At 62.5% G+C, this 55285-nt stretch carries 54 protein-coding genes and 2 tRNA genes (2 of these 56 running past the window's edge); 33 read left to right on the plus strand and 23 right to left on the minus strand.

Features of this window, described 5'->3' with window-relative positions:
* From ACQ4WN_RS11535 to ACQ4WN_RS11575, 9 genes are all read left to right on the plus strand, one after another.
* On the plus strand, positions 1–1183 hold the 3' portion of the coding sequence (locus ACQ4WN_RS11535) for a GGDEF/EAL domain-containing response regulator (protein ID WP_436551665.1). Its footprint begins 1028 nt before the window's first position; 1183 of the gene's 2211 nt are visible here — the last part of the coding sequence; its start codon lies beyond the left edge, outside the window; its stop codon occupies positions 1181–1183.
* A gap of 130 nt (positions 1184–1313) precedes the next feature.
* Positions 1314–2192: an urease accessory protein UreD gene (locus tag ACQ4WN_RS11540; protein WP_436551666.1), complete on the plus strand. Its 879-nt coding sequence runs from the start codon at positions 1314–1316 to the stop codon at positions 2190–2192.
* A gap of 25 nt (positions 2193–2217) precedes the next feature.
* On the plus strand, positions 2218–2520 hold the full coding sequence (locus ACQ4WN_RS11545; RefSeq protein ID WP_436551667.1) for an urease subunit gamma: 303 nt from the start codon (positions 2218–2220) through the stop codon (positions 2518–2520).
* 31 nt (positions 2521–2551) lie between these two features.
* Positions 2552–2881 (plus strand): urease subunit beta, encoded by a 330-nt coding sequence (locus ACQ4WN_RS11550; RefSeq protein WP_076571695.1) that lies wholly within the window; start codon positions 2552–2554, stop codon positions 2879–2881.
* Position 2882: 1 nt separating this feature from the next.
* Positions 2883–4583, plus strand: a complete 1701-nt coding sequence (gene ureC, locus ACQ4WN_RS11555) for an urease subunit alpha (protein WP_436551668.1) — start codon at positions 2883–2885, stop codon at positions 4581–4583.
* 12 nt (positions 4584–4595) lie between these two features.
* Positions 4596–5120 (plus strand): urease accessory protein UreE, encoded by a 525-nt coding sequence (ureE, locus tag ACQ4WN_RS11560; protein ID WP_436551669.1) that lies wholly within the window; start codon positions 4596–4598, stop codon positions 5118–5120.
* Positions 5120–5800: an urease accessory protein UreF gene (locus ACQ4WN_RS11565; protein ID WP_436551670.1), complete on the plus strand. Its 681-nt coding sequence runs from the start codon at positions 5120–5122 to the stop codon at positions 5798–5800. Before ureE ends, ACQ4WN_RS11565 begins: the two co-directional genes overlap by 1 nt.
* A 23-nt stretch (positions 5801–5823) precedes the next feature.
* On the plus strand, positions 5824–6462 hold the full coding sequence (gene ureG / locus ACQ4WN_RS11570) for an urease accessory protein UreG (protein WP_436551671.1): 639 nt from the start codon (positions 5824–5826) through the stop codon (positions 6460–6462).
* On the plus strand, positions 6459–7019 hold the full coding sequence (locus tag ACQ4WN_RS11575) for a HupE/UreJ family protein (protein ID WP_436551672.1): 561 nt from the start codon (positions 6459–6461) through the stop codon (positions 7017–7019). The genes ureG and ACQ4WN_RS11575 overlap by 4 nt, the downstream gene beginning before the upstream one ends.
* Here the strand turns inward: ACQ4WN_RS11575 and ACQ4WN_RS11580 are convergent.
* From ACQ4WN_RS11580 to ACQ4WN_RS11605, 6 genes are all read right to left on the minus strand, one after another.
* Positions 7016–7627: a 1-acyl-sn-glycerol-3-phosphate acyltransferase gene (locus ACQ4WN_RS11580; RefSeq protein WP_436551673.1), complete on the minus strand. Its 612-nt coding sequence runs from the start codon at positions 7625–7627 to the stop codon at positions 7016–7018. The two genes, ACQ4WN_RS11575 and ACQ4WN_RS11580, sit on opposite strands and share 4 nt — an antisense overlap.
* 607 nt (positions 7628–8234) lie before the next feature.
* A complete protein-coding gene (locus ACQ4WN_RS11585) occupies positions 8235–9299 on the minus strand; it encodes an alkene reductase (protein ID WP_436551674.1) in 1065 nt (354 codons plus the stop codon).
* 61 nt (positions 9300–9360) lie between these two features.
* Entirely contained in the window at positions 9361–9657 is a 297-nt protein-coding gene (locus ACQ4WN_RS11590; protein ID WP_353656531.1) for an ArsR/SmtB family transcription factor, read from the minus strand.
* A gap of 122 nt (positions 9658–9779) precedes the next feature.
* Positions 9780–10952 (minus strand): helix-turn-helix transcriptional regulator, encoded by a 1173-nt coding sequence (locus ACQ4WN_RS11595; RefSeq protein WP_436551675.1) that lies wholly within the window; start codon positions 10950–10952, stop codon positions 9780–9782.
* Positions 10953–11026: 74 nt separating this feature from the next.
* Positions 11027–11602: a hypothetical protein gene (locus ACQ4WN_RS11600; RefSeq protein WP_436551676.1), complete on the minus strand. Its 576-nt coding sequence runs from the start codon at positions 11600–11602 to the stop codon at positions 11027–11029.
* 158 nt (positions 11603–11760) lie between these two features.
* Positions 11761–12123 carry a DUF1304 domain-containing protein gene (locus tag ACQ4WN_RS11605; RefSeq protein ID WP_436551677.1) on the minus strand — a complete coding sequence of 121 codons (363 nt, stop codon included), beginning with the start codon at positions 12121–12123 and terminating at the stop codon, positions 11761–11763.
* Positions 12124–12331: 208 nt separating this feature from the next.
* Between ACQ4WN_RS11605 and sugE the strand changes: the two genes are divergently transcribed.
* Both sugE and ACQ4WN_RS11615 read left to right on the plus strand, forming a co-directional pair.
* On the plus strand, positions 12332–12652 hold the full coding sequence (gene sugE / locus ACQ4WN_RS11610; protein WP_436551678.1) for a quaternary ammonium compound efflux SMR transporter SugE: 321 nt from the start codon (positions 12332–12334) through the stop codon (positions 12650–12652).
* Positions 12653–12675: 23 nt separating this feature from the next.
* Positions 12676–13005, plus strand: a complete 330-nt coding sequence (locus ACQ4WN_RS11615; protein WP_426070861.1) for an SMR family transporter — start codon at positions 12676–12678, stop codon at positions 13003–13005.
* Here ACQ4WN_RS11615 and ACQ4WN_RS11620 read toward each other — a convergent pair whose 3' ends face one another.
* On the minus strand, positions 13006–13968 hold the full coding sequence (locus ACQ4WN_RS11620; RefSeq protein ID WP_436551679.1) for a M14 family metallopeptidase: 963 nt from the start codon (positions 13966–13968) through the stop codon (positions 13006–13008). It lies immediately after the preceding gene.
* 139 nt (positions 13969–14107) lie between these two features.
* Between ACQ4WN_RS11620 and ACQ4WN_RS11625 the strand changes: the two genes are divergently transcribed.
* On the plus strand, positions 14108–15217 hold the full coding sequence (locus ACQ4WN_RS11625; protein ID WP_436551680.1) for an acyltransferase family protein: 1110 nt from the start codon (positions 14108–14110) through the stop codon (positions 15215–15217).
* 15 nt (positions 15218–15232) lie between these two features.
* Here ACQ4WN_RS11625 and ACQ4WN_RS11630 read toward each other — a convergent pair whose 3' ends face one another.
* A complete protein-coding gene (locus ACQ4WN_RS11630; RefSeq protein WP_436551681.1) occupies positions 15233–15697 on the minus strand; it encodes a hypothetical protein in 465 nt (154 codons plus the stop codon).
* A 148-nt stretch (positions 15698–15845) separates the two neighbouring features.
* Between ACQ4WN_RS11630 and ACQ4WN_RS11635 the strand changes: the two genes are divergently transcribed.
* From ACQ4WN_RS11635 to ACQ4WN_RS11690, 12 genes are all read left to right on the plus strand, one after another.
* Positions 15846–15922, plus strand: a tRNA-Val gene (locus ACQ4WN_RS11635).
* An 80-nt stretch (positions 15923–16002) separates the two neighbouring features.
* Positions 16003–16079: transfer RNA gene (locus tag ACQ4WN_RS11640), tRNA-Val, on the plus strand.
* 211 nt (positions 16080–16290) lie between these two features.
* Entirely contained in the window at positions 16291–18198 is a 1908-nt protein-coding gene (gene thrS, locus ACQ4WN_RS11645) for a threonine--tRNA ligase (RefSeq protein WP_219889189.1), read from the plus strand.
* A 12-nt stretch (positions 18199–18210) separates the two neighbouring features.
* Positions 18211–18771 carry a translation initiation factor IF-3 gene (gene infC, locus ACQ4WN_RS11650; RefSeq protein ID WP_416054767.1) on the plus strand — a complete coding sequence of 187 codons (561 nt, stop codon included), beginning with the start codon at positions 18211–18213 and terminating at the stop codon, positions 18769–18771.
* Positions 18772–18998: 227 nt separating this feature from the next.
* Positions 18999–19196 (plus strand): 50S ribosomal protein L35, encoded by a 198-nt coding sequence (gene rpmI, locus ACQ4WN_RS11655; protein ID WP_010399216.1) that lies wholly within the window; start codon positions 18999–19001, stop codon positions 19194–19196.
* Positions 19197–19222: 26 nt separating this feature from the next.
* Positions 19223–19582, plus strand: coding sequence for a 50S ribosomal protein L20 (rplT, locus tag ACQ4WN_RS11660; RefSeq protein ID WP_010399214.1), 360 nt, complete (start codon positions 19223–19225; stop codon positions 19580–19582).
* 270 nt (positions 19583–19852) lie between these two features.
* Positions 19853–20869: a phenylalanine--tRNA ligase subunit alpha gene (gene pheS, locus ACQ4WN_RS11665; protein WP_034751917.1), complete on the plus strand. Its 1017-nt coding sequence runs from the start codon at positions 19853–19855 to the stop codon at positions 20867–20869.
* Between the two features lie 79 nt (positions 20870–20948).
* Positions 20949–23375 (plus strand): phenylalanine--tRNA ligase subunit beta, encoded by a 2427-nt coding sequence (pheT, locus tag ACQ4WN_RS11670; RefSeq protein ID WP_436551682.1) that lies wholly within the window; start codon positions 20949–20951, stop codon positions 23373–23375.
* 170 nt (positions 23376–23545) lie between these two features.
* Positions 23546–23893: an integration host factor subunit alpha gene (locus ACQ4WN_RS11675; RefSeq protein WP_010399205.1), complete on the plus strand. Its 348-nt coding sequence runs from the start codon at positions 23546–23548 to the stop codon at positions 23891–23893.
* Between the two features lie 10 nt (positions 23894–23903).
* Positions 23904–24308, plus strand: a complete 405-nt coding sequence (locus tag ACQ4WN_RS11680; protein ID WP_133990499.1) for a MerR family transcriptional regulator — start codon at positions 23904–23906, stop codon at positions 24306–24308.
* A 201-nt stretch (positions 24309–24509) separates the two neighbouring features.
* On the plus strand, positions 24510–25142 hold the full coding sequence (locus ACQ4WN_RS11685) for a response regulator (RefSeq protein ID WP_034783185.1): 633 nt from the start codon (positions 24510–24512) through the stop codon (positions 25140–25142).
* A gap of 144 nt (positions 25143–25286) precedes the next feature.
* On the plus strand, positions 25287–26702 hold the full coding sequence (locus ACQ4WN_RS11690) for a sensor histidine kinase (RefSeq protein ID WP_436551683.1): 1416 nt from the start codon (positions 25287–25289) through the stop codon (positions 26700–26702).
* Between the two features lie 74 nt (positions 26703–26776).
* Here the strand turns inward: ACQ4WN_RS11690 and ACQ4WN_RS11695 are convergent, their stop codons facing one another.
* Complete coding sequence (locus ACQ4WN_RS11695; protein ID WP_436551684.1) at positions 26777–27586, minus strand: Crp/Fnr family transcriptional regulator; 810 nt, start codon at positions 27584–27586, stop codon at positions 26777–26779.
* A 226-nt stretch (positions 27587–27812) separates the two neighbouring features.
* The gene (locus ACQ4WN_RS11700) at positions 27813–29870 is read right to left on the minus strand and encodes a methyl-accepting chemotaxis protein (protein ID WP_436551685.1); all 2058 of its coding nucleotides are present in this window, start codon (positions 29868–29870) and stop codon (positions 27813–27815) included.
* A 162-nt stretch (positions 29871–30032) separates the two neighbouring features.
* Here ACQ4WN_RS11700 and ACQ4WN_RS11705 point away from each other — a divergent pair, with 162 nt between their 5' ends.
* A complete protein-coding gene (locus ACQ4WN_RS11705; RefSeq protein WP_436551686.1) occupies positions 30033–31721 on the plus strand; it encodes a peptide chain release factor 3 in 1689 nt (562 codons plus the stop codon).
* A 77-nt stretch (positions 31722–31798) separates the two neighbouring features.
* On the opposite strand, the gene ACQ4WN_RS11710 is transcribed toward ACQ4WN_RS11705, so the two are convergent.
* A complete protein-coding gene (locus ACQ4WN_RS11710) occupies positions 31799–33691 on the minus strand; it encodes a putative bifunctional diguanylate cyclase/phosphodiesterase (RefSeq protein ID WP_436551687.1) in 1893 nt (630 codons plus the stop codon).
* 579 nt (positions 33692–34270) lie between these two features.
* Between ACQ4WN_RS11710 and rnk the strand changes: the two genes are divergently transcribed.
* Positions 34271–34678 carry a nucleoside diphosphate kinase regulator gene (gene rnk / locus ACQ4WN_RS11715; RefSeq protein ID WP_436551688.1) on the plus strand — a complete coding sequence of 136 codons (408 nt, stop codon included), beginning with the start codon at positions 34271–34273 and terminating at the stop codon, positions 34676–34678.
* Positions 34679–34732: 54 nt separating this feature from the next.
* On the opposite strand, the gene ACQ4WN_RS11720 is transcribed toward rnk, so the two are convergent.
* From ACQ4WN_RS11720 to ACQ4WN_RS11730, 3 genes are all read right to left on the minus strand, one after another.
* Entirely contained in the window at positions 34733–35761 is a 1029-nt protein-coding gene (locus ACQ4WN_RS11720) for a transporter (RefSeq protein ID WP_436551689.1), read from the minus strand.
* Positions 35762–35877: 116 nt separating this feature from the next.
* On the minus strand, positions 35878–36576 hold the full coding sequence (locus ACQ4WN_RS11725) for a YXWGXW repeat-containing protein (protein ID WP_436551690.1): 699 nt from the start codon (positions 36574–36576) through the stop codon (positions 35878–35880).
* Between the two features lie 188 nt (positions 36577–36764).
* A complete protein-coding gene (locus tag ACQ4WN_RS11730) occupies positions 36765–37013 on the minus strand; it encodes a hypothetical protein (protein ID WP_436551691.1) in 249 nt (82 codons plus the stop codon).
* A 366-nt stretch (positions 37014–37379) separates the two neighbouring features.
* Here ACQ4WN_RS11730 and ACQ4WN_RS11735 point away from each other — a divergent pair, with 366 nt between their 5' ends.
* From ACQ4WN_RS11735 to ACQ4WN_RS11755, 5 genes are all read left to right on the plus strand, one after another.
* Positions 37380–39713: a hypothetical protein gene (locus ACQ4WN_RS11735; protein WP_436551692.1), complete on the plus strand. Its 2334-nt coding sequence runs from the start codon at positions 37380–37382 to the stop codon at positions 39711–39713.
* Between the two features lie 19 nt (positions 39714–39732).
* Positions 39733–42042, plus strand: a complete 2310-nt coding sequence (locus ACQ4WN_RS11740) for an SUMF1/EgtB/PvdO family nonheme iron enzyme (RefSeq protein ID WP_436551693.1) — start codon at positions 39733–39735, stop codon at positions 42040–42042.
* 40 nt (positions 42043–42082) lie between these two features.
* A complete protein-coding gene (locus tag ACQ4WN_RS11745) occupies positions 42083–42421 on the plus strand; it encodes an SIMPL domain-containing protein (protein WP_436551694.1) in 339 nt (112 codons plus the stop codon).
* A 78-nt stretch (positions 42422–42499) separates the two neighbouring features.
* The gene (locus ACQ4WN_RS11750) at positions 42500–42898 is read left to right on the plus strand and encodes an OsmC family protein (protein ID WP_436551695.1); all 399 of its coding nucleotides are present in this window, start codon (positions 42500–42502) and stop codon (positions 42896–42898) included.
* Positions 42895–43782 (plus strand): pirin family protein, encoded by an 888-nt coding sequence (locus ACQ4WN_RS11755; protein ID WP_436551696.1) that lies wholly within the window; start codon positions 42895–42897, stop codon positions 43780–43782. The genes ACQ4WN_RS11750 and ACQ4WN_RS11755 overlap by 4 nt, the downstream gene beginning before the upstream one ends.
* Before the next feature lie 6 nt (positions 43783–43788).
* Here the strand turns inward: ACQ4WN_RS11755 and ACQ4WN_RS11760 are convergent, their stop codons facing one another.
* The 5 genes from ACQ4WN_RS11760 to ACQ4WN_RS11780 all read right to left on the minus strand — a co-directional run bounded on the left by ACQ4WN_RS11760 (position 43789) and on the right by ACQ4WN_RS11780 (position 50545).
* Positions 43789–46266, minus strand: a complete 2478-nt coding sequence (locus ACQ4WN_RS11760) for a TonB-dependent siderophore receptor (protein WP_436551697.1) — start codon at positions 46264–46266, stop codon at positions 43789–43791.
* Between the two features lie 113 nt (positions 46267–46379).
* A complete protein-coding gene (locus ACQ4WN_RS11765; protein WP_436551698.1) occupies positions 46380–47348 on the minus strand; it encodes a FecR domain-containing protein in 969 nt (322 codons plus the stop codon).
* Positions 47348–47866, minus strand: coding sequence for a sigma-70 family RNA polymerase sigma factor (locus tag ACQ4WN_RS11770; protein WP_436551699.1), 519 nt, complete (start codon positions 47864–47866; stop codon positions 47348–47350). The genes ACQ4WN_RS11765 and ACQ4WN_RS11770 overlap by 1 nt, the downstream gene beginning before the upstream one ends.
* A gap of 115 nt (positions 47867–47981) precedes the next feature.
* Complete coding sequence (locus ACQ4WN_RS11775; protein WP_436551700.1) at positions 47982–48575, minus strand: metal-dependent hydrolase; 594 nt, start codon at positions 48573–48575, stop codon at positions 47982–47984.
* Between the two features lie 398 nt (positions 48576–48973).
* On the minus strand, positions 48974–50545 hold the full coding sequence (locus tag ACQ4WN_RS11780; protein ID WP_436551701.1) for an FHA domain-containing protein: 1572 nt from the start codon (positions 50543–50545) through the stop codon (positions 48974–48976).
* Between the two features lie 346 nt (positions 50546–50891).
* Between ACQ4WN_RS11780 and ACQ4WN_RS11785 the strand changes: the two genes are divergently transcribed.
* Positions 50892–51311, plus strand: coding sequence for a DUF2177 family protein (locus tag ACQ4WN_RS11785; RefSeq protein ID WP_436551702.1), 420 nt, complete (start codon positions 50892–50894; stop codon positions 51309–51311).
* Here the strand turns inward: ACQ4WN_RS11785 and ACQ4WN_RS11790 are convergent.
* From ACQ4WN_RS11790 to ACQ4WN_RS11800, 3 genes are all read right to left on the minus strand, one after another.
* Positions 51292–52242 (minus strand): PP2C family protein-serine/threonine phosphatase, encoded by a 951-nt coding sequence (locus ACQ4WN_RS11790; RefSeq protein WP_436551703.1) that lies wholly within the window; start codon positions 52240–52242, stop codon positions 51292–51294. The genes ACQ4WN_RS11785 and ACQ4WN_RS11790 overlap by 20 nt on opposite strands.
* A gap of 143 nt (positions 52243–52385) precedes the next feature.
* Positions 52386–52835: a glycine zipper 2TM domain-containing protein gene (locus tag ACQ4WN_RS11795; protein WP_436551704.1), complete on the minus strand. Its 450-nt coding sequence runs from the start codon at positions 52833–52835 to the stop codon at positions 52386–52388.
* Between the two features lie 120 nt (positions 52836–52955).
* On the minus strand, positions 52956–53486 hold the full coding sequence (locus ACQ4WN_RS11800; protein WP_436551705.1) for a GNAT family N-acetyltransferase: 531 nt from the start codon (positions 53484–53486) through the stop codon (positions 52956–52958).
* Positions 53487–53661: 175 nt separating this feature from the next.
* On the opposite strand from ACQ4WN_RS11800, the gene ACQ4WN_RS11805 reads away from it, so the two are divergent.
* The gene (locus ACQ4WN_RS11805) at positions 53662–55122 is read left to right on the plus strand and encodes a M20/M25/M40 family metallo-hydrolase (RefSeq protein ID WP_436551706.1); all 1461 of its coding nucleotides are present in this window, start codon (positions 53662–53664) and stop codon (positions 55120–55122) included.
* 16 nt (positions 55123–55138) lie between these two features.
* On the opposite strand, the gene ACQ4WN_RS11810 is transcribed toward ACQ4WN_RS11805, so the two are convergent.
* On the minus strand, positions 55139–55285 hold the 3' portion of the coding sequence (locus ACQ4WN_RS11810; protein ID WP_436551707.1) for a hypothetical protein. 357 nt of this gene lie beyond the right edge of the window; the window shows 147 of its 504 coding nt (coding positions 358–504); its start codon lies off the right edge, out of view; its stop codon occupies positions 55139–55141.

The following is a 55285-nucleotide window of genomic DNA, read 5'->3' on the forward strand; positions in this document are numbered from 1 at the left end:
CCGCTTCAAGAACATCAACGATTCGCACGGCCAGGCCGTGGGCGACAAGGCGTTGCAAGTGGTGGCGCGTTTCCTGTCCGGCTGCGTGCGCGAGGGCGACACCGTGGTACGCCAGGGCGGCGACGAATTCCAGATCCTGCTGCAGGACGATGCCCTGTTGGGCCGCACGCTGGGGCTGGCGCAAACCATCCTGGCCGGCTTGCGCGAAGAGCTCAACGTCGGTGGCGAGCGCCTGGCGCTGACCACCAGCATCGGCATTGCCATGTGCCCGGCCGACGGCGACAGCCTCGACGACGTGCTGCGCCACGCCGACACCGCCCTGGTGCGCGCCAAGGAAATGGGGCGCGACCATTACGCCTTCTTCACGGAACGCATGGGCAGCGATATCCGCGCCCGTCTGGCCATGCAGCAGCAGTTGCGCGGCGCCATCGGCCGTGATGAATTCGCCGTGCATTACCAGCCGCAGATGTGTTTGCGCACGGGTGCCTTGCTGGGAGCGGAAGCCCTGCTGCGCTGGGATAATCCGGTGCTGGGCAAGGTGCCGCCCGGCCTGTTTATCGCGCTGGCCGAGGAATACGGCTCGATCACGGCCATCGGCGAATGGGTGCTGGAAAGCGTGTGCGCGCAGATACGCGCGTGGCACGACGCGGGCCTGGGCAGCATCAAGGTGGCCGTCAACCTGTCCGGCAAACAGTTCGCGCAGGACCGCACGGTGCCTTTCGTCGAGGCGACCTTGCGCAAATACGGCATCGCGCCGGCCTGCCTGGGTATCGAGATCACGGAAAGCACGGTGATGGGCGACCCGGACAAGGCAGTGGCGGCTCTCACGCGCCTGAAGGATATCGGCGTCGGCATTTCGCTCGACGACTTCGGCACAGGCTATTCCAGCCTGGGCTACCTGAAGCGCTTTCCCATCGACGTGCTGAAGATCGACAAATCCTTCGTCGACGACGTCACCACCAGCAGCAGCGACGCGGCCATCGCGCGTTCCGTCATCTCGCTGGCGCACAACCTGGACATGCGCGTCATCGCCGAAGGCGTGGAAACGCGCGAGCAGGTGGACTTCCTGACGGAGCACGGCTGCGACGAAATGCAGGGCTATTATTTCAGCCGTCCCCTGGCTGCGGAAGCCTTTACGGCCTTGCTGCGCGAACGGCGCACCCTGGCCGTGGCGGTGGCCTAAGCGCCACGGTGCGGCCGGTGCACCATGCCGGTGCATCCGCTGCAGCGTGGTGCGCAATGCTCACTGTTCCATCCCTTGACGCTGGCACATATCCTGCTTAGGTAATCGCTTATTTACGCGATTGCCCCGCATGCCAGACAGCACCCGTCCAGCTACATCGAATGAGGCCAGCGCGCACAGCGCCTGGCAGGCGCACCTGCGCCTGGGTTTTGCGCTGCACGATGGCGTCAGCCGCCTGGTCGAGCGCACGCATAGCGGCCCCTTGCGCGTGCAAAAGTCCCTGTATCCGGAGGGCGATGCCGTCTGCCACGCCATCATCATCCATCCGCCCGGCGGCGTGGTGGGCGGCGACCAGCTGGCCGTCGACGCCACGGTGGGCGATGGCGCGCACGCGTTTCTTACGTCGCCGGGCGCCGCCAAGTGGTACCGCGCGAATGGCCACGTCTCGGGCCAGCACATCGTGCTGCGCGCCGGTAGCGGCGCTGCCATCGAGTGGCTGCCGCAGGAAAGCATTTTCTTCGACCAGGCTTGCGTGCGCCTGCACCACGAAGTGGAACTGGCGGCGGACGCCAGCTACATCGGCTGCGACATCGTCTGCCTGGGCCGCAGCGCCTCTGGTGAAATTTTTAACACGGGCAGCATCGCCCAGCAGGTGCAGATCCGCCGCGGCGACAAGCTGCTGTGGTGGGAGCAGGGTGTGCTGGCCGCCGGCGGCGCGCTGATGGCCAGCCCACTGGGTCTGGGGGGCCACACGGTGTGCGCCACCCTGATCGCCGTTGGCACACCCGTTTCCCCCGCCGTGCTGGCCGCCGTGCTGGCCGCCGTGCGCGAGATCGCCGTGCCGGCTGGCGCCGTGTTTGGCGCCACGCAGATGAAATCTCTCGTGGTGGTGCGCCTGCTGTGCGGCGACAGCGAGGCGGCGCGCACGATCATGCTGGCCGCCTGGCAGTTGCTGCGCCCCGCCATGCTGGGACGCGACGCCGTCGTGCCCCGCATCTGGAACACTTGATCAGGAAAGAAGCGCAAGGAAAACCATGGATCTGACGCCCCGCGAAAAAGACAAGCTGCTCATTTTTACTGCCGCGCTGCTGGCCGAACGGCGCCTGGCGCGCGGCTTGAAATTGAATTATCCGGAAGCGGTGGCCCTGATCAGCGCCGCCATCATGGAAGGCGCGCGCGATGGCAAGTCGGTGGCGCAGCTGATGTCGGACGGTACCAAAATACTCTCGCGCGCCGACGTGATGGATGGCATCGCCGAGATGATTCCCGACATCCAGGTGGAAGCGACCTTCCCCGATGGCAGCAAGCTGGTGACCGTGCATCATCCGATAGTGTAAGCATCCATGCGATATTGACAGGAGTCCCATCATGACCCCAGGCGAGTACAAATTGGAAGAAGGCGAAATCAGCCTCAATGCCGGGCGCGCCACGGCCACCGTGGTGGTGGCCAACCGGGGCGACCGGCCGATACAGGTCGGCTCGCACTTCCACTTTTTTGAAGTCAATCCGGCGCTGGCTTTCGAGCGCTGGCGCGCCTACGGCATGCGTTTGAACATCACGGCCGGCACCGCCGTGCGTTTCGAACCGGGCCAGCAGCGCACGGTGGAACTGGTGGCGCTGGCGGGGGAGCGCAAGGTCTACGGCTTCAATGGTGAAGTCATGGGCGAACTGCAAGACACTCCACCGGGAAAGGATTGAGATGGCCAGCATTGCCCGCAGCGCATACGCCGAAATGTTCGGCCCCACCAAGGGCGACCGTATCCGCCTGGCCGACACGGAATTGTTCATCGAGATCGAGCATGACTACGCGATCTACGGCGAAGAAGTGAAATTCGGCGGCGGCAAGGTGATCCGCGACGGCATGGGGCAGTCGCAGCGCTGCGCGGCCGAGGTGATGGATACCGTCATCACGAATGCCGTCATCCTCGACCACTGGGGCATCGTGAAAGCCGATATCGGCCTGAAAAACGGTTTAATTTTCGGCATCGGCAAGGCGGGCAACCCGGACATCCAGCCCGGCGTGACCCTGCCCATCGGCGGCGCGACCGAGATCATCGCCGGCGAAGGCCTGATCGTCACGGCAGGCGGCGTCGACACGCATATCCACTTCATCTGCCCGCAGCAGATCGAGGAAGCGCTGATGAGCGGCGTGACGACCATGCTGGGCGGTGGCACGGGGCCGGCCGTAGGCACGGCCGCCACTACCTGCACCCCGGGGCCATGGCATTTGCACGCCATGCTGGGGGCCGCCGACGCCTTCCCGATGAACCTGGGCTTCATGGGCAAGGGCAATGTGAGTTTGCCGCTGCCGCTGGAAGAGCAGGTACGCGCGGGCGCCATCGGCCTCAAATTGCATGAAGACTGGGGCAGCACGCCGGCCGCCATCGACAACTGCCTGTCCGTCGCGGACCGCATGGACGTGCAGGTGGCGCTGCACAGCGACACTCTCAACGAGGGCGGTTTTTTGGAGCACACCCTGGCCGCCTTCAAGGACCGCACCATCCATACGTTTCACACGGAAGGGGCGGGCGGCGGCCATGCGCCCGACATCATCGCCGCCGTGGGGCAGGCCAACGTGCTGCCGTCATCGACCAATCCGACGCGCCCGTTTACCGTCAACACGCTCGACGAGCATCTGGACATGCTGATGGTGTGCCACCACCTGGACCCGGCGATTGCCGAAGATGTGGCGTTTGCCGAGTCGCGCATCCGCCGCGAAACCATCGCCGCCGAAGACATTTTGCACGATATCGGCGCCATTTCCATGATGTCGTCCGATTCGCAAGCCATGGGCCGCGTGGGCGAAGTAATCATGCGCACCTGGCAGACGGCGCACAAGATGAAGGTGCAGCGGGGACCGCTGGCGACCGACACGGCGCGCAGCGACAATTTCCGCGCCAGGCGCTATATCGCCAAGTACACGATCAACCCGGCCATCACGCATGGGATCGCGCACGTGGTCGGTTCCATCGAGGCGGGCAAGATCGCCGACATCGTGTTGTGGAAGCCGGCCTTCTTCGGCGTCAAGCCATCGATGATATTAAAGGGCGGCATGATCGCCGCCGCGCAGATGGGCGACCCGAACGCCTCGATTCCCACGCCCCAGCCCGTGCATTGCCGCATGATGTTCGGCGCCTTCGGCGGCGGCCTGAAAAAGTCGTTCACCTTTGTCTCGCAGGCGGCCTACGACCTCGATATCGGCCACCAGTTGAAACTGAATAAATCCGTCATCGCCGTGAAGAACATGCGCGGCTTGCGCAAGCACGACATGATCCATAACAGCGCCACGCCGCACATGGAAGTGGACCCGGAAACCTATGCTGTGCGCGCCGACGGCCAACTGCTGGTGTGCGAGGCGGCCGCCGTGCTGCCGATGGCGCAGCGCTATTTTCTATTCTAGGCAGGAGACATCATGCTCACATTGCATACCAAACTGGCGGCTGACGACAATCGCGCCGTTGTTGCTCAACTTGTGCTGCCCTACGACCAGCGCGAAAAATGCCGGCTGCGCGCCGTGCTGTCGAATGGCGACGAGGTGGCCGTGTTCACCGTGCGCGGCACGGTGCTGCGCGACGGCGAGCGCATGACAGGGCCGCAAGGGCAGGTGGTGCAGATCGTCGCCGCGCGCGAACCGACTTACCTGGTGTGCTGCGCGGATGCCCACACCCTGCTGCGCTGTGCTTTCCACCTGGGGAACCGCCATACGCAGGCGCAGGTGGGTGACGGCTTTTTGCGCATCCGCAAGGACGTGGTATTGAAGGAGATGCTGGAAGGCTTGCAGGCGACTGTGACGGAAGAAAGCGCGCCATTCGAGCCGGAAGCGGGCGCGTATGGCGGCGGCCATGGCCACCACGACGGCCACGGCCAGCACTTGCTGGCGCCCGTGCCGCTGCGGCAGAAGATCCACCGCCCCGGCGATGCGCCGGGTACCGTCTGATGCAGGCCTCGGCCCTGCTGCATTTGCTGCAGTTCGCCAGCCCGGCTTTGCCGATTGGTGCCTACAGCTATTCGCAGGGGCTGGAAGCGGCACTGGAGTGCGGCCTGGTGGCGGATGCGGCCACGGCGCGCGACTGGATCGCGCTGCATCTGACGCACGTGGTGGCGCGCTGGGAAGCGCCGCTGTGCTGGCGTTTGATGCTGGCGTTCGAGGCGCAGGATGTGTGCGCCGTGCAGCGCTGGAGCGAACGCTTCATCGCTTCGCGCGACACGGCGGAGTTTCGCGCCGAAACCATCCAGATGGGCTATTCATTGACCAAGCTGCTGGCCGAACTGGGCGTGGCCGACGGCGTGCTGATCGACATGCTGCAGGGCCAGCCGGAAGTGGCATTGCCGACGGCCTATGCCTGCGCCGTGGCGGCACTGGCCATTCCGCGTGAAGAGGCGCTGCTGGCCATGCTGTTCGCCTGGGCGGAAAACCAGGTGCTCGTCTGCGTGAAATCCGTGCCGTTGGGGCAGGTGGCGGGCCAGCGTTTGCTGCTGTCGCTGCGGCCGGAGCTGGAAGCGGCGGCGCTGATGGCGCAAACCTTGCAGGACGACGAGATGGGCAACTGGGCACCCGGCCTGTCGCTGCTGTCGATGCGGCACGAAGTGCAGTACAGCCGTTTGTACCGATCCTGAACACGACAACGAGAGACTACAACATGACATCGACTACCTCCAATCCCCTGCGCGTAGGCATCGGCGGGCCCGTCGGCTCGGGCAAGACGGCCCTGTGCGAAATGCTGTGCAAGGGCATGCGCGAGCGCTACGACATGGCCGTCATCACGAATGACATCTACACCAAGGAAGACATGGAAATCCTGTTGCGCGCGGATGCCTTGCCGGCCGAGCGCCTGATGGGCGTGGAGACGGGCGGCTGTCCGCACACGGCCATCCGCGAAGATGCCTCGATCAACCTGGAAGCCATCGCGCGCATGCAGGCAGATTTTCCGCATCTCGACTTGATCCTCGTCGAATCGGGCGGCGACAATTTGGCCGCTACCTTCAGTCCGGAATTGTCGGACCTGACGATTTACGTAATCGACGTGGCCGGCGGCGAAAAAATCCCGCGCAAGGGCGGGCCCGGCATCACGCGCTCCGATTTGCTGATCATCAACAAGACGGACCTGGCGCCGTACGTGGGCGCCAACCTGGACGTGATGGCGCAGGATGCGAAACGCATGCGCGGCGAGCGCCCCTTCGTGTTGACCAACCTGCGCAGCGGCGACGGCGTGCAGGTCGTCATCGATTTTATCCGCGAGCAAGGTTTGCTCGACCAACCAGGCAAGGAGCTGCAATGAGCGCAAGACTGATGACAAAAACGGCCGCTGCGGCGGCACTGTGCCTGCTGGCCTTGCCCGCCATGGCGCATCCCGGCCATGGCGAGAGCGCCGGCTTCCTGGCCGGTTTTGCCCATCCGTTCACGGGCATCGACCATTTGCTGGCCATGTTGGGCGTGGGCATCTGGGGCGGCCAGCAGCGCCGCGGCCTGGCCCAGCCCGCCACTTTCCTGGGCATGATGCTGCTCGGCGCGCTGGCCGGCATGGCGGGCTTGACGGTGCCTGGGCTGGAAACGGGCATCGCCGCCACGGTGGCGCTGGTGGGGCTGGCCATCGCGCTGGCGCTGGCGCTGCCGAACTGGCTCGGCATGGGGCTTGTGGGCATGTTTGCGCTGGCGCATGGCAATGCGCATGGCCAGGAATTACCGGCTGCCTCGGCCGCGTGCGGCTTCCTGCTGGCTACGGCCATGCTGCTGTGTGCCGGGCGTTTCCTTGGTCAGGTGCCGGCCGGGCGCGTGCTGCGCGTCGCCGGCGTGGCCTTGACGGCCGCCGGCGTGGTGCTGATGGGAGTGAACTAAGCGCCGGGGCGCTTGTCGGACAGTACGATGGGCGCTGCCTTTTCCGGGTGCAAGCCCTGATGGCCCGCATACACGGCGGCGATGGCGGCCATGTCGGCCTCCTTATCGCCCGTCAAGTATAAATGGTCAACGACGCCCAGCACCTTGTTCGGGTAGTCGATATACACCAGCAACAGCGGCACCCTGGCAGCCAGGGCCAGGTGATAAAAGCCGCTTTTCCAGTTCGGGCGGTAGCTGCGCGTCGCTTCCGGCGTGATGGCCAGCCAGTACCAGTCGGCGGCCAGCATGCGCTCGGCCTGGCGTTGAATCGTGCCGCTGGTGGTGCTGCGGTCGACGGGTTCGCCGCCCAGGTAGCGCAGTACCTTGCCCATCGGGCCGCGGAACAAGGAATCCTTGGCCAGCCAGCGGAACGGCAGCGACAGCGCCCATTTGCCGAACAGGCCCACCATGAAATCCCAGTTCGACGTGTGCGGGTAGACGACGACGATGCCGCGCGGCCCCGGCAGGGGACGGAAGCGCATGCGCCAGCCAAACAGATGCAGCACGCGCAACGCGCAGCGCTGGTGCCAGGTCGGCAAGTCGCCCGCTTGTACAAATAAATCGTCCATTGATACCCTTCAGTGACACTGTTCTTAATGGGATGGCGCTGGTGGCCATTTTCCTTGAAGCAAAATTCTGCGCAGGCATTCTATACGGGGCTGGCGGTGGCGACAAGCAGCCGAGGCCGCTATTCATGCGGCATCGGCGCTGTTGTCGCTGCTATTTTAACGATGCTTTGCCACGGTGGCGGGCACTAAATGCGCACAATGTGGTCAAAACTTGATGCAGCGTTGATCCACCCGACAGGGAGCCATGGCATGAAAGACAGTATCGATGATGTACCTGGGGAGCATGAGCGAACGGACAAAGTGATGGCCGAGCTCGTTGAGCGTGGCGTGGCGTTTCATCACACTCTGGGCCGGACGGTGGCGACAGCCTACTTGCGCGAGCACGCGGTGCCGGCCGAGGTGATACGCCGTGTGCTCAGCAGCGTGCACGCGCGTCGCGCGGCCCGGCCGGCACGGCGCCGATGGCGCTGAAGGTGGGGGAACTGCGGCGGAAGTAACACGGCGGACGCCACGATCATTGCGCAGTCAGCTGCGTTGATATCGTTGCGTCCGCCGCCGGGGGACGAGCAGCGCAATGCCGCTGAGGGGGCTGCGCTGAGGGTGCTGTTTACACCTGTGCCGCCAGTGCAGGGTAATCCGTGTAGCCGGCAGAGTCCGGTGCGTACAGGGTGTCCGGGTTCAGCGGATTCAATGGCGCGTCGCTGTGCAGGCGGACAGGCAGGTCGGGATTGGCGATGAACCACAGGCCGAAGGCCACGGCATCGGCTTCGCCCTTGGCCAGCAAGGCTTCGGCCGCCGCCTTGTCCATTTTTTCGTTGGCAATGTAGACGCCGCCAAATTCCTGTTTCAGGTACGGGCCCAGGCGGTCTTCACCGAGCGCTTCGCGCGCGCAGATGAAGGCGATGCCGCGCTTGCCCAGCTCGCGTGCCACATAGCCGAAGGTGGCGCGCGGGTCGGAATCGCCCATGTCGTGCGCATCGCGGCGCGGTGCCAAATGCATGCCCACCTTGTCGGCGCCCCATACCTCGATGCACGCATCCGTCACTTCCAGCATCAGGCGGGCGCGGTTTTCAATCGAGCCGCCGTAGTTGTCGGTGCGCAAGTTAGTGCTGTCTTGCAGGAACTGGTCGAGCAAATAACCATTTGCACCGTGGATTTCCACGCCGTCGAAACCGGCTTTTTTCGCATTCTCGGCACCCAGGCGGTAAGCCGCCACGATGCCGGGAATCTCTTCCGTATCGAGCGCGCGCGGCGTGACGAATTCCTGTTTCGGGCGCAGCAGGCTGACATGGCCGGCCGGCTTGACGGCGCTGGGCGCCACTGGCAGGTCGCCATCGAGAAAAACGGGTGCGGAAATGCGGCCCACATGCCACAGTTGCAGCACGATCAAGCCGCCCGCGTCATGCACGGCCTTGGTGATGTGTTTCCAGCCTTCCACCTGCTCCTCGGACCAGATACCCGGCGTGTCGGCATAGCCCACGCCCTGCGGCGTGACGGCCGTCGCTTCCGAGATGATCATGCCGGCCGAAGCGCGCTGCGTGTAGTACTCGGCCATCAGGGCGTTGGGCACGCGGCCCGGATTGCCGGCGCGCGAACGCGTCAGCGGCGCCATGATGATGCGGTTTTTCAGTTGCAGACTGCCAATGGTGATGGGGTCGAATAAAGTTGTCATGATTGTCCTTGTGGGTGCCGGTCAGGCGTCAATGTGAAGGGAGTGCGACGGTAGTGCTTGTTTATAAACCTTGCTGCATGTGGTCGAGAAAGGCCGCAATGGTGGCTTCGTTGCGGCTGAAGAAACTCCATTGCCCCACCTTGGTTGCCGAAATCAGGCCTGCTTTCTGCAAGCTGGCCAGGTGCGCCGAGACCGTCGATTGCGACAGGTTCAGGCGGCGGTCGATCAAGCCGGCGCACACGCCCAGGTGCAGCGGGTGCTCTTGCTCTTGGAAATACTGCTGCGGTTCCTTGAGCCATTGCAAAATCTGCCGGCGCACCGGATTGGCTAGCGCCTTGTGGATGGCGTCGATATCCATGTAGTTTCTCCTGAACATACAATTCGCCTTTCAGCGATGTATATATCGTGTTTTCCAAATTCTAATATCGTCATCTTACGATATAAATGAAAAGCGTGCCGGCGGCGTGCGTTTTTGAAGGCTCAGGCGGGGAGGGGATTGCGCTGTAGCACGGCAGGGCCCGTCAGCACGATGCGGACCAGATCCACCTGGCGCTGGGCGCCGGCCTTTGCGGTGGCGCTCTTGATCTGGGTGCGCGCCGTGTGGATGGAAATGCGCTGGCGTTCTGCATATTCCTGCAAGGAATAGCCGTTGACGAGCGCTTCCGTCAGGCGTGCCTCCGCCACCGTCATGCCATAGAAATTGCGCAGGGTGGCCGCCAGGGAAGTGATCAGGTCGCTGCTGTCGCTGAGGAAAACGGCGATGGCGCTGGCCGAGCCGAACGGACTGTGCCAGGAGGGCAGGGGCGTGACGCGCAGGCGCAGTTGTTCTCCCGTCAATCCGTTCAGGGTCAATACGCCGCCGGGACCGCCTGCCGCCGTCGTGCCCGTTTGAGCTGCTTCCTGCAGCATGCGCCGCAATGCGCCGTTGTCCGCTTCCCGCGGGCAATACAGGGGTGCGCCGTCGCGCAACTGCAGCAGCCGTGTCGAAGCCGTCATGGCCAGCGCCCGCTCGTTGGCGTATAACAATTGCGACGTGGCGTCGAGCAACAGCACCCCGAACGGCAGCAATTCCAGCACCTGGGTGGAACTCTGGGACAGCACTTCCAGCCTGCGCAGTTTACGCTGCAGGGCAAAGGCCGTTTGCAGGTGCGGCATCAGGCTGCGGATCAGCGCCAGCTCGCCCGCTTCGTAGGCGCCCGCCCGTTCGCGGCGCACCACGGTGACGTTGGTGGAGCGCTCGGCGCGCAATTCGACGATGGCCGCCGCCGTATAAAAGATGTCTTGCGGGCGCAGCCAGTCCGTCCAGTATTCGGTTTTCTTCAGGCAATGGTCGGGAAACAGCATGGAGCCGGTGACGACGGCGCCTTCGTGGTGCAGGGTGGCGTCTTCCAGCCAGACATTGCGCGCGCCGTAATAACTGGCAAAGCTGGCCATGGCATCCGCTTCGAAGCCATAGGTGGCGGACAGGCCGCTACCGGGCAGCTGGACGTCGACCGAGCGGTTGCTGAAATCATTGGCCCAGATCAGGCCCGCGTGCGACTTCAGCTGTTGTGCAAAGGCGGAGAGGAATTGCGACCAGGCGCCATGCCGCGTGGCCGCTTCGTAGATCAGGGTAATCAGCGCCTGGCTGGCGACGGCGAGCGATGGCGTCATTGGCGATCCTCATGGCGGCAAGCGGTGGACAAGACACATCTTGGGGCGGCCTTCGCTGCGGCCGCCCGACTTCCTTAGCGCGATTCCAGCCAGCTTTTCCCGCCGGAGGTGCACGCGCTGAGGCTAGCGTACTGACTCACATAGTTATAACCGCTGCCGCAGCCGCCTTCGCCGGATTTGACGGGGCCGTAGCAAGCGCCTTCATAGCTGAGCTTACCATTGACGCTGGTACTTTTGACACAGAAATTGTAGTTGCTTGCCGTGCTGTTGTTGGGCAAGGTGGGGCCATTGTTTTGCCCGCAACCGAGTTCCTTGCTCACGCTGCGCGCATAGTCGACCATTTTCTGGTACGTGCCGCTGTAGTAGGCATCCGCCTTGGCTTTGTCGCCCTGCTTGCAGGCGGCAACGAGGCTATCGTATCCCGAGTCTGCCTGAGCGTAGTTGCCCGATACCTGGATGCCGCAGGCGCTGGCCTGCTTGCGTTCCGCATCGCTGATCAGATTGCTGTACTGGCAGGTTGACGAGTTGCCGCCGCTGGCGCTGGTGGAGCCGCTGCCCGAGCCACTGTCGTCGCTGGCGCCACCACCGCAGGCGGACAGCATGAAGCAGCCGAGCAAAGTGACAGCAAAGGTGGTTGGATATGCTTGCATGATTTCCCCTGTGGACTGTGATTTGCCACCATGTGTCTGGTGGTATCTTTTTTATTGCTACAAGGAATTGTATCGGGCATGCTTTTTGGAAACATCACCCATTTGGGGTATGCGCAGGGAGTGCGGAGCGGGGCGGCGGCTGGCCACCCCGGCAGGAATCAAGCGAAGTGGAACAGCAGTAAGGCGATGACAGCAGGCACGGTTTGCAGGTAGAGAATGCGCGTCATGACGGTCGCCGCGCCCCACGCGCCGGCCATGGCGATGCAGGCCAGGCCGAAGACGGTGAATGCATGCGCGATGGCCGCGTCCGGGTGAAAAAAGCCCAGCGCCAGCGCCGCGACGAGAAAGCCGTTATAGCAACCCTGATTCGACATGGCGGGCCGCACGATTTCCGCTTTTTCCTTGGACAGGCCAAACACCTTGCGTCCGCGTGTATTGAACAGCACGGTTTCCAGCAGCACGATGTAGACGTGCAGCAGCAGGATGAGGGCGGTAAGGATTTGGGCCAGAAGCAGCATCATAGTTCCCGAGAGTGAATGGATAGGGTAATTATGCTGCCAAGTGCTTGTTTTTTGGCACCTTTCGTTTAGAGCCGTGGCACTAGCGAGAGTGTGCTTGGGGCAAGACTTTTCACCCAATGGTATACTTTTCCTTTTGCTCCTGTGGGGACGACCCCGCTCGATGTGGGGGCTGCATGGCGGGGACGACCCTGCCGCCTCGGGAGACGTGATGGCGTGGATCATCCTGGTATTGGCAGGTTTACTGGAAATTGGCTGGGCCATCGGCCTCAAATATAGCGCCGGCTTTACCCGCCTCGTGCCGTCCGTGCTGACGGCCATTTCCATGCTGGGCAGCGTGGTGATGCTGGGCCTGGCGCTGCGCAACTTGCCGCTGGGTACGGCGTATGCCATCTGGACCGGTATCGGTACCGTCGGCACGGCCATCTTCGGCATCATGGTGCTGGGCGAACCGGCCAGCGCCGCGCGCATCGCCTGCATCGCCTTGATCGTGTCCGGCATCCTGGGCTTGAAGCTGCTCAGCCCACATTAAAGGATACAAGAATGAGTCTCGCCATGACGTATTTCTACCTGGCCATCGCCATCATCGCCGAAGTCATCGCGACCAGCGCCTTGAAGGCGTCCGACGGCTTCAGCCGCTTGCTGCCCAGCGTCATCACCGTGGTCGGCTACAGCATCGCCTTCTGGTGCTTGTCCCTGACCTTGAAGGTCATCCCTACCGGTATCGTGTATGCGATCTGGTCGGGCGTGGGCATCGTGCTCATTTCCGCCGTCGGCTGGTTCTGGTTCAAGCAGAGCCTGGATACGCCGGCCTTGATCGGCCTGGGGCTGATCATTGCCGGCGTGCTGGTGATCAATTTGTTTTCAAAGTCCGTCGGACATTAATCAAAAACTGCTGGCCACCCGCGCCAGGTAATACCACTCCGCATTCGCCGCCGCATTGACGTCCGGGAACAGGATGTAGGCGTCGAATTCGGCCGTCACAGGCGTGCCGTCCGCGCGCACGCCGATCTGCTCGCCCTGTTTGACCTTGTCAAAGCTGGACCAGGTCTTGATGAAGCGGTCGTCCGCGTGCAGCTTGTCGTGCACGACGACCATGTTCAGGGCTTCCATGTCGGCGTCGGCGATGGCTTCCGGTTGCGGTGCGTCGATGAAGCCGAGGAAGGCGAGTGTGTTCATGATGGCGCGGTAGGCGACATCCGGCGCTCCCGGGTCCGCGTGCTGGCCGCATTCCAGGGTCAGGGCATAGCCGCCCGTCGAGCGCATGTATTCGGTCGTGCCCACGCCATAGCGCAGGACCAGGCCCACCTGGTCGCTATTGCCCAGGCGGCGCTGTACGCCCTGGCCGTAAGCGTGCAGCCAGCCATCGACGAAGCGGCGCACGCCCAGGCGGCGCGCCAGCGCGCGTTCCTTGTCTTCATGTTGAAACGGTTGCAGCGGGCCATCGTTATTGCGCGGCCCCACCATGACGAAGGGCTGGCTGTCGGCATTAAACGAGTGCAAGTCCAGCAGCACGTCGTGCTGGCCCAACAGCGGGCACAGCCAGTTGGCGATGCGGTCTTCGAAATCCTGCGGATTGTCGTTCGGAAACAGATTGCGGTTCAGGTTGCGGTCGCCGCTGCGCACGCCCTTGGCGTAAGCCAGCGGATTGGTGATGGGCACGAAGGTGACGCTGCCGGCCAGGATGGAGAGGGTGCCGCTGTCGAGTTCAGCCATCACGCGGTGGATGCCCTTGGTGCCGCAGGTTTCATTGCCGTGCACGGCACCGGTGACGATCAGGCGCGGGCCGCTGCCCTGGCCCGTGTAGTTGATGGACTTGAAGTGGAGTGCGCTGCTCATGCTGGACATATCCTATGCGGTTGCGGGAAGGGAAAGCGGGATCGGCATATTTTAGCGGGATTCGCCTTGGCCGCCTGGAAAAAGTTGGCCATGGCAGTGTGCGGCATGGCATGATCGGCGCCACCGTTGTTTTCCATTGCTGATATCCATGTCGTCTTCGTCTTCCTCCCGCCTGGCTGGTCTCGATACCTTGCGCGCGCTGGCCATTGTGCTGGTGTTCATGAACCATTACTTGCTGTTCGTCAGCGAGGGCGGGGCGTTTGGTTTCTGGGGAGAAATCGGCTGGACGGGCGTGGACCTGTTCTTTGCCCTCAGCGGTTATCTGATCGGCAACCAGATTTTTGCGGCCTTGCGCAGCGAGCACGGGTTTTCCTTGCCCCGCTTCTATGCGCGACGCTTCCTGCGCACCTTGCCCAGCTTCTATGCCGTGCTGGTCCTGTATTATTTGTCGCCCGCGTTTCGTGGCGATAACGCGTTGCTGCCCCTGTGGAAATTCCTGACCTTTACGCAGAACATCAACTTGACACCGGGCACGGCGTTTTCCCATGCATGGTCGCTATGCGTGGAAGAGCAGTTTTATGTGCTGCTGCCGGCCGCGGCGTTGTTGATTGCCGCCTGCCGCAAGTCGCTGCTGTGGGCGTGGGTGGCCGTGGCCGCCAGCTTTATCGTGGGCATGCTGCTGCGCGCGTATCTGTGGGATGAATATGTGCAAGTGCCGCGCGGCGGTCTCGGCTATTACAAGTATATTTATTACGCTTCTTGGTGCCGTTTCGACGAACTGGTGGCGGGCGTGGCGCTCGCGCTGCTGAAAAACTATCACCCGGGTACCTGGATGCGCCTGACCTCGTATGGCAACCGTACCTTGCTGGCAGGAATCGCCGGCACGGCGCTGATGTTGTATGTGTTTCTCACCGATCACTATGGCTATTGGGTGACGGTGGTTGGCTATCCGGCCCTGGCCGCCAGTTTCAGCTTGCTGCTGGTCGCCGCGTTGAGTCCCGCCAGCATCTTGTACAAGGTGCGCGTGCCGGGCGCGGCCAGCCTGGCCCTGTGGTCATATGCAATTTACCTGCTGCACAAGCAGTTGTGCATTTTGCTGCGCCCGCTTTTGCAGGATAGCGGTTATGGGCCGGACAGCTTGCCGGCCATGCTGGTGATGATACTGCTCAGCATCGTGTCGGGCTGGCTCTTGTATAGAGTGGTGGAAACTCCATTCATGCGCTTGCGGGCGCGCTATGTGCCCGCCAATCACGTTTGATTTATATCTCATTCACTACATATCAATCACGTCCAGCCCCCGTGGCGTGCCCACGAGTAGTTCCAGAATGGCATGCACGCGCAGATTCGTGTCTTCATGTTCCGTGTTGAATATCAGGGTACGCAGGCCGGGCACGGCTTCCGTAATGTGGTCGCTGGCGTAAGCATTGATCAATAACAAGACCAGGTCCGTGGCGCCCGCGCCGGGCTGGCGCCGTAGCCGGTCATGAATCACGTTCAGCAGCGCGCGCTGCATGCGCGGCGTGGGGTTGGTGATGTAGGCGAAGACGCTCGGCGTGTTGGCGATGGCCGCGCACAGGCGCCGCTCCATCTCGTCCGGCTTCACGTCGGAAGCGATATCGAAGTACGCGGCATTCCAGCGCGTGCGCGCATACGGGTGGCCGGGCGGGAAGGAATCGGCCGTTTCGAAACCGCAAACGCGGCTCAGGGTTTTCAGCCAGCTTATGATGGTGGAGTTCATGCCGCGATTCTAGCGGCATTCCGCGCGTTCCGGGCCGACTCACTATAAACGTGGCTGACGCCCGGGAAGCGGATCAAAAACAGATTAAAGTTTCCTGTAAAACAGCCCTTGTCATTCTGGGAAAGCCTCTCTATAATGCTGGTCTTCGGGGCGGTTAGTTCAGCTGGTTAGAATACTTGGTCGACATCCAAGGGGTCGGGGATTCGAATTCCTCACCGCCCACCAGAATTTGGCAGTAGATGGTTTTTAAGCTGGCGCAAGCCGCAAGCGGTCACTTTAAATAAAGTGATCAACAAAAGTTTTACGGGCGGTTAGTTCAGCTGGTTAGAATACTTGGTCGACATCCAAGGGGTCGGGGATTCGAATTCCTCACCGCCCACCAGAATGCAGTGAGAGAGAAAGGTAAAACCGGTTATGACACCGCGAACTACTACCAAGCTTTGGGAGTGACGCTAGTCGAACGGGTTTCCTTTGTCTCAAGAAAGTGAAAAACGCGGCTAGTCCGCGTTTTTTTGCGTCTGCGTTTTCCTTTCAGTTATTTTACCCATCACATCGCAGTTTTACCTGGCGCCAGCGCCGATATGGAGATCAATATGCTTACAATCCGACTTCCCGATGGTTCCGCCCGTCAATTTGACGGCCCGGTCACCGTGGCCCAGGTTGCGGCCAATATTGGTACTGGTCTGGCCAAGGCTGCCCTGGCCGGCAAGGTCGATGGCAAACTGGTCGACACCTCCTATCTGATCGAGCAAGACGCCGAACTGGCGATTGTCACCGACAAGGATGCCGATGGCCTGGAAGTGATCCGCCACTCGACGGCCCACTTGCTGGCGTATGCGGTCAAGGAGCTGTTCCCGGACGCGCAAGTGACCATCGGTCCCGTGATCGACAACGGCTTTTACTATGACTTCGCCTACAAGCGCCCGTTCACGCCGGAAGATTTGACGGCGATCGAAAAGAAAATGACGGAACTTGCCAAGAAGGATGAGCAAGTCACGCGCAAGGTGGTTGCGCGCGACGAAGCCATCGAGTACTTCAAGGGCATCGGCGAAGCCTACAAGGCTGAGCTGATCGGCTCGATTCCGGCCGATCAGGAAGTGTCGCTGTATTCCGAAGGCAAGTTCACGGACTTGTGCCGCGGCCCCCACGTGCCATCGACGGGCAAGCTGAAAGTATTCAAGCTGATGAAGCTGGCCGGTGCCTACTGGCGCGGTGACTCGAAAAACGAGATGCTGCAGCGTATCTATGGCACGGCCTGGGCCAAGAAGGAAGACCAGGAGCTGTACCTGCATAACCTGGAAGAGGCGGAAAAGCGCGATCACCGCAAACTGGGCAAGCAGCTTGATTTCTTCCATTTCCAGGAAGAAGCACCAGGCCTGATCTTCTGGCACCCGAAAGGCTGGTCGATCTGGCAGCAAGTCGAGCAATACATGCGCAATGTGTACCAGGTCAACGGCTACCAGGAAGTCAAGGCGCCGCAAATTCTCGACCGTGGCCTGTGGGAAAAAACCGGTCACTGGGATAATTACCGTGAAAACATGTTCATCACGGAATCGGAAAATCGCGCTTATGCGCTGAAGCCGATGAATTGCCCTGGCCATATCCAGATTTTCAACAATGGCATGCGCAGTTACCGCGACTTGCCATTGCGCTACGGCGAATTCGGCCAATGTCACCGCAACGAGCCATCGGGCGCCTTGCACGGCATGATGCGCGTGCGCGGCTTTACGCAGGATGATGGTCACATCTTCTGCCTGGAAGAGCAGATTGCCGGCGAAGTGACGGCTTTCCATCAGCAGGCCATGGATGTCTACACGGCTTTCGGCTTCACGAATATCGATGTAAAGCTGGCTTTGCGCCCGGATAACCGCATCGGCACGGAAGAGTCGTGGGATTTCGCCGAGGAATCCCTGCGTTCGGCCCTGCGCGCCTGTGGCGTGGAATGGACAGAATTGCCGGGCGAGGGTGCTTTCTACGGTCCGAAGATCGAATACCACCTGAAAGACAGCCTGGGCCGCGCATGGCAAGTGGGCACTGTGCAAATCGACCCGTCGATGCCGGGCCGCTTGGGTGCTGAATACGTGGCCGTGGACAATACGCGCCAGGTGCCGATCATGCTGCACCGCGCGATCGTGGGCTCGCTGGAACGTTTCATCGGCATCCTGATCGAACACTATGCGGGCGCCATGCCGTTGTGGTTGTCGCCAGTGCAAGTGTCGGTGTTGAATATTTCCGACGCTCAAGCCGACTATGTACAGGAAGTTACAACAAAACTGCGCAAAGCGGGGCTGCGCGTACAGGCTGATTTGCGTAACGAGAAGATTACCTATAAAATACGTGAACATTCCGTACAAAAATTGCCTTATATCTTAGTAATTGGCGACAAAGAGCGGGATGCGAATACAGTGGCCGTGCGGGCGCGGGGCAATATCGATCTGGGCGTCATGTCCGTCGATGCCCTGATTGAGCGACTCAAACATGAAGTCGACACCAAGGCCTGACGAGGAAACTCGCTGCACGACCGTCTTACAAGATTTTTAAAGGAAATTACAATAGCTACTGACAAGTCACATCGCATCAATGGCGAAATCACTGCCCCTGAAATGCGTTTAAGCGGGGTCGATAACGAGCCACTCGGTATCGTAAGTTTGGCTGAAGCCTTCCGCCTGGCGGAAGAGGCAAACGTCGACCTGGTGGAAATTGCGCCTACCGCGCAGCCACCGGTTTGTCGTTTGATGGACTACGGCAAATTTAAGTATTCGGAGCAAAAGAAAGCTCACGAAGCCAAATTGAAGCAAAAGATCATCCTCGTGAAGGAAGTCAAATTCCGTCCGGGGACTGATGATGGTGACTACAATATCAAGTTGCGTAATCTCATCAAGTTCCTCGATGATGGTGATAAAACCAAAATCACGCTGCGTTTCCGTGGTCGTGAGATGGCGCATCAGGATATTGGCTTCCGTATGCTGGAACGTCTGAAAGCCGACCTGGAGCCGTACGGCCAGGTCGAGCAGTTCCCGAAGATGGAAGGCCGCCAAATGATCATGGTTCTTTCGCCTAAGAAGAAGAAGTAAGCTACAATAGCGTTTTACTGTGGATCGACGTGGTTTGTGCCTGCATTGGTGCGACACACGATTCCAGGCAGAATTTGCGCGGCCCGCTCAGCAATGTGCGGGCCGCGCGAACTGTAGCGGACTCGCATCCGCTGCACAGCATGTGAAAGCAGGCATCTAAGCGCAGCGTCGTGTTGCCACCTGCAATCCTGTTATAAATGGAGCTGTCCGTAAGAGGACAGATTGCTATGCCTAAAATGAAGACCAAAAGCTCTGCGAAAAAACGTTTTCGCGTGCGCCCGGGTGGTACTGTTAAATGTGGTCATGCGTTCAAACGCCACATCTTGACCAAGAAAACCACCAAGCTGAAACGCGCTCTGCGCGGTACCACCAATGTCGCTGCGTCTGACGTGAAATCCGTCTACCGCATGATGCCGACTGCTTAATCTCACACTCAATATAAGGAGTTACTATGCCTAGAGTAAAACGTGGGGTTACAGCTCGTGCCCGTCATAAAAAGATTCTTGTTCAAGCTAAAGGCTACCGTGGTCGCCGCAGCCGTGTATACCGTGTTGCCAAGCAAGCAGTTATGCGCGCTGGCCAATACGCTTACCGCGATCGCCGCAACAAGAAACGCGTTTTCCGCCGCCTGTGGATCGCCCGTATCAACGCCGCTTCCCGTGAGCATGGCGTAACGTACAGCGTATTCATGAACGGCTTGAAAAAAGCAAATATCGAACTGGACCGTAAAGTCCTGGCCGATATGGCTGTGATGGACAAGCCAGCATTCGCTGCGATTGTCAACGCAGTTAAAGCAAAAATCGCTGCGTAAGCATCGGTGATTGCACAACGTCATCCGTAGGGTGACGTTAGAACGGCAACTGACAAAATCGTCGCGAGCGGAAGGGTGTTGCGGTCGAGAAGCGCAACCGTACGAAGGTACGGTGAGCATCGCAAACCGTACATCACGACGCGCAGCAGATTGGGTCAGTTGTCACAAAGAGCGGGGCAGGGGTGTGAACCTTATGCCCCGTTTCCGTTTTTGATTGTTGGACTTTTGATAACCGAGTCCAGAATTGATGTCCAAAACAGGAAATGCCGCATGAACTCCCTAGAAGAACTCGTCGTCTCGGCTCAGGCTGACTTTATCGCCGCCGCAGACGCTGCCGCACTTGAAAACGCCAAAGCCCGCTACCTGGGCAAGACTGGCCAGATTACCGAAATGATGAAGGGCCTGGGCAAGCTGGACCCGGACGCGCGCAAGGCGCAAGGCGCCCTGATCAATGCCGTCAAAGTGCAGATCGAAGACGCGCTGACGGCCCGCCGTGATGCGCTGGCCGATGCCCAAATGCAAGGCCGTCTGAATGCCGAAGCGATCGACGTGACCCTGCCAGGCCGTGGCCGCATGCCCGGCGGCATCCATCCCGTGATGCGCACGTGGGAGCGGGTCGAGGAAATCTTCCGCTCAATCGGTTTCGACGTGGCCGACGGCCCCGAAATCGAGAACGACTGGACCAACTTCACGGCGCTCAACAGCCCGGAAAACCATCCAGCCCGTTCCATGCAGGATACTTTCTACATCGATGGCAACGACACCGATGGCAAGCCCTTGCTGCTGCGCACGCACACGAGCCCGATGCAGGTGCGCTATGCGCGCACGCATACGCCGCCGATCAAGGTCATCGCGCCGGGTCGCACCTACCGCGTCGACAGCGACGCCACCCATTCGCCGATGTTCCACCAGGTCGAAGGCCTGTGGATCGCCGAAGACATCAGCTTTGCCGACTTGAAGGGCGTGTACCTGAACTTCGTCAAGGCCTTCTTCGAAACGGACGACCTGCAAGTGCGCTTCCGCCCGTCGTACTTTCCGTTCACGGAACCGTCGGCCGAGATCGACATCGCCTTCGGCTCGGGCCCGCTGAAAGGCCGCTGGCTGGAAGTGTCGGGCGCCGGCCAGGTGCATCCGACCGTGGTGAAGAACTTCGGCCTCGATCCCGAGAAATTCATCGGTTTTGCTTTCGGCTCCGGCCTGGAACGCTTGACGATGCTGCGCTATGGCATCAACGACCTGCGTCTGTTTTATGAAGGCGACTTGCGTTTCTTGAAGCAATTCAACTAAAGCGTTGTTCCGTTTGATTCATGGCGCTTGAGCGCCTGTGCGCTCGCGCTGTGAGCTTTGACCCTTTGAAGGCTTGATTATGCAATTTTCCGAAAACTGGCTCCGTACCATGGTCGATCCGAAGATGACTTCGGACGAACTGGCCCATCTGCTGACCATGTCCGGTCTCGAAGTCGAGGACGTCGATCCTGTCGCCCCTCCGTTCTCGAACGTGGTGGTAGGCCTGGTCCTGGAGATGGAAAAACATCCGAACGCGGACCGCCTGAATGTGTGCCAGGTCGACGTCGGCACGGGCACCATGCTCAACATCGTCTGCGGTGCACCCAACGTGCGTCCGGGCTTGAAAGTCGTCTGCGCGATGGCGGGCGCCGTGCTGCCGCCTGGCGCCGATGGCAAGCCGTTTGAAATCAAGGTGGGCCAGCTGCGCGGCGTCGAGTCGCAAGGCATGCTGTGCTCCGCGCGCGAATTGAAATTGTCGGAAGAAAACGCCGGCTTGATGGAATTGCCGGACGACGCGCCGATCGGCCAGAATTTCCGCGACTACTTTGCGCTGAACGACTTGAAATTCACCATCAAGTTGACGCCGAACAAGGCGGACTGTCTGTCCGTGCTGGGCGTGGCGCGCGAAGTGTCGGCTCTCACGGGCGTGCCCCTGAATGTGCCGCAGTTCCGCACCGTGCCTGTTTCCAGCGACGAAGTCTTGCCGGTGAAAGTCAGTGCGCCGGACCTGTGCGGCCGTTTCACGGGCCGCGTCATCCGCGGCTTGAACGCCCGTGCCGCCACGCCGGACTGGATGAAGCAGCGCCTCGAGCGCAGCGGCCAGCGTCCGCTGTCGGCCCTGGTCGACATTTCCAACTATGTCATGCTGGAACTGGGCCGTCCTAGCCACGTGTTTGACCTGGCGAAGATCCACGGCAGTCTCGACGTGCGTTGGGGCAAGGCTGGCGAATCCGTCAAGCTGTTGAATGGCAATACTATCGCCGTCGACGAGTGGATCGGCGTCATTGCCGATGACCAGGAAATCGAATCGCTGGCCGGCATCATGGGCGGCGACGCCAGTTCCGTGTCGGACGATACGGACAGCATCTACCTGGAAGCGGCATTCTGGTGGCCGAACGCGATTCAAGGCCGCGCGCGCCGCTTGAATTTCTCCACCGATGCGGCGCACCGCTTCGAGCGCGGCGTCGATTTCGCCACCACCGTCGAGCACATCGAGCGCATCACGGCCCTGATCGTGGAAATCTGCGGCACGCCAGCAACGACCGTCGGCCCAGTCGACGACCACGTGGTGAACTTGCCGCAACGCCAGCCAGTGTCCATGCGCACCGCACGCGCGCAAAAGGTCATCGGCGTGCCGCTCAATGATACGTTGATCGCCGATATCTTCACGCGTTTGGCCCTGCCATTCACCCTGGCGGACGGCGTGTTTTCCGTGAGCTCGCCCAGCTACCGTTTCGACATCGAGATCGAGGAAGACTTGATCGAGGAAGTGGCGCGCGTGTACGGCTTTGAAAACATCCCGACCCTGCCGCCCGTGGCCGCGAACGTGATGCAGATTGCACCAGAAAATACCCGCTCGCTGTTTGCGGTACGTCATGAACTGGCTGACCTGGGCTTCCAGGAAGTGGTTAACATGAGCTTTGTCGATACGGCGTGGGAGCGCGATTTCTCGGGCAACACGCATCCGATCAAATTGCAGAACCCGATTGCCAGCCAGATGAGCGTGATGCGTTCCTCGCTGATCGGCAGCCTGATCGCCAACGTGCGCTACAACCTGAACCGCAAGACGAACCGCGTGCGTATCTTCGAAGTGGGCGCGATTTACCAGCGCGACGCCGCCGTGGAAAACGGTCCCTTGTCGGTGGCCGGTTACGCCCAGCCAAAACGTGTGGCGGCCATGGCCTACGGCGCGGTGGCGGACGAGCAGTGGGGCCAGGCTGCACGCACGGTCGACTTCTTTGACGTGAAGGCAGACCTGGAAGCGCTGTTCGCGCCGCTGGTCTTGCGTTTCAGCAAGGCTGAACACCCGGCTCTGCATCCTGGCCGCTCGGCGAACGTGGAACTCGATGGCAAGGTCATCGGTTTCATCGGCGAATTGCACCCGCGCTGGATGCAAAAGTATGACTTGCCGCTGGCACCCGTGCTGTTCGAAGTCGACGCCGCCGCCCTGACGCAAAGAGTCGTGCCTGTTTACCAGGAAATCTCGAAATTCCCTGGCGCCAGCCGCGACTTGGCCGTGGTCGTCAAGCAATCGGTGGCGGTACAGGATCTGCTCGACAGCTTCCACGTTGCCGCCAAGGCAAGCCCTGCAGCGCGTATCGTGCAAGCCATTGTTTTATTTGATGAATATCGTGGAAAAGGGCTGGAAGCGGATGAAAAAAGCCTTGCTTTCCGGATTAGCTTGCAAGATACTCAAAACACCCTGCAAGACGATGTCGTCGATGGCTTGATGGCTGTTCTGATCGATGCCGCCAAGCAGGGCCACGACGCGAAATTGCGTTCGTAATTAGCGGATTGGCCGTCGCCTGGTGTGACGGCCTTTCCGTCGTCAACAGTAGACGAGCTTGCCATGTGGCGGGCTCGGGCGCACAGAAAAGGCAGGGCAGGAAAATTAATAACAGCGACGTTGATTCCGCCGTACTGCAATCCGCACTGGCCGCCGATCTGCATCGGGCCATGCTGGTTGCCAAAGTGCGCCAGGAAGCGGAAAAAGATTTACCCACCTTGACCAAGGCAGAACTTGCCGAATTGTTGTTCGAGCAAGTGGGTCTGAACAAGCGCGAAGCGAAGGATATGGTCGAGACATTTTTCGATGAGATCCGCAATGCGCTCGAGCGTGGCGAGGCCGTCAAGCTGTCTGGTTTCGGCAATTTCCAACTGCGCGACAAGCCGCAGCGGCCGGGCCGCAATCCGAAGACGGGCGAAGAGATTCCCATTACTGCTCGCCGTGTCGTGACCTTTCATGCGAGCCAGAAGCTGAAAAGCATGGTCGAAGAGACCAGTCCGCTGGCACGTGCTGCCTGAGTGAGTGGCGATGAACGAGCGCATCAGTAAAACCGAGTTGATCGCCTTGCCGCCCATTCCGGCGAAACGTTATTTCACGATCGGCGAAGTGAGCGAGTTGTGCGGCGTCAAGCCGCACGTACTACGCTACTGGGAGCAGGAGTTTTCCCAGCTCAAACCGGTCAAACGACGTGGCAACCGTCGTTATTATCAGCACCATGAGGTGCTGTTGATACGCCGCATCCGCGAATTGCTGTATGAACAAGGCTTCACCATCAGTGGCGCGCGCAACAAGCTCGATAGCCGTGGTGCATCGCATGCCATCCTTGATGAGTTGCCTGTGCTGCCGGCCATGCCCGTCGCGCCGCAGGAAGAACCGCTGGACCGCGCGTGGATACGCAATGAATTAATTGCGATTTTAAACTTGCTAAAATAAGATTTGTACCAATATAGGTGGGGTTGTCCAACACGGACTGACTATATTGCATGGGCTGGCTGCCCGGGCGCTGCCGGTAGCATGCGGTGCGACCTATTTTGAATATAATGTTAATGTTGCGTTTTTGTTAGTGACGCTAAGCCGGAGCAGCGTTCAGGTTCCGGTAGTCTTTCCCAGGCCAGGAAAATTTAAGGGGAAACAATGATACGCGTTGCCATTTGTGATGATCACCAAATAGTACGAGCTGGATTCAAACAGATTTTTTCGTCGTCAAGCGATTTCAGTGTGGTGGCGGAAGCCGGTACGGGGCGTGAAGCGCTCGATATTGCCCGCCGCGAAATTTGCGATGTACTGTTGCTCGATATCGCCATGCCCGATCAGAGCGGCATCGATACCTTGCGCACGATCCGCCAGGGCCAGCCGGAATTGCCAGTGCTGATACTCAGCGGCTATCCCGCGCAGCAATACGCATTGAACCTGTTCAAGATGGGCGCGAATGGCTATCTGAACAAGGAATGTGAAGCCGATGAGCTGATGACGGCCGTGCGAACCGTGTTCCAGGGGCGTCGCTACGTCAGTTCCACAGTGGGCGAATTGCTGGCGCAGTCGTTCGACCGCGATACGAATGCCGCCCTGCATACGGAATTGTCGGACCGCGAGTTCCAGGTCTTCCTGCGCCTGGCGCGTGGCGCTACCGTGTCCGATATCGGTGTGGCCTTGTCGCTGAGCATCAAGACGGTAAGTACTTACCGTACGCGCATCATGGAAAAAATGGGCTTGCAATCGAACAGCGACTTGACCTATTACGCAATGAAAAACAATTTGCTTGACTAGCGCTGCGGTGCGATCATGGCAGCATGATCGCTCAGCCAGCTAGCTAACACGACTTGTGCAGTGCAGCAGTCTGTAGCGAGGATTATAATTGGCCGGCGCCGGCGCTTTCCCCCGCGCCGAACCTTGCTAAGGATGCACATCAGGATGTATTTCACCGTTGAACCGGCCCCGAATCACCGCCTGCCCCTCTACAAGACGATCCTGTGCGTGGTTTGCGCCTTGTTGCTTGTACTCAATGGTTTCAGTCTCTTCCATAATCTGCAATCGCTGAAGGGCACGAACGCCCTGCTCAGCCAGAGCGCCCGCGTGGCGGACCGCCTGCAGTATTTGAACGTGCTCGTGCTCGATGCGGAAAGCAGCTTGCGCGGCTATTTCATTTCCGGCTCGGAAACGTATCTGGGGCCCTCGAAGACCGCTTCCACCGAAATCGAAAATGAATTCAAGGAGTTGCAAACCTTGCTCGCGGGCAGTCCTACGCAGCTGAAAAATCTGGGTCAATTAAAAAGTTTGATCCGTCGCAAGATGTCGATGTTGCAAGAGTCGATCGAGGTCTACAAGCAGGGCGGACTGGCCGAAATCGTCAATATCTCGCGCGTGACCGACGACCGCGCCACCATGGACGAAATCCGCCTGCAGGTGGTGATCATGACGCGTGAGCAGAATGAAGCGCTGTCGTCCGGCAGCGCCGCCTTTTATCATGAGTACCAGAAAGCCGTGCTGCTCGGCATTGGCATCAATGCCCTGGCCATCCTCGTGCTGATCATGTTTTACCAGCTGGTGCGGCGCAGCTTCCAGAAGCGCGCGACCGTCGAGTATGCACTGCAAAATGCCAACGACACCCTGGAATCGACGGTCAGCAAGCGCACGCAGCAGTTATCCGTGCTGTCGCGCCATTTGATCAGTGTCAATGAAGTGGAGAAGGCGCGTCTGGCGCGTGAGCTGCACGATGAGCTGGGCGCCAATTTGACCTCGATCAGCATGGACCTGGGCGCCGTCACGCAGCAACTGGCACACACGCAGCCGGAACTGGCGGCACAATTGCGCCATGCCAAGGCCACCCTGCTGGAAACGGTAGAACTGAAGCGCCGCATCGTAGAGGATTTGCGGCCCAGCCTGCTGGACAACCTGGGCCTGTGCGCCGCCATCGAAAGCTATTGCGAAGATTTTGCTCGCATGAGCTCGGTTCGCTGCGAAACGGACGTGGCCATCAATATTGACAACCGCGAAGCCACCCTGACGATTGCCCTGTTCCGCATCGTGCAGGAATCGCTGACGAATATCCTGAAATACGCGCGCGCCGGCATGGTCAGCGTGACCTTGAAACGCAACGAGCACGGCCTGGTGCTGCGCGTGATCGACGACGGCATCGGCATCACCGAAGATGCGCTGCAAAAACCCATGTCGCACGGTTTGCTGGGCATGCGCGAGCGGGCCCTGCTGCTGGGCGGAACCCTCACCGTGCGCCAGGGCCCGGAAGGCAAAGGCACCTGCGTGGAAGCCGTGATTCCGCTGCCGCTGACGCCGGAGCCGGAAGAGCTCGACGAGGACGCCAGCGTGTGAATGTTTCTGGATGCAAAAAAAAAGGCCGGGCATGCAGCCCGGCCATTTTTTTAACTATTCAGATCAGCAGCGTATCAGCAGCGTGACACGTCGCGCAGCAAACGGTCGTATTCCGTCTTGGCGACCTTGTAGCACTCGCCCGCATAGCATTCCAGGCCGGCGCGGTCGAGTACCGTGATATTGCCGCGGCGATAGTGGATCAATCCTTCATCCTGTAGCTTGCCGGCGGCGGCCGTGATGCTTTCGCGGCGTACGCCCAGCATGATGGAAATCAGTTCTTGCGTCACTTTCAATTCGTTCGATGGCGAACGGTCCAAGCGGTCCAGCAACCAGCGGCACAGCTTTTGCTCGATCGAGCTGTGGCGGCCGCCGACGGCGTTCTGCGCCATTTGCGCAAACAGGGCGTTGGTGTAGCGCATCAGCAGCTGGGGCAGGGCGCCGCCCTGGTTGAACGCATCGCGCAAGCATTGGGTTTTGAGGCGGTAGCCGTAGCCGGCACTTTGCACGACGGCCGTGCACATGGCGCGCTCGCCTGCCAGCAGCGAAGCACCGGCCACGCCTTCATGGCCGACGACAGCGATTTCCGTCGTGGCACCATCTTCCATCACATACAGCAGGGAAATGATGGCGGTGGTGGGGAAGTAGCTGTATTCCAGGTTATTGCCATAGGCATACAGTTCCTTGCCGAACGGCAGTTCCACCAATTCCAGGTCTTCAAACAGCGATTCGAGCGCGGCGCGCGGCAGGGCGGCCAGCAATTCATTCTGTTGGGCACTGCTGAGGCTAACCCGCGACGCAAGCTTGATTTCCCGTCCGGCCGCCGGCATGGCGCGCGGCAGCAACTGGTTCTTCTGGACCGGGGTGATAAGTTGAGTATGGTTCATAGTATTCCTCACAGGCTTTTTACATCGGAGTGCGACTGCCGCGTTGCTGGTCAAAAAATGTTGCCCTAGCCAGGTGGTAACAGCAATTTTGTCGACCGCGCGGTGCAGATCGCGATGTAGCTACTTTAAAAGCTTATGTAAGTGGCGAACATAAGATTAGCAGTCGCCACTTTGTAGTCTCTTTTGAGGCGGAATTGTAGTCCTTGTCCTACGTGCACACTTTTGACTAGCTAGCCTTGCGCCGTTCTGCGCGATTTTGTGATATGACGCGCGGTTTATTGGCGCTCCACAGACCCGCCGGACGCACGCTGGGCAAGCCATCGCGCACGCTCGCAGCGCTGGCCTGGCGCGCGCCAGGCATCTCGTGTTCGCCCAGGCGGAAGCGGCTGACGGCCTGCGTCAGCGCCTCGCCTTCCTGGTGCAGGCGCTGCGAACCGGCGCGCGCCTCGTCGACCAGGCCCGCATTCTGGCGCGTCATGTCGTCGATTTGTGCCAGCGCCTGGTTGATGCGGGCGATCTCGCCATTCTGCTCGGCGCCGGCGCTGCTGATGCGTCCGATCACCACGGCCACTTGCTGCACCGCATCGACGACTTGCCGCATGGTGCTACCGGCGGCATTGACGAGGTCGCCACCCACATCCACGGTAGCGACGGAGTCGCCGATCAGGCGCTTGATTTCCAGCGCCGCCTCGTTCGAGCGCTGCGCCAGGCTGCGCACTTCGGAGGCCACGACGGCAAAGCCCCGTCCTTGCTCGCCCGCGCGTGCCGCTTCCACGGCCGCGTTCAGGGCCAGGATATTCGTCTGGAAGGCGATGCCGTTGATGACGCCGATGATATCGACGATCTTGTGCGAGCTGGCCCTGATCGAGGCCATGGTCTCGACCACGGCGCCCACCGTCTGACCGCCGCGCAGGGCCACGTCGGCCGCCGTGGCCACCAGGGTTCGCCCCTGTCCTACATGGGCTTCGTTGCGGCCCACGGTGGCCGTCAGTTCGCGCATCGAATCCACGGTGGCGCCCAGCGCGTCCGCTTGCGTGGCCGTGTGGCCGGACAGGGCGGCATTGCCCTGGGCGATATCGGCGCCGGCGGCGGCGATGACGGCCGCGCCGCCGCGGATTTCCTGCACCAGGGTGGCCAGGCCGTGCGTCATGGCGCCGAAGTCGCGTACCAGGTCACCGATTTCGTCGTGCGCCTGCGAGGTGATGCGCTGCGACAGGTCACCCGCCGCCGCCGCGCCGACGGCCACGCGCAATTGCGTCACGTCGCGCGCGAACGCGGCATAGAAGCCCGCGCACAGGTAGGCGGCGGCCAGCAGCACCAGCAGCATGGCCGCCAGGATCAGGGCGCGGCGCGCTTCGTCGCGGGCGATGCGCTGCGCCAGCAGGCTGTCCAGGGCGGTGGCCGAGGCAGCGGACAGCGCGTGCAAGGCGTCGATGGCTTGCACGCCGGCCGCGTGGAATTGCGCGCCCGAGGTCTGGTCGTAGGAATTCGTTACTTCATTTTTCGTGCGTTCGAGGAAGGCCAGCGCGGCCGGCACGGCTTTCAGCGCCCCTTGCAGGCTGGTGCGCAATTCCGGCTTGGCAGCGATGATTTCGTCGAAGCGGGCCGGCAGGCGCTCCAGTTCGTGGCGCGCGATCAGGGCGTTGGCGTTGACGAGTTGATCTTCGTTCGCTTCGAACAGGCCCGTGTCGATGTAGGCGGCGCCGCGCCCGGCGATGTCGGACAGGCTCTCGGCCAGGTCGGGCAGGGTGGCCGTGAAGGCGGCGCTCAGGTGGTTGGCGCCCGCGTCCGGGTCCACGCTCAGGTGCGAACGGTCGGCCACCAGCTGGCCCAGTTTGGCCGTCTGGCGCAGCAGCGCCGTGTGCGCCGCGTAGCTGTCACGCGCCGCGAGGCCCGCCTGGCGGCCCAGCAGGGCTTGCCACTGCTTCGTCAGCTCGGCCGCCTGGGGCAGGCCTGCGCCTGCGGGCAAGCGCGCCAGGGCCGCCAGCGTGGTCGTGATGCGCGCATTCAGGGCCGTGTTGTCCATGCCCGCCTTGCCGCTCAGGCGCAAGTGCTCCAGGCCGCGCCGCTGCTGCAGCAGCCGCGTGCCTTCCTGCAACTGGCGCACATAGGTCACGCCCCGCTGCGCATCCTGCGCCTGGGCCAGTGACTTGCCCAGCTCCGAGATCAGCAGGGTGGTCGCCATTGCCAGCGGCAGCAGGAAGACCAGGCAGACAAGCATGAATTTGGGCAGCAGGCGCAAGCGCTGCATGAGTCGGATGGCGGGAGTGAGGAGGATTTTCATCGGGTTTCCAGGGTAGGGTGACAACATTTCTTCAGTGCAATGTTGCCTGCGGATTGTGACCCCTTGATGAAGTGGGCGATTTTGCTTGTCGCCAGAGTGAAGCAGTTCACACGGAAGTGCGATCCTTCTGTAAAATTGAGGGTTTTTTGCGAGGGCCATATTATGGTCACCAATATGGCCAACGAGAACGACATCACTACCCCCGATTCCAGCGACAATGCGGATAACGCCGCAGCGCCAGCGAGCAGCAAGGCGCCTGCCGTGATCGCGCGCGAAGTGCAGCGCCGCCGCACCTTTGGCATCATTTCCCACCCGGATGCGGGTAAAACCACCCTGACGGAAAAACTGCTGCTGTTCTCGGGCGCGATCCAGATGGCCGGTACCGTCAAGGCGCGTAAATCGGGCCGCCACGCGACGTCGGACTGGATGGAAATTGAGAAGCAGCGCGGCATTTCCGTCGCGTCCTCGGTGATGCAGTTCGAATTCCGCGACCACGTCGTCAACCTGCTCGACACCCCGGGCCACCAGGACTTCTCGGAAGATACCTATCGCGTGCTGACGGCCGTCGACTCGGCGCTGATGGTGATCGATGCGGCCAAGGGCGTGGAAGCGCAGACGATCAAGCTGCTGGCCGTGTGCCGCATGCGCAATACGCCCATCGTCACGTTCATGAACAAGATGGACCGCGAGACGCGCGATCCGCTGGACCTGCTCGACGAACTCGAATCGGTGCTGAAGATCCAGTGCGCGCCCGTCACCTGGCCTATCGGCATGGGCAAGAACTTCCGCGGCGTGTATCACCTGCTGAATGACGAGATCATGCTGTTCAAGGCCGGCGAAGAGAAAGCCGACGGCGCCTTTGAAATCATCAAGGGCATCGACAACCCGCGCCTGCAAGAGATGTTCCCGCTGGAGATGGACCAGTTGCGCATGGAAGTGGAACTGGTACACGGCGCATCGAACCCGTTTAACCTGGAGGAATTCCTCTCCGGCGTGCAGACGCCCGTGTTCTTCGGTTCGGCCATCAACAACTTCGGCGTGCGCGAGATTCTCTCTGCGCTGGTCGACTGGGCGCCGGCACCGCGCGAGCGCGACGCGACCGTGCGGTCCGTGGCGCCGTCCGAACAGCCGTTTACCGGTTTCGTCTTCAAGATCCAGGCGAATATGGATCCGGCGCACCGCGACCGCATCGCCTTTTTACGCGTGTGCTCGGGACGTTTCGAGCGCGGCATGAAGGTCAAGCACTTGCGCCTGGGGCGCGAGATCAAGGTATCGAACGTGGTGACCTTCATGGCGTCCTCGCGCGAACAGGTGGAAGAGGCATACGCGGGCGACATCATCGGCTTGCCGAACCACGGCAACATGCAGATCGGCGACAGTTTTTCCGAAGGCGAGATGCTGACCTTTACGGGCATTCCGTACTTTGCGCCAGACTTCTTCCGCTCCGTGCGCATCCGCAATCCCCTGAAAATCAAGCAGTTGCACAAGGGCCTGCAACAGCTCGGCGAAGAGGGCGCGGTACAGGTCTTCAAGCCGGTGCAGGGTGGCGAACTGGTACTGGGCGCCGTCGGCGTGCTGCAGTTCGAAGTGGTGGCCAGCCGCCTGCTCAACGAGTATGGCGTCGACGCTGTGTTCGAGGGCACCAGCATCAGCAGCGCGCGCTGGGTCAGCTGCGACGACAAGCGCGTGCTGCAGGATTTCGAGAACGCGCTGGGTCACAACGTGGCCTACGATGCGGCCGGTAACATGGCTTACCTGGCCACGTCGGGCGTCAACCTGCGCCTGACGGAAGAGCGCTGGCCGAAGCTGACGTTCCACGCGACGCGCGAACACTCGGCCAAGCTGGCTTAAGTACCGGGTCAGACCCATCGACAGCCGGGGTCGTACCCTGAGGGTACGACCCCAGTCCTTGCACTTGGGTTCCGGCCCTACGCCGGCACGATCGTGCGCGTGCTCCAGTCGCGCCGCTCCAGCAGCAATGCCGTCAACTGCGCCGCCGTCATCGGGCGCGCAAAGAAGAAGCCTTGCACGTTGTCGCAGCCGGCCTTTCTTAAAAACTCCACTTGCTGCAGCGTTTCCACGCCTTCGGCCACCACTTTCAGATGCAGGCTGTGTGCCATGGCGATGATGGCCGTGACGATGGCTTCGCCTTCGCCGGGCAGGTCGTGCACGAAGCTGCGGTCGATTTTCAGCTGATCGATGGGCAGGCGCTTCAGGTACGACATCGAGGAATAGCCGGTGCCGAAATCGTCGATCGACAGGTGGATGCCCGTCTCCTGCAGGCGTCGCATCAGTTCCACGTTGGCGTGGACATTGTCCATCAATACCCCTTCCGTGATTTCCAGCTCCAGCAAGCCATGCGGCAGTTGCGTTTCGTGCAGGATAGCGCGGATATCGTCCATCAGTCCCGGATCGCGCGCCTGGCAGGCCGACAGGTTGACGGCTACGTGTTCGAGCGAATCGAGCAGGCCGGCCTTGCACCAGACGGCGGCCTGGCGGCAGGCGCTTTGCAGTACCCAGCGCCCCAGGTCGACGATGATGCCGCTTTCCTCGGCCACGGGGATGAATTCGCTGGGGCTGAGCTGCCCCATCTCGCGGCAATGCCAGCGTATCAGCGCTTCCACGCCGACGATACGCCCGCTGCGCAAATCGATTTGCGGCTGGTAGTGCAGATACAGTTCCTCGTTTTGCAGGGCGCGGCGCAGGTTCGCTTCCATGCGCAGGCGGCGCTGGGCGCGCAATTCCATTTCTGACTGGAACACGGCGTAGCGGTTCTTGCCCTGGTGCTTGGCGTGGTACATGGCCGTGTCGGCATTGCGCGTCAGGGTCGCCACGTCTTGCGCATCGAACGGATACAGGCTCACGCCGATGCTGGCGCTGACATACAGCTGGTGGCCTTCCAGCGCGAACGGCGTGGCCAGCACGGCAAGGATCTTGCGCGCAACGCTGGCCAATTCCGAGGCGTCGTCGGCCGGTTCGACGATGACGACGAATTCGTCGCCGCCGATGCGGCAGATGATGTCGGTGCCGCGCAGGATCGCCACCAGGCGCTCGGCAACCAGTTTCAGCAACTGGTCGCCGCAGTGGTGGCCCAGCGTATCGTTGACCACCTTGAAGTTGTCCAGGTCCAGCAGCAGCAGTCCCACGCAGCTGTCCTGGCGGTCGGCGCGCGCCAGCGCGTAGGCCAGGGCCCCGTTGAATTCATGGCGGTTCGGCAGTTGCGTGACAGGGTCGACATGGGCCAGGTAGTGCAAATGCCTCTCCGCATGCTGGGCGGCGGTGCGCGTGCGGCGTACCATCAGGAGCGTCAGGCCGAACGCACACAGGCAGACCAGCAGGGTGAAGGCGGAAAATTGCGCCAGGCTGCTCAATAGCGGCGCCAGGCTGGCGCGCAGATACAGTGCGCCGCCACCGGGCAGTGTACGCAGGAGGGCAGCGCTGCCGTCCAGGTAATCGATTTGCTGACCGTTACGCGGCGCTGTGGGCGCGGCATCGCTGCCGCTGCGCGCGTAGCGGGCGAATGGCGAGCCATACGGACTATAGAGCAGCGCTTGCCGGATATGCGGGGCGGCGGCGAGGGGAGCGAGGGCCTGCTGCGCCGCAAGGCGGTCGTCCTGGCGCATGGCCTGGGTAGCGGCTGGCGCCAGCATGTCGGCCTGGATGCACAGGTTGCGCTGGAAAGATGCCTGAAGGGAAAACAACTGAAAAAGGATCAGCAGCAAGCCGGCCGTGGCCAGCATGGCCGCTGCAGCCAGCAGGTTCAGCCTGGCTATCCGGTCACCGCGCAACTGCACAGAGGGCAGCATCAATGGCACCATCATGATGCATTCCCCTGCCGGCCCCGCTTACCGCCGCCCCGTGTGATCCCGCCTCGCCCTGCCATACTTTACGTTCCAGTCTGATGAAAACCGAAGTGAGCCGGAACTCTCAACGTGTTGTGAAGGCCGACATATTGTCATTTTGCAGCGCGAAAGTACAGGGCGCGTGGCAACTTAGTGGCCATGCCGCAGGCCGGTGATCGCATGCAAGGCAACAAGTCAGGCGGAAAAGGCGGGGCGTGTGTTTCTAATAATAATACTATCTGAATTTTAATCCTTTTTTTGCCGGCGGGTTTTTCCCCTAAAAACATGCTGCCGGTAAACGAAATGCCATGAAGAATAACTTGATTGCTTCCCGTTGTCCCGGGACGGATTAACTTTTTGTCTGTGTGCGCCATCGCAAGTCATTGATTTTAATAAATTTTAATGAAGAATGCGAGAACGCTATGGCCTTGCTACGCGAGTTCGTCCATAATCCGCTGATGATGGACGTTCTGATGCTGTTTGTTTTGTCTGCCGCGGCCAAGTAAACTGCCGCCAGCAAAACCGGACGTCGCCCTAATGATCAATAGTGAGGATATCTTGGAAAAAAAACCAAAAAATATTTTGTCATCACAAGACCTGGAACGACTGGAAGCGTTGTTGTATGCCTTGGGAAATAATTTGTCGCCGGACAAGGCCGCCTTGCTCGATGAGCTGGGCCGTGCCGAAGTGCTCGAGCCGCAAGAAATACCGCCCACCGTCGTGACGATGAATTCCACCGTGCGCTTCACGGTGGAAAACAAGGAAGAATTCTGCCTGACGCTCGTGTATCCAAAGGATGTAGAAGGCCAGGCCGACCGCATTTCCGTGCTGGCGCCCGTCGGCAGCGCGCTGCTGGGCTTGTCTGTCGGCGACAGCATCGCCTGGCCCATGCCCGGCGGCGTGGTAAAGGTGAAGATCGAGGAAATCGTTTATCAGCCTGAACGGGCCGGCGAATACCACCGTTAAGCTCCGATGGCGGACGGCGCCTGCCGTTCGCCTGCCAGATCGTGTGTCCAGTAATCAACTATTGCGTTGCACGCGCACCACCAGCCATCCCGCCACGACGGTAAACGTGACGATGATGACAACGATGATCCAGAAGCCCTGCGGGTGCTGGGCCAGCGGAATCCCCCCCACATTCATTCCCAGCATGCCGGCGATGATATTGATCGGCAAGGCCAGCACGGTGACGATGGTCAGCACGAACAGGCTGCGGCTATTTTCTTCGTTGACCCTGGCGGCAATTTCTTCCTGCAGCAGCTTGATGCGTTCCTGCAGGGACGACATATCGCTGAGCACCACGGAAAATTCCTCCGTCGACTGGCGCAATTCCAGGCTGTCCAGTTCCGACACCCACGAAGGCGGGCGTTGCAGCAGGCGGAACAGGGCTGCCGGTTCCGGCGCCAGCAGGCGCTGCAGGCGCACCAGCACGCGCCGCATGGCGCCCAGGTCTTCGCGCTTGGGCACCAGGCGCCCCGCCAGCAAGTGATCCTCGATATCGTCGACCCGCGCCACGGCATCGCGCACGATGTTGACCAGCACGTCGGCCTGGTCGCGCAGCAGATGGATCAGCAATTCCACCGACGAGCGGATCGGCTCGTGGTTCTTGATGACGGCCTGGCGCAAGCGCTCGATCGACTGCAGCGGGGCGCGGCGCGCCGTGATGACGAGGTTTTGCGCCACGCTGGCCCACATGGTGGAAATGTCGGACGCTTCGAACGAGAAATTGTGCACCACATCGTTGACCACGGCGATCAGGGTGTTTTCCGCCTGTTCGATGCGCGTCGAACGGGAACCCTGGTGCAGGGTCTCATAGAATTCGTCGGCCAGCTGCGTATGCGTCATCAGCCATTTTTCGCTGGCCGCATGTGATAAATTGAAATGCAGCCAGACAAATTGCTGCGCCGGCCTGGCTGCGCCATCGGCCAGCCAGGCCAGTGCGGCCGTCGAGTCGAGCGCCAGCGGCTGCGCCTCGCGGCCAAACAGGAAGCCCCAGACCAGGCCCGAGGTGTCCGAACCGTAGGTGAAACCGGCAGTTTCCATCGCCATCGTGAATCTTTCTCGCGCAGTGTAATTGATCATCGCGCGATTCTAATACACGGATATGTCCGGAAAATGACAAGGCCACCGCGATGGGTGGCCTTGGCGGGGACTACAGCCGCGTGTTAGCTGCGGTTCGGGTTGTCCGGACGCCGGTCGTCGCGGTTCGGTACGCCATCGCCGTCGCGGTCATGGCGGTTGCCATTGTCGCGGTCATGGCGGTTGGGGATGCCGTCGCGGTCACGGTCGCCGTTCGGGCCACGCGGCGACCAGCGGCCTTGCTCCATCTGCCAGCGGCCATCGCGCTGGTTCCAGGCGGGCGGCGCATACACATAGCCGGGGCGTTCGGCGATCCACACGCCTGGCGTCCAGGCGTAGCGCTGGCCGCGCCATTCCCAGTGGCCGGGCGCCCAGATGTAGCCATGGCGCGCGCGCGGGATGGCTTCGCGGCGCGGCGGTGGTGGGGCGATGCGGACCTCGTCATAGCGCACGGGCTGCACTTGCGCGGCGACCCAGCCGCCACGGTCCAGGCGCCAGCGGTTATTCTCTTGTATCCAGGCGGCGCGGCGGTACTGGTTGCCACTGCGTTCGCGCAGCCATTCGCCGCTGTTCCAGACGTGGCGCTGGCCGTCCCAGTTCCAGTAGCCGGGCGCCCAGACATAGCCGGCGCGCGGCGCTGGCGCGCTTTCAAACCGTGGCGGAGGCGGGGCGTTGCCGACGACAATGCTGACGCCGAGCTGATTCTGTGCCATCGCCTGCACGGGCAGGAAGGCTGCGGCGCTGATGGCAAGCATGGCTGCTGCGTAGAGTGTGATGGGTTTCATGGTGTGCTCCATTTCGGTGATTGCGTGAAATGGACTATAGACGCTTGCTGGCGGTTTTTCGCCTTTGATTCAACTTATTACAATTGACACAATGCTGTGTGTCCGTGTATCCGCGGCGGATACAAATGGCGGCCTGGCGCGGCGACAATCTACGGTGCGCCAGGCGGCATAATCTCAGCATGGATGGCTCACAGGGCGCTGGCGGTGGTGTTGCCCAGCAAGGCTTGCCGTTCTTCGATCAGCGAGATTTTCTTTTCCTGTTCCGTCAGGCGCCTGGCGCTGACCACCACCACGGGGATGGCGCTCGCTTGCGCCACATCAGCCGCTTTGGAGGCCGATGGCTGCATGAAGCTGACATAGCTGGCACCGCAGGCGATGGCGACGGCGACGGTGAAGATGGCTTCCATGTTTTTCAGGGCGTTTTTTGGCGTGTTCATGATGGTTCCTTTCGGGTGGCGGGTGGGTATGCATGCACTGTAGCTAAGCGAGCGCCATTGCGCCATGCAGATGCGACCAGCGGTGGTTTTGGCGGGATGGCCTGCAAAAAAACGGCGCTGAAATGCCTGCGCACGGAGCCGGCAGGCGACCGCTTGAATTGAGGCCTAATTAGCCCTGTATCCGTGCATATGAATGCAATTGCTCTATGGCATTATTTGACACTGCACAGTGTTGTGCGCCTGTTGTGAGCCGTGTCGCGCACACGTGGCGCGTGCCAGGTGCTGCGCCAGCTGTCCTGCTAAAATCGGCATGGCAGCCGTGTTGCGCACACTTGCGCACACAATCATTCTCATCAGGAGTCACACATGTTCCAATTGTTTGGTTTTGGCGGCGCCCGCTGCCCGCGCTGCGAGCACAAGAACGGCGCTGCCGCCGGCTATTGCGCGCAATGCGGCTTGTCGCTGGGCGCCCCCGACAGTGACGCCGTGCTGCATGCCAATCAATGGCGTCTTGCTGACGGGCAACTAGCCCTGTTCTTTGGCGTGCGCGAACTGTCCTCGCTGTTCGGCAGCGCGGCACGCCGCCTGCAGGTGCCCGCCGAGTCGCGCGCCTGGATCGTGCAATCGGATGCTTTTACCCTGATACCGGCTGGCGACTATGACAGCGCCACCTTCTTTGCGCGCCTGCCGGCGCTGTTGCCGGCGCGCCCGGCCGAAGTGCTGATCGCGCGCGCCGATGCCGTCAGCCTGGAATTCGACTTGCCCGGCCTGGCCAGTACGGAGCTGCTGGGCATTGCCGCATCCCTGCGCGTGGATATCGCGCTGGGCCAGCCCGATGCGTTCGCGCGCCAGTTCATGCGCGCGCCGGGCGCCGTCACGCGCGCCCACCTGCACGCCTTGCTGCTGCCGTCCGTGCGCCAGATTGCGCTGGAATTCACCGGCAGCCGCGCGCTGCGCGAAATGGACGCGAATGCCGACTTGCGGCCCGAATTGAACGAACGGCTGCAATCGGCCCTGACCCAGCGCCTGGCGCCCAGCGGCCTGGTCGTGGCGCGCGTGGACACCCTCAGCCTGCGGCACGACAAGCGCGAGGGCAAGCCCGAGGGCAACGGCGACGCAGCCATCGGCACCCTGTGGCTGGGCGGCTTGCCGGCGCAGGCATTGGAACAGCACAGCCTGGAACGCATGAAGCAGCTCGACCAGCTGTATGACGAAGAAGAGTGGCAGCGCATCCGTCGCGAAGAACTGGCGGCGCGCCATGCGCACCGGCGCGCCGAGCTGCAGCAGGATGCAACGTTGGAAAAGGCGGAACTTGGCCACCAGGAAGCGGAGCGCCTGCAGGCGCTGCGCGGGCGCCAGATCGATCTGTATGGCCGCATCCTGGAAGCGAAATCGCGGCGCCAGGCGCTCGACCATGGCGCCGCGCTGGCCTTGGGTGAGCTGGAACAGGAACTGGCGCAAAAGGGCGCGCAGCACGCCGATGAAGCGGCCAACTGGGAACACGTGCGCGCGCTGGCCGCTATCAAGATGCGCAGCGAGCTGGAATTGTCGCAACTCCATGGGCGCGAGCAAATCCAGCTGGCGCAGCAGCGCTTTACGCATCAAGTTCACTTGCAGTCGATCGCGCAGCAAATCGAAAGCGCGCTGCTGATCGACGACGAGACCGGGCGCCGCACCCAGCTGGCGCGCCTGCGCCAGGCGGAAGCGGATGCAGCGCAGCGCGAGGCGCAGCTGGAGGCGGAGCAGCACCAGGCAGCCTGGCAGGGCCTGATGCTGGCGAATGCAGCGCGCAAGCGCGAGGCCGAGCGGGTGCAGGAGTGGGAAGACCAGATGCAGCTGGCGCGCCAGCGCGAACTGCTGCGCGCCGAGGCGCACAAGGATGAAGCGGCCCAGGTGCAGGCGGCGGAGATCGCGGAAAAAGTGGCGGCGCTGCGGCGCGGCGGCGCGCGCGAGGACGCCATCGCGCAGCAGGAAAAGCTGCTGCGCACCATCGAGGCCGATGGCGTGCACGCTCGCCAGCTGCAGCAGCAAACGCAGCTGGCGCAGCTCGACGCGCTGGCCATCGAGGAACAGCGCCAGCAGCTGCGCCAGCTGGAGCAGGAAGCGCAATGGCAGCGCGATCTGCTGGCCATGGCGCAGCAGCGCGAAAGCGATTACGCGCGCTGGAAGGGCGAGTACGAAGCCCTGCTGGCGCAACAGGCGCATGCGGCCGAACTGGCACGCATCGACATCGATCGCATCGAGAAAATCGGCACGCTGAGTGACACGGGCAAGGTAGCCATGGCCGCCGGTCAGAATGCGGCCGCGCTGGCGCAAGTGCTGAAGGTGCAGCTGCAGGCGGGCATGAGCGCCGAGCAGATCCACGCGCTGGCGGCGCTGGCGGCGGCCGAGAACAGCGTCGCGCCGCTGGACGCCATGCGCATGGCGCAGGACAGCGTGGCGCAGGAGCGCAGCTACCTGGAAGGCCAGGCGGAGCGTGAACGGCGCCAGCAGCTGGACCTGATCAACCTGCAGAATGCGGCGCACGCACATGGCCTGTCGGCGCAGGCGCAGCTGGGCGTAGCCGTGGCGCAGGCGCTGCAGCCTGGCGCGGTTTCTGCCGCTGCAGCGCCGGCACGCTGCAAGAACGGCCATGCGCAGCGCGCTGGCCATCCGGAAGATAAATTCTGCGCCGCCTGTGGCGTCGGCCTGCAGCCTTGATGGAAGCGTTTCACCCCAGATGATGCAAAAAGCACGAGACAAACTGCGGGAACTGCGCGCCCTCCACGACGACGGGCTGCTCAGCGAGCAGGACTTTGAACGCCGCAAGAACGCCATCCTCGACGCCGAATACGCGCCGCCGGGCGTCACCCCTGTGGCCGTGCCGCTACCCGTACGCCAGGGCACGGAACTGGGCTTCATGACAGGTCAGGAAATCGGTCCGCAAAACCGCCGTTACCGGCTCGAACGGCTGATCGGCACGGGCGGCATGGGGCAGGTGTGGCAAGCCACCGACCTGGCCACGCACGCGGAGCTGGGCAGCAGCGAAATGGTGGCGCTGAAGATTTTGCCGCCGCAGCTGACGCAGAGCGCCACGCATGCCAAGCTGCTGATCGAAGAAGCCACGCAGGCGCGCAAACTCGCGCATGAAAATATCGTGCGCGTCTACGAATGGGCGCAAGACCCGGCCACGGCCAGCTATTTCATCATCATGGAATGCCTCGATGGCGAAGACCTCGAGCACTATCTTGGGCGCCAGGGCGCGCTGCCGCTTTCCAGGGTGCAGCAATTGCTGCAGCCGGTGGCCGATGCCTTGTCGTATGCGTGGGAAAAGCACAAGCTCGTACACCGCGACATCAAGCCGGGCAATGTCTTCCTGACGGCGAAAGGCGACGTCAAATTGCTCGATTACGGCATCGCCACGCGCGTGCGCAATGCGGACAGCAGCCTGGCGCTGGACATGCCGAACGCCGGCACGCACGGTTATCGGGCGCCCGAGGCAGGCGCCAACCAGCGCCAGCCCAGCCCGCGCCTGGACGTGTATGCGGTGGCGGTGATGATTTACCAGATGCTCGAAGGGCGCATGCCCTTCGACGATGCGCGCAGCGCCAGCCATCTGCCCTCGCCACCGCAGGCGCTCAATGCAGCGCAGTGGCAGGTGCTGCAGAACGGCTTTTCCTTGACGGCGGAACTGCGGCCGCAATCGGTGCAAGCCTTGCTGGAAGGGCTGGAGCGCGCTGCCGGGCCGTCGCCCGAAGAACTGGCGGAACAGGCGCGCCAGCAGCAGGCGCGCGCGGCGCAGCAGCAAAAGCAGGCGGCACTGGCCGCCGAACAGGCCCGCGAGGAAGAGATCAAGCGGGCCCGGATACGCCAGGAAGAGCTGGACCAGCGGCGCAAGGCGGAAATCCAGGCGGCTGCGCTGGAAAAGCAGCGGCAGGACAAACTGCGCCGCGAACAGGAGGCGCAGCGCCATTTCGAAGCGGAAGAGGCGCGCAAACTGCGCAAGGAGGCGCTGCGCGGCCAGTTGCGCGCGCGCCGCGAAGCCGATGCCGCCACCGCCTTGCAGCAGCATCAGGAATTGCAGCGCAAGGCCATCGTCGCCAAGGCCGAGGCGGCCTACCGCGCCGAGCAGGAACGGGCGCGCCGGCAAGAGGCCAGCCGCGCCGCCGTATCTGTCCCTGCGCCGGCATCCGCGCCGGCGCCAGAACCGGAAGATGTGGAACCGGTGGCCAATGCCGAAGGCATCTTGCGCGATGATTTTCTCAATGGCTCGGGGCAGGGGCCGGAACTGGTGCTCATTCCCAGTGGCCGCTTCCAGATGGGCTCGCACGAGACGGAACACAAGGCCGCCATCCAGGCCGGCTCGCAACAGGCCTGGCTGGAGCGCGAGACGCCGCAGCACTGGGTCGGCATCGAACGCCCGTTCGCGTTGGCGCGCCATCCTGTCAGCGTGGGCGAATGGCGCGCTTTCGTGAACGCGACGCAGTGGGCGGGCGGTTCCGAAACAGACTGGGACAATCCCGGTTTCGTGCAGAACGACCAGCACCCTGTGGTCGGCGTGAGCTGGAATGACGCGCAGCTGTACCTGGCGTGGCTGAGCGAGCGCACGGGCCGGCAGTACCGCCTGCCCAGCGAAGCCGAGTGGGAATACGCCTGCCGCGCCGGCACGCGCACAGCCTTCAACGTGGGCGACACGATCAGCACCGAACAAGCGAACTACGACGGCCTGTATGTCTACAACGGCGGCCCGCGTGGCGTGTACCGGGGCGGCACCAGCCCGCTGGGCAGCTTTGCGCCGAATCCATGGGGCTTGTTCGACATGCATGGCAATGTGTGGGAATGGGTGCAGGACGTGGTGCACGACAATTACGAAGGCGCGCCCGTCGATGGCAGCGCATGGGAAGAGGGCAGCGACAGCAGCCGGCGCATCCTGCGCGGCGGCTCCTGGCTGTACCACCCGCGCTACCTGCGCTCGGCCCTGCGCAACGGTTTTTCCACCGTGCTGTCGAACGATATCGTCGGTTTCAGGGTGGCGCGCACGCTCGACTAATTTATTGTTATATCAGTCATATTGACGGATACTTCATGAGGTGAGCGTGCATATCAGCGTGGCCGATTTGTCGAAATGGCCCGCCGTCACCTTCGGCGCCACCGAGCGTATCCGCCTGGAAGAAGAGCTGATGGCCGAAGCTGTCAAGGATGACCAGCGCAAGGCCGATGCCATGGCGCGCGGCTTCGGCAAGCGCGCGGGCGCCGTGGCCGGCATCTCGTCGGACCAGCTGAAAAACCTGGGCAATGCGGTGGGTCTGGTGCCGTCCGGCCGCTACCAGCGCGCCAACAGCCGCGAGCGGCAAAACCCCGACGACATGCTGATGGTCACCAGCCTGAAGATGGGGCAGACGGTCGACGCCGTGTTCCGTATCAAATAGCCTGGCCCCCGGGGAGCGGGCTGCGCAAAGCGGGCAAACGGTGTAAATTGTGGCTTTCCAAACGCACCAAGGAACGCCATGACCATCAAAGCCATCCGCGACCAGTCGCAACCCATGCGCCACATCGTGCACGTGCGTGACCACATCATTTCCGCCGACGCCTCGGTGGAAGAAGGCGGTGGCGATGCCGGCCCGTCGCCGCACGACCTGTATGACGCGGCCCTGTCGGCCTGCAAGGCGCTCACCGTAGTCTGGTACGCCAGACACAAGGGTATTCCACTGGAACACGTGGAAGTGTCGACCGAGCGCGATGCCAGCGAAGAGCGCAAGGGCGTGTACCGCCTGGCCGCCACCGTGCACCTGACCGGTGACTTGAGCGACGCGCAGCGCCAGGAATTGCTGGCCGCGGCCGGAAAATGCCCGCTGCACAAGCTGATGACGGCCGTCACCACCGAAGTGACGACGGTGCTGGCATGAGCGCGGCCATCCTGAAAAGCCACGAAAAGGACCTCGGCGGCGGCTTCGTCGTGCGGCGTTTGCTGCCCTCGGCCGTCAAGCAGGCCGTCGGCCCTTTCATTTTCTTTGACCATTTCGGCCCCATCGACGTGGCGCCTGACGCCAACCACGACGTGCGCCCCCATCCGCATATCGGCCTGGCCACCGTCACCTATCTGTTCGAAGGCGCGATCGACCACCGCGACAGCATTGGGTCTTATCAGCGCATCGAACCGGGCGCCATCAACTGGATGACGGCCGGGCGCGGCATCGTGCATTCCGAGCGCACGCCGCACGACTTGGCCGGCCAGCCGCACCGCACGCACGGCTTGCAGCTGTGGGCCGCGCTGCCGAAGGCGCATGAAGAGGATGAACCGAGTTTCACGCACACGCCGCAGGCCGACATTCCTGTCGTGGCCCTCGATGGCGCCGTGGTGAAGGTGTTGATCGGCACGGCCTTCGGCCAGACCTCGCCCGTGCGCACCTATATGCAGACCTTGTACCTGGATGTGGCGCTGCAGGCGGGGCGCGAGCTGCGCCTTGAAGGCTTGCCGCCGGAAGCGGCGGTGTATCCGATCAGCGGGGACGTGCTGGTCGATGGCGTGGCGCTCGTGCCGCACACCATGGCCTTGCTGGAAGATGGCAAGGTGCCTGTGGTGACGGCCGGCAGCGGCCCGGTGCAATTCGTCGTCATCGGCGGCGAGCCGCTGGACGGCCACCGCTTCCTGTTCTGGAATTTCGTCTCGTCGAGCAAGGAGCGTTTGTCGCAGGCGGCCGACGACTGGAGCGCCCAGCGCATGGGGCAAGTGCCGGGCGAGACGGAATTCATCCCGCTGCCCAAGGCGCCCCTGCGCCCGGCGACCTGACAGCGTTTAGAAACGCGCGCGCAGGGTCAATGCGGCCTTGCGCGGCTCACCATAGAAATTGCCCCACGCCGGCGCACCTACCGTCTGGTAGTAGCGCTTGTCGAGCAAGTTCGTCACGGACAGCGACGCCGTCCAGTTGCGGTCGATCTGGTAGGCGGCGCGCGCGCTCCACAGTGCATATGCGCCTTGCGCCACCGTCACGTCGCGCGTGATGCGCGAGCTCTCCGTCTGGAAGTTCACGCCGCCGCCCACGCTCCACGCACGCAGGGCGCCGGGCAGGCGGTAGTCGCTCCACGCGCGCAGCATGTGACGCGGCGAGTAAGTACTGGCAAACATCACGCCCGCATTCGAGGTCTGCTCCAGGTACTTGAAATTGTTCAGGGTATAGCCGGCGAACAGCTGCCAGCCCGGCGCCACTTCGCCGCTGATTTCCGCGTCGACGCCTTCGCTGCGCACCTTGCCCGCCGAGAAATAGCACTCCGTGCCGCTGGAACAGGTGTTGACCAGGTCGAGCTCCGCGCGGTTGCGCTGCTCGATGCGGAACAGCGCCAGCGAGGCATTCACCTTGCCATCGAACAGTTCCCCTTTCACGCCGACTTCCAGGTTGCGTCCCTTGAGCGGGTCGAGCAGGGCACCATCGGCCGTGCGCTGGTTTTGCGGCTGGAAGATGTCGGAGACGCTGGCGTAGCCGGACCAGCGCTGGTCGAACGCGTAGATCACGCCGCCATACGGCGTGACGACGCCGTTTTCGCGGTACGGATCGATATACACCTCGCCCGTGTCGCGGTACACGCTGCTCCATTTGTAGTTTGACACACGCGCGCCGGCCACCACGGTGAGCGGATCGCTGACGCTGAAGCGGGCCACGCCATACGCACCCGTCTGCGTCATCTTCGTTACACTGGGGTCGCCCCGATAGCTGTTTTCACGGAACCAGGCGTCGCTCGGCTCGGCCACGCCGTGGTTCGGTTGCAGCGGGTTGTTCGGCTTCTGCAGCAGGGCCAGGCTGAAATCGCTGTCGCTTTCCAGGCGGTTCGTGCTGACACCGGCGCTGAAACCGTGGCGGCGGCCGAAGGCGTTGAATTTGCCATCGAGCGACAGGTCGATGCCCTTGTTGGTGCTGCCGTAGTCGAACACGCCGCCGTACATCATCATGCCGGCCAGGGTGGCGGGATCGAGTGCACCCTGGCTGAACATGTATTTCACGTCATGCCGCTCGCGCGTGTAGTTGGCGCTGGCTTTCAGCGACCAGTCGGCGTCGAAGCGGTGCTCGAATTCGGCGAAGACGGCCGTCTGCTTGCTGTTCCAGCGGTTCCAGTCGGCACCGAGGAAGGTCTCGCGGGGCAGTGTCGGATCGCTGCCATCGCGGTAGCGGGGCATGCCCGAGAAAAATGGCGTCGACTTCAGTTTTTCATGGCTGGCGCCCGTCGTCAGCTTGCTGCCCGGCGCCAGGTCGAATTCCAGCACGCCGTACAGCACGTCGGTGCGGCTGTCGGCCACGTCATAGAAATAATCGCGCTGCTCGTGCGCGGCCACGCCGCGGCCGCGGATGCTGCCCGATTCGTTCAAGGGACCGGTGACATCCACCTCGCCGCGCACGTCGTTCCAGCGCCCCGCGCCGAGCGCCAGCTGCACCTGCTTTTCCGCCAGCGGGCGCTTGCGCACCATGTTGATGGCGGCGCCCGGCGATCCCGTGCCCTGCAGCAGGCCCGTGGCGCCGCGCACGATTTCCACGCGGTCGAGCATGGCCGTATTGCTGGTAAAGCTGTTCGCCTGCGGGTAGTACATGGCGCGGTTCACGCCGTCGAACTGGTACGTGTCGACCATGAAGCCGCGCGAATACACATAGCGCCCGCCCATGGGGCTGTCGTACATGGTGATGCCGGTGGTATTGGCCAGCACGGCATCGATGGTGTTGAGGTTCTGGTCATCCATCTTCTGCCGCGTGACGACGCTGACGGACTGGGGAATCTCGCGCAGGGTTTGCACACCCTTGCCGACGGTGACAGCGCGCGCTGCATACGAGTTGCTGTGTTCACTGACGGGGTCGCGCTGCATGCTGGCGCTGACCGTCACGGGCGCCATGGTCTTTTCCATGCCAGTTGCCGAGGCGGAGAATGGCGCCGCCTGGCGCAGCACGTAGGCGCCGTTGGGCAGTTGCACGGCTTCCAGGCCGCTGCCGGCCAGCACGTGGGCAAAGCCTTGGGCCACGTTGAAGCTGCCGTGCACGCCGGGCGAGCGCAGGCCACGCGTCTGCGCGGGATCGGTCGACAGGCTGACGCCGGCGGCCACGGCAAAATCGTTGAGGGCGGTGGCCAGCGGGCCGGCCGCAATGGCGTAGGCTTGCGGCGCGGTGGCGGCGGCCTGGCCTTGCGCCAGCGCGGGCGCGGCGATGAAGGCGGCGGGGGTGGCGCACGCCATGGCGATGACGGCCAGGCGGATGGCGCGCGCGGCGGGATGGAGGATGGGGGTGGTCAGCTGCATGCTCGGTCTTTCTGTTCAGGGTATGGTCAATGGAGGATGAATCGGCTTCTTACTTGTCAAGCCGAAGCAGCGCATCGAAACACCAACCCCTGGCGTAAAAAAACTGAAAATAATTATGCCGGCCGGGCCGACACCGTGGCCCAGTAGCGTGTGAAGTACCTCACTTGCAGTCCGTGCGAGGCGCACAGGCTTTCCAGTACGGCGTCGATATCGTCGAGGCGGTAGGTGCCCGTGACGGGGCGCTGCGCCACTTTGGTGTCGCAGGCGAGGCGTCCGCGCCGGTAGCGCGCGAGCTCCTGCACCAGTTGCTGCAGCGGCCAGTCGGCGGCCACCAGCATGCCGCGCAGCCAGCTGTCCTGGTGCGCTTGCGTGGCCTGCACATTCTCCGCGCCGGTTGCGCCAAAGCGCAGCTGCTGTCCCGCTTCCAGGCGGCGCACGGCATCCGGGCGCGCCGCGCAGCGTACTTCCACGGCGTGCTCGAAGACGCTGACGGTGCTGCCATCGTCGTCGCAGCGTATGCCGAAGCGCGTGCCCAGCGCGCGGATCACGCCGTGCGGGGTGTCGACCAGGAAGGGGCGCGGATCGGGCGCCGTCGTGATCATGATTTCGCCATGGTGCAGGCGGATGCGGCGCTGCGTGGCGCTGTAAGCGACATCCAGGGCGCTATCCGTATTGACTTCCAGGCGCCCGCCATCGGCCAAGGTGACGTGGCGGCGCTGGCCCGGCGCCGTGCGCAAGGACGCCGTCAGGGCTTGCCATGGGCCCGATTGCAAGCCCGCCTGGCCCAGCGCGATGCCGCCGCCGGCCGCCACCAGCAGGGCGAGTATCCTGGCGGCCGCGCGCCGGCGCTGTTGCGCCGCCTGCAGCGCGGGAATCGCCAGCGCTGCCGGTATCGTGCCCAACTGGCCGTCCATGCGCTGCAGCAGGTCCCAGGCCCGTTCATGCTCGGCGCTGGCATCGCGCCATGCCTGCAGGGCGGCCGGGTCTGCGCTGCCGCACTGGCGTTCCACATGCCAATGGGCGGCGGCGGCCAGCACCTTGCGGGGGATGGTTGACGAAGGGGAGGCGGATGCGGCGAACATCAGCCGGCCGCCAGCATCAGGCATTCCGTGTAGGCGCGCACCAGGTGTTTCTTGACGGTTGGCAGGGATACGCCCAGGCGCCGGCTGATCTCCACATGGCTGAGTTCTTCGATTTGCGCCAGCAGGAAGATGGCCCGCGTGCGAGCGCCCAGGCGGTCGAGCAGGCGGTCGACGGCGAGCAGGGTTTCGATGATGATGGCATGCGTTTCGGCGCAGATCGTTGTCGGTTCGGCTTGCTGCGCCAGCGCTTCCAGATAGGCGTGTTCCAGCGCCTGGCGACGGTAGCGGTCGATCAGCAAGCCGCGCGCGATGGTTGCCAGGTAGCCGCGCGGCTCGCGCAGGGGCGCCAGCGGTGTCACCTCGCGCTTGCCCAGTAGGCGCAAAAAGGTGTCCTGTGCCAGGTCGGCCGCCTCGGCCCGGTTGCCCAGCTTGCCGCGCAGCCAGCCATACAGCCAGCCGTGGTGTTCGCTGTACAGGGTGCTCAGGTGGCTGGCATGGGTGGGGCTGACGGTGCTCACTGCGTTCTCCAGGCAAGGGATGAGCTGGGCTGACGGAACGCGGGGTGCCGGCTGGCTGGGCTGTTTGAGAATGATACTCATTATCACATTGCAGCGCAGCCGGCGTCAATTGGCGTCAGCTACCCAGGCGCCAGCGTTCCTGCCACTGTTGCAAATCCGTCCAGGCCGTCTGGAGTGCGCTGGCGCACCATTGCAGCAGGCCCTCAAACGCCAGCAGGGTGCGCCGCAGGTGGATGCCATCGAAAAACACGTGGTCGGCCACGACGGTGGCGGCCAGCCAGGCGGCGATGATGACGATGATGTCGTGGCGGCCGCTTTTCCACCAGCGCAGCGAGTGGCGGCGGAAAATCCACGGCACGCCCAGCGGATTGGGCCAGTCGGCCAGCAAATGCATGATGCCGCCGGCAGCAAAGCCGAACAGGGGCGGCGCCCACCGGTGGTGCGGCAATTGCAGATAGGTGTAGACGAGCAGGGCGATCCAGGCCAGGCCCCAGTGTGTCCAGGTGCGGTGCGTGATCCACAGCCGGTGCGTGCGCGCCCACCAGGCCACTTCCAGCCAGTCCGGCGCCGTGCCGCCCAGCGCCCCCATGACAAAGGCGAGCATGCTCAGCACTTGATAGGGGCCACCGGCGCCAGCGTGCGCGACCAGGGCTGCGGCGATCACGCCGGCAGCCCAACCGGTCGCATGATGCGCTTTGTTGGAAGCCATAGAAAATGTAAAACGCTATACGGGCGATTTGTGAAATGCGAGGGATATTAACTGGATGAATATACAGTATGCAAGGGCGTGAAGGGGGGTATTTGCAGAATATCTGCCGATAATTTGTTAAATTGTGTGTCGCGATAGCCTTGCCAGCGAACTCGGCATGTCATGTTGGCCGGTCAAGTGTATTGTGCGGCTGATAATGCAATTGGCGCAGGGGGCGCTATGCTGAAAGTAGTCCTACGTTTTGAAGAGGTCTTGCCATGAAAATCCCGCGCGAATTACAGATTCCCGCGATCGTGTTTACGCTGGAAGCGGTGTTTATACTCGGCTTGTCGATGATTTTTCTTGTGCTGGTACCCCGCTAGTGCCTTGCGGAAAACTGCAGATTTACAACAGTGTTCTTATGCAGTTTGCATGCTGCTATCGCACAGCGCCGCACCCTCGGTGCGGATGATCCAGCATTCCGGATACGGTTCGCTGGCGAAGCGCTTGTGCCGCGCGAAGCCGCTGAGTTTATCCAGGGTGGTGGCCGGGGCCAGCGCTGTTTCCTTGCCACTGGCCGTGTCGAGGTGCCAGAAACCGCCATTGCGGTGGAAAAGTACGGGTAGGCAGCTGGCCTGCGGCGTGGCCAGGTGGCTTGCCGGCGTGGGCTGGGTCTCGGGCAGCAGCAAGTAAAAACATTCGGCGCGGGCGCCGTGGTCGATGCGGTGCAGGATTACGCCGTGCGCGAGCAGGGCCGTGACGCTGAGCACGACGATGCCCTTGATGCTGGCAGACAATTCGATGCGCATGCCCAGGCGCAGGGCGACGGGCTTGTGCTTGCCAGGCCAGACGCCGTCAAGCAGCAAACCATAGCGCGATACATCCTCGATTTCAAAGCCTTGCTGGCCGCGGCGGATGATGGCATGGCGGCCTGACAGGCGACGTGTCAAGCCATTGTTGTCCTGGCCATCGGGGCTGAAATGGCTGAGCAGCACATCGGCTTCCGGGTCCACCAGCTCGAAGCGGCCCAGCATGCATTCTTCCAGCGCGAACAGGCGAATCTGGCGCTGTTCGCCCGCTTCTGGCGCCGCATTGACGAGGCAGGCGGCCTGGCTTGGGTGCGGATGGCAGTGGCTGGCGGCGGGCAGGTCAACTTCGATCAACTCCTCGTCCCAGGCGATGGTGGTAAAGCCCATGTCGATCTTGCCTTGCGGCGCGGACAAGTCCACGTGGGCGATGCCGGCATTGCGCGCCGTCACGTCGAGGTTGCAGCCGTCGCCACCCGTCACGCGGGCGATCGAGGCGTCGTCGGCCATCACGCGCACATTCTTGTGCGTACTGAGGAAGATCTGGTGGATTTCCGTCAGGGTGGCGTCGCGGCGCGGCACCAGGATGACGAAGGTGCACACCCATTTCTGCGCCACGGCACCATCGAGGTGGCTGTGTACTTCCACGTCGATCTGGTATTGCCCGTGTTCCTTGTTGCGCGAGGAGAACTCGACAAACACGGGGCGCCAGTCGCCGCGCGTGGTGCGCACGAAATCATGCTGCACATGGCTGCGGGGGATCAGGTCCGAGCGCAGGCGCAAGGTCAGCTGCGGCGCGCAGGCGGCGCTCATGCCGCGCAATTCCATTTTCAATGTCTGGCGCCCGCCCGCCGCACGGGGATCGAAGCCGCTGATGTGCAGATGCGCTTGCCCCGGCTGGTAGACGGGGGGGACTGCTGGCGAGGCAACGTGGGCTGGCGTGAGCGCCGGGGGCGTGGCGGAGAGCGGCACAGGGTTGCTCACGGCTTGAAAGATAGCGTCATGGGCCGGGGCGTGCGGAAGCGCCGTTGCCGATGGCTCGGAACGGGCGCTGCGCAGTGCGCTCAACAGGTCGTAGCTGCTGGGAGCAGTCATCGCTTGCGGGTGGTTGCCCGCGCAGACTGTATCCCCAGGCAAGACCCAGAACGTACAGTGCGGGTGCTCCGGGTTGCTGCATTTTTTCATGACATTCTGACTCGAATCGAGTGGGGACATTTTGCCCTCTGTTCTAGATGAGAGCTTACGCGCTTTTGCGCCTGCTTGGCAACTTTCACAGCGCCGTAATGCGCTCTTTTTGGCCGAATTCATGTTCCCGGTCACACCCTGCCATGCATGCCAAGGAAACTATTGCCCAAAAACACATTTTATATCTTTCTAGATATGTTATTTTGATATTGCATGGAATGGCTTCCCATCGATGCGCGTGCGCGCCGGCTGGGTATTTTTACGCCCGCAATGCGAGCCTGGGGCGTTTTGCATTATGCTGGCGTTGTCCTTACCACCACACGCCGCCTGAGGCAGAGAGATGACCATGCCTGTCCAACGCCCGCTCCAGCTTGCCATAGCCTATGGCACCACCTTGTGCGTATTCCTGGCCATCGATGCCCTGTGGCTGTCGGTGCTGATGAAGCCCGTGTATGCCGCGGCGCTGGGGCCGCTATTGGCGGAGTCGCCCCGCTGGGCGCCTGCCACGTTGTTTTATCTGCTGTACGTGGCGGGGCTATTGGTCTTTGCCATCCTGCCCGGACTGCGCGCACGCCGCGGGCGCACGGCGGCGGCACTGGGCGCGCTGCTTGGGCTGCTTGCCTATGGCACCTATGATTTGAGCAATTATGCGACCTTGCGCGATTGGCCGCTGGGCTTGACGATGATCGACATGGCCTGGGGCAGCGTGCTATCGGCCGTGTCGGCAACGGCCGGTTATCTGGCGGCTAGCCGCCTGGGGCGGTGAACGCCGCATCGAAGCGCAGCGCCAGCAAGGTAATGTTGTCGCTATGTAAGCCTTTTGGCGGGTGGGAAAGGAAGTCGTCGAACAGGGCGTTGACGGCCTGTGCCGCAGTTTTGCCGGCACATAAGGCGGGCCAGCGGCCCGTGAGGGCCAGCGGATCCACGCAGGCCCAGAAGCCGTCGCTGGCCAGCACATAGTGGGCGCCGGGCCGCACGCGCAGCACGCGGCGGTCGCCCAGGTGCGCCAGGAAAGGCGGCAAGGTGGATGCATCGAGGCCGCGCAGGGGCTTGTCGAGTTGCAAGCTGTCGCTGATGGCGTTGCCTAAAATAAATGCCTGCGAGATTTGCGGATGGTGCTCGCCATGCACGGCGGCGCGCCAGCGCGTTTCGTCGAGCGCGCCGCGCATGGCGTACACGGTGGCTGGCACGTGGTCGACGGTCAGGATGCTGGCCGCGCCGTCGACCAGTTCATACAGGCGCGAATCGCCCACGTGATACAGCAGTGGCGCTTCGCCGGGTGGCACTTCCAGCAAGGTCAGCGTGGTGCCGGGCGGCCGCGCCTGGGCTGGCGCGGCCCTGGCGAAACCGTCCTGCAAGCGCGTGTGCAAGGCATCGAGCCTGGCTGCCAGGCTGGCTGTGTCGAGGCAGGCGGGCACGGCCAGCAAGCCTTGCACGGCCGCTTCCGCTGCCTCGCGACCTTGGCCGTGGCCACCCATGCCGTCGAGCACGGCGGCGCGCACATGGCCGGGCGGCCAGCCCGGCACCTGGCAGTGGAACGGCGCCTGCCGCGACAGGCAGACGGCGTGGCCGCTGGCATCGATCAGCAGGAAGTTATCCTGGTTCTCGCGCCGAGGCACGGGGCCGGCGCCTACGCTGCTGCCGGCGGCGGCATCGAGCCAGGGGCCGAAGTCTAGCGCGTCTTTGATTAAATGCATCGGTTGGAGCGGTCCGGGCGGCCATCAATGTTGATCATAGGACACAGCTTAGCCGAAATTGTGCGTCGGTGATACCTTGCTTGTCGCGCAAAAAAACCTGCGGCAGCAGGCTGGCGCAGGTTTTCTATAGTACAGGGTGGTGCTTAACGGCGATGGCCCCAGCCGTGGCCACGGTCACGGTAGTCTCGCTCATAGTAGTCACGGCGGCCATGGTCGCGGTAGTAGCCGCGGCCCGGTTGCACGTAGACGACAGCCGGCGGGCCGTAGTAGCGCGGTGGCGGTGCGTAATACACGGGCTGCGGGGCAGGGGCGTAGTACACGGGTTGCGGCGCCGGCGCATAATAGGTTTCGCGGTAGCCGCCACGATAGCCGCCACGGTCGTAATAGCGGTCATTCGTGCTGATGCTGTTGCCGACGGCGGCGCCAAGCACGCCACCGACGATTGCGCCGTTACGGCCGCCGGTGCTGTTGCCAATGGCCGCTCCGACGACGGCGCCTGCAACGGTATTGAAGTCGCGGTCACCGGCGACTGCGGCCGAAGACACAGCCACTGCCGCTACCATTACCGCACCCAGGAGTTTCTTGTTCAACATGGCATTTCCTTCCATTCCGGCGAGATCACAATGATCTGCATGAACTGGACTATATCTGCTGCTCCCCGCTTGTTCCACGTCTAATACAACTTCTTACATTCCTGCCCCGATGGTAACAAGTCAGCGCGCCCGCGCCTGCCATTCGGGACGCAGCAGGCTGTACATTTTGACATCGCGCATCACGCCGTTGATAAAGAAGGCCTGGCGCATCAAGCCTTCCTGGGTAAAGCCATTCTTTTGCGCGATGCGCTCGGAGCCGATGTTGAGCGGGTCCATCAGCAGTTCCAGCCGGTGATACGGATAGGCGTTGAACAGGTAGTCGATCATCAGGCGCGTCGCTTCGCTGATGTAGCCCTGTCCGTCCCGCTGCCGGTCGAACAGACGGTAACCGATCTCGCGCGCGGCTGGTGTGCGGCTCTTGAAATGCGTGATCGTGCCGATGATGTGCTGGGCCTTGTCTTCGATGAGGAACAATTCGCTGTCCTCGGTGACAAAGCCAGACTGCAGGAAATCGCGCCGCATGGCCTCGGGCGACTTGAATTGCATGGAGAAAAACTCGCCGCGCGAGGGCAAGTCGTTGACGAGGGAAATATAGGTATTCAGGTCGGCAGCCTGCAAATGCCGGATGGTACAGAGTGTTCCCTTGAGCATGGCGGTTTCCGGTAGCGATCACGCTATTGATGGTAATCGACTCTGGCGTAAACAGGCAATCGATCCCGTAAAAGTTGCTGCAATGACAGAATAAATACGCTATCGTAGAAAGCCGCGCCTTGCCTCCTTGCCACGGCGTATCCGCTTCGACCTTGTTGACTGGAACTGACATCACATGCATACCATTTTGACTGGCGCTCCACTGCGCCGTTCGTCTTTGTCCATCGCCATTGCCATCGCCCTTGGCTGCACCGCCAGCGCCGGCGCCTCGGCCGCCGCGCCAGGCAATACGCCGCAAGCGCTGGCGCAGGTGCGCGACACGGCGCTGCAAAGCGACTGGGCGTATGCGCGCCTGGCCGACATGACGGATTTGATCGGCCCGCGCCTGTCCGGCTCCGCCGGCGCGGCCGCCGCCGTGCAGCAGGTGGCCGAGGCCATGCGCCAGTTGGGCGCCACAGTCACCTTGCAGCCCGTGAAAGTGCCGCACTGGGTGCGCGGCGTGGAAACGGCCGAAATCGTCGACTACCCGGGCCGTCCGCAGGGCGTGTCGCAGCGCGTGGTGCTCACCGCCCTGGGCGGCTCGGGCGCCACTGCGGCCACCGGCCTTACGGCGCCCCTCATCATTGTCAAAAGCTTCGAGGAGCTCAAGGCGCGTGCGGCGCAAGTGAAGGGCGCCATCGTGCTGATCGACACGCCGTTCGACCAGGAGATGGCCGAACGGGGCCTGGCCGGCGTGACTTACGGCCAGGGTTCGCGCTTCCGTTTCAATGGCCCCAAGGCTGCTGCGGACCTGGGCGCGGCTGCCGCGCTGGTGCGCTCGATCGGCGGCGCGAACTTCCGCATCCCGCACGCGGGCGCCACGGGACTCGATGACAATAAACGCATTCCCGCCGCCGCCGTCACGGTGGAAGACGCCTTGCTGATCGGCCGTCTGGCCGCGCGCGGGCCGATGAAAATGCACCTGACACTGACGCCGCAAAACTTGCCGGAAGCGGACAGCTACAACGTCATCGCCGACTGGCCGGGCACGGACAAGGCTGACGAAGTGGTGGTGGTCTCGGGCCACCTCGATTCCTGGGACCTGGCGACGGGCGCGCATGACGACGGCGCCGGCGTGGTGGCGGCCATGGGCGTGGTGGAAACCCTGAAAAAGCTCGATTACCGCCCGCGCCGCACCATCCGCGTGATCGCCTGGATGAACGAGGAAAATGGCGGCCGTGGCGGCCAGGCCTATTTCGACGCCCACAAGCAGGCGCTCGGTAAACAATATGCAGCCATCGAGATGGACAGCGGCGCCGGCCGTCCGTTCGGCATCCTGGCCAGCGTGGGGCCGAAGTCGGAAAAATTGTTCGCCCCGTTGCGCGCCGCCTTGCAACCGATCGGTGCGCACGCGTTCACGCGCCGCGACGCGTTGGGCACGGGCGATTTGCACCGCCTGGAAACGGGCGGCGTGCCCAGCTTCGAGCCGCTGGTCGACAGCCACAGCTACTTCCACTACCACCACACGCCGGCCGACACGCTGGACAAGGTCGACCCGGATAACCTGAAGCGCAACGTGGCGCTGATGTCGTCGCTGGCCTGGTTCCTGGCCAATATCGACGGCGAGATCGGGCGCGCGCCGGAGCAATCGGAGTAAGGGGGAGCTCGCCTCCTCACTGCGAATAGCCCTGCATAGTATCGGCCGCATCGTGGCGGATGCCCCACCACGGCAAGTAGGCATTGTTTTCGCCGCGCGCGCGGCACCACGCTTTGTCGTGATTGATGGGCCGCACGGTGGCCGGCGGCAAGACCAGCACGCC

This window comes from Janthinobacterium pasteuri, from assembly GCF_051380775.1.
In the GTDB taxonomy this organism is placed as follows: Bacteria; Pseudomonadota; Gammaproteobacteria; order Burkholderiales; family Burkholderiaceae_D; genus Janthinobacterium.

What these genes read in the sequence shown, in the direction of transcription:
- ACQ4WN_RS11540 (WP_436551666.1), top strand. Translation starts at nt 1,314, where the DNA reads ATGCCAGACAGCACCCGTCCAGCTACATCGAATGAGGCCAGCGCGCAC.
- ACQ4WN_RS11545 (WP_436551667.1), top strand. Translation starts at nt 2,218, where the DNA reads ATGGATCTGACGCCCCGCGAAAAAGACAAGCTGCTCATTTTTACTGCC.
- ACQ4WN_RS11550 (WP_076571695.1), top strand. Translation starts at nt 2,552, where the DNA reads ATGACCCCAGGCGAGTACAAATTGGAAGAAGGCGAAATCAGCCTCAAT.
- ureC (WP_436551668.1), top strand. Translation starts at nt 2,883, where the DNA reads ATGGCCAGCATTGCCCGCAGCGCATACGCCGAAATGTTCGGCCCCACC.
- ureE (WP_436551669.1), top strand. Translation starts at nt 4,596, where the DNA reads ATGCTCACATTGCATACCAAACTGGCGGCTGACGACAATCGCGCCGTT.
- ACQ4WN_RS11565 (WP_436551670.1), top strand. Translation starts at nt 5,120, where the DNA reads ATGCAGGCCTCGGCCCTGCTGCATTTGCTGCAGTTCGCCAGCCCGGCT.
- ureG (WP_436551671.1), top strand. Translation starts at nt 5,824, where the DNA reads ATGACATCGACTACCTCCAATCCCCTGCGCGTAGGCATCGGCGGGCCC.
- ACQ4WN_RS11575 (WP_436551672.1), top strand. Translation starts at nt 6,459, where the DNA reads ATGAGCGCAAGACTGATGACAAAAACGGCCGCTGCGGCGGCACTGTGC.
- ACQ4WN_RS11580 (WP_436551673.1), bottom strand. Translation starts at nt 7,627, where the DNA reads ATGGACGATTTATTTGTACAAGCGGGCGACTTGCCGACCTGGCACCAG.
- ACQ4WN_RS11585 (WP_436551674.1), bottom strand. Translation starts at nt 9,299, where the DNA reads ATGACAACTTTATTCGACCCCATCACCATTGGCAGTCTGCAACTGAAA.
- ACQ4WN_RS11590 (WP_353656531.1), bottom strand. Translation starts at nt 9,657, where the DNA reads ATGGATATCGACGCCATCCACAAGGCGCTAGCCAATCCGGTGCGCCGG.
- ACQ4WN_RS11595 (WP_436551675.1), bottom strand. Translation starts at nt 10,952, where the DNA reads ATGACGCCATCGCTCGCCGTCGCCAGCCAGGCGCTGATTACCCTGATC.
- ACQ4WN_RS11600 (WP_436551676.1), bottom strand. Translation starts at nt 11,602, where the DNA reads ATGCAAGCATATCCAACCACCTTTGCTGTCACTTTGCTCGGCTGCTTC.
- ACQ4WN_RS11605 (WP_436551677.1), bottom strand. Translation starts at nt 12,123, where the DNA reads ATGATGCTGCTTCTGGCCCAAATCCTTACCGCCCTCATCCTGCTGCTG.
- sugE (WP_436551678.1), top strand. Translation starts at nt 12,332, where the DNA reads ATGGCGTGGATCATCCTGGTATTGGCAGGTTTACTGGAAATTGGCTGG.
- ACQ4WN_RS11615 (WP_426070861.1), top strand. Translation starts at nt 12,676, where the DNA reads ATGACGTATTTCTACCTGGCCATCGCCATCATCGCCGAAGTCATCGCG.
- ACQ4WN_RS11620 (WP_436551679.1), bottom strand. Translation starts at nt 13,968, where the DNA reads ATGTCCAGCATGAGCAGCGCACTCCACTTCAAGTCCATCAACTACACG.
- ACQ4WN_RS11625 (WP_436551680.1), top strand. Translation starts at nt 14,108, where the DNA reads ATGTCGTCTTCGTCTTCCTCCCGCCTGGCTGGTCTCGATACCTTGCGC.
- ACQ4WN_RS11630 (WP_436551681.1), bottom strand. Translation starts at nt 15,697, where the DNA reads ATGAACTCCACCATCATAAGCTGGCTGAAAACCCTGAGCCGCGTTTGC.
- thrS (WP_219889189.1), top strand. Translation starts at nt 16,291, where the DNA reads ATGCTTACAATCCGACTTCCCGATGGTTCCGCCCGTCAATTTGACGGC.
- rpmI (WP_010399216.1), top strand. Translation starts at nt 18,999, where the DNA reads ATGCCTAAAATGAAGACCAAAAGCTCTGCGAAAAAACGTTTTCGCGTG.
- rplT (WP_010399214.1), top strand. Translation starts at nt 19,223, where the DNA reads ATGCCTAGAGTAAAACGTGGGGTTACAGCTCGTGCCCGTCATAAAAAG.
- pheS (WP_034751917.1), top strand. Translation starts at nt 19,853, where the DNA reads ATGAACTCCCTAGAAGAACTCGTCGTCTCGGCTCAGGCTGACTTTATC.
- pheT (WP_436551682.1), top strand. Translation starts at nt 20,949, where the DNA reads ATGCAATTTTCCGAAAACTGGCTCCGTACCATGGTCGATCCGAAGATG.
- ACQ4WN_RS11675 (WP_010399205.1), top strand. Translation starts at nt 23,546, where the DNA reads ATGCTGGTTGCCAAAGTGCGCCAGGAAGCGGAAAAAGATTTACCCACC.
- ACQ4WN_RS11680 (WP_133990499.1), top strand. Translation starts at nt 23,904, where the DNA reads ATGAACGAGCGCATCAGTAAAACCGAGTTGATCGCCTTGCCGCCCATT.
- ACQ4WN_RS11685 (WP_034783185.1), top strand. Translation starts at nt 24,510, where the DNA reads ATGATACGCGTTGCCATTTGTGATGATCACCAAATAGTACGAGCTGGA.
- ACQ4WN_RS11690 (WP_436551683.1), top strand. Translation starts at nt 25,287, where the DNA reads ATGTATTTCACCGTTGAACCGGCCCCGAATCACCGCCTGCCCCTCTAC.
- ACQ4WN_RS11695 (WP_436551684.1), bottom strand. Translation starts at nt 27,586, where the DNA reads ATGAACCATACTCAACTTATCACCCCGGTCCAGAAGAACCAGTTGCTG.
- ACQ4WN_RS11700 (WP_436551685.1), bottom strand. Translation starts at nt 29,870, where the DNA reads ATGAAAATCCTCCTCACTCCCGCCATCCGACTCATGCAGCGCTTGCGC.
- ACQ4WN_RS11705 (WP_436551686.1), top strand. Translation starts at nt 30,033, where the DNA reads ATGGTCACCAATATGGCCAACGAGAACGACATCACTACCCCCGATTCC.
- ACQ4WN_RS11710 (WP_436551687.1), bottom strand. Translation starts at nt 33,691, where the DNA reads ATGATGGTGCCATTGATGCTGCCCTCTGTGCAGTTGCGCGGTGACCGG.
- ACQ4WN_RS11720 (WP_436551689.1), bottom strand. Translation starts at nt 35,761, where the DNA reads ATGGCGATGGAAACTGCCGGTTTCACCTACGGTTCGGACACCTCGGGC.
- ACQ4WN_RS11725 (WP_436551690.1), bottom strand. Translation starts at nt 36,576, where the DNA reads ATGAAACCCATCACACTCTACGCAGCAGCCATGCTTGCCATCAGCGCC.
- ACQ4WN_RS11730 (WP_436551691.1), bottom strand. Translation starts at nt 37,013, where the DNA reads ATGAACACGCCAAAAAACGCCCTGAAAAACATGGAAGCCATCTTCACC.
- ACQ4WN_RS11735 (WP_436551692.1), top strand. Translation starts at nt 37,380, where the DNA reads ATGTTCCAATTGTTTGGTTTTGGCGGCGCCCGCTGCCCGCGCTGCGAG.
- ACQ4WN_RS11740 (WP_436551693.1), top strand. Translation starts at nt 39,733, where the DNA reads ATGATGCAAAAAGCACGAGACAAACTGCGGGAACTGCGCGCCCTCCAC.
- ACQ4WN_RS11750 (WP_436551695.1), top strand. Translation starts at nt 42,500, where the DNA reads ATGACCATCAAAGCCATCCGCGACCAGTCGCAACCCATGCGCCACATC.
- ACQ4WN_RS11755 (WP_436551696.1), top strand. Translation starts at nt 42,895, where the DNA reads ATGAGCGCGGCCATCCTGAAAAGCCACGAAAAGGACCTCGGCGGCGGC.
- ACQ4WN_RS11760 (WP_436551697.1), bottom strand. Translation starts at nt 46,266, where the DNA reads ATGCAGCTGACCACCCCCATCCTCCATCCCGCCGCGCGCGCCATCCGC.
- ACQ4WN_RS11765 (WP_436551698.1), bottom strand. Translation starts at nt 47,348, where the DNA reads ATGTTCGCCGCATCCGCCTCCCCTTCGTCAACCATCCCCCGCAAGGTG.
- ACQ4WN_RS11775 (WP_436551700.1), bottom strand. Translation starts at nt 48,575, where the DNA reads ATGGCTTCCAACAAAGCGCATCATGCGACCGGTTGGGCTGCCGGCGTG.
- ACQ4WN_RS11780 (WP_436551701.1), bottom strand. Translation starts at nt 50,545, where the DNA reads ATGAAAAAATGCAGCAACCCGGAGCACCCGCACTGTACGTTCTGGGTC.
- ACQ4WN_RS11785 (WP_436551702.1), top strand. Translation starts at nt 50,892, where the DNA reads ATGCCTGTCCAACGCCCGCTCCAGCTTGCCATAGCCTATGGCACCACC.
- ACQ4WN_RS11790 (WP_436551703.1), bottom strand. Translation starts at nt 52,242, where the DNA reads ATGCATTTAATCAAAGACGCGCTAGACTTCGGCCCCTGGCTCGATGCC.
- ACQ4WN_RS11795 (WP_436551704.1), bottom strand. Translation starts at nt 52,835, where the DNA reads ATGTTGAACAAGAAACTCCTGGGTGCGGTAATGGTAGCGGCAGTGGCT.
- ACQ4WN_RS11800 (WP_436551705.1), bottom strand. Translation starts at nt 53,486, where the DNA reads ATGCTCAAGGGAACACTCTGTACCATCCGGCATTTGCAGGCTGCCGAC.
- ACQ4WN_RS11805 (WP_436551706.1), top strand. Translation starts at nt 53,662, where the DNA reads ATGCATACCATTTTGACTGGCGCTCCACTGCGCCGTTCGTCTTTGTCC.